Consider the following 54805-nt stretch of genomic DNA (forward strand, 5'->3'; position numbering starts at 1 on the left):
TCCTTGGAGCGATCTACTGGATCGCCTCCGTCATCTTGCTCAATTGATGACACGCCCTAGGTGTTCAGTCCCGGCATTAGATGGATCGGATCGATCCTTGAACCGCTCGGGCTCGGATGTCCACTGTTTTCAGATGAATTCGTATAGTGTCAGTCCCTCAAGGGCTTTGAGCCTGCGCGCGAAGTTGTAGGCGTCGATGAAGGTGTCCAGGTTTTCTCGCAGTTGCGCGTGATCGTCGTAGTGGAAGCGTTTGACCTTGGCTTCTTTGATGGTCCGATTCATCCGCTCGACCTGTCTGTTGATCCAGGGTCAAGGGGTATTCGATGCCATGCTGTTTGCAGACGCGACTGAAGATATGCGTGAAGGCATAGCGGTCGGAGTGGCGGTTGGTGAAGTGGATGCCGTTATCCGTCAGAACCGTATGCAGGGTGAAGGGCACAGCCTGGATGATATTGCGCAGGAACTGAGCTGCAGTCAGCTTGTCGGCCGAGAGATGGAGCTCGGTGAGTGTAAATTTGGACGTTCTGGCGATGGCGACGAACAGATGGAGCTTGCCCTCGACCGTCTGCACCTGGGCGATATCAATGTGGAAGTAGCCAATCGGATAGCTTTTGAACTTCTTCTTGGCGGGTTTGTCTGCCGTGCTGTCGGGCAGCCGCGAGATGCCATGCCGTTGCAGGCAACGGTGCAGTGATGAGCGCGTCAGATGCGGGATGCTCGGCTGCAATGCATAGAGACAGTCATCCAACGGCAGCAAGGTGTGCTGGCGAAAAAAGCAACGATCGCCGTCTCATCTGCAACGGGCAATACGGTGAAAAACGGCTGCGTCGGCCCTGTCGGCAAATCGGACACCGAGTCCGTTTCTTCCACTTCGCCACCGTCTTTTGATTGATGCCGTAGCGTTTGGAAAGCGCCCTCAAGCTCTCTTGACTATGTTGTATCGCTCGACGGATCGCCTCAGTCGTGGGGGTGCTCCCGTGTAGAACCTGGCCTATAGCGCGTCCTTCCATTAGAGGGAAAAGAGTGCACCATCAAAGCCTGGGATTAAACAAATAGATATGGCTGGTCTAAGTTTTTGGGAGGAGGTCAGGACATAATCGACCGAGATATCGATCCCCAATTTCAACGCGGAGCCTTGTTTTTTCGCAGGAATTGCCTTTATCGGAATTTTGCGTGTAGTCTGGCCCGCATAGCGCTACCAATACGAGTTCCCAAGTTACGACGAAGTCTTGGAGCGATGGTTGCAATGGATACGGAAGTTCAAAGTAGTGTTATCTGTGGGATGCGCGGGACAAATGCCAGCCTAGCTTCCATTGCATGGGAGTTGTTAGTTAAGAGCGCACGCTCGGCCACTGTGGCAACGGCACACTCCCGGCAAGCGTGGGTCATCGTAGCGTTGGCAACCCTTGCAATCGCGCTCAACGCGTCCATGTTTGCGCTCATGTATGGCCTACTGGTCAAGCAACTGCCCTTTCCGGTAGACGATCGTCTGGTGACGCTCCAATTGCGCTCAGACACCCTGGGGCTGGATTTGGGCTGGTCGGTTCCCTTCCTGGAAACTGCGGGCAGCCCGGGGCAGAGCCTTCAGCGCATGGCGGCCTTCAAAACCTCCGAACCCACCCTATACAGCGATGCCGCACGGATGATCGGCAGTGTCTCGGCGGTCACCGTCAGCCCCGACATATTTCCGTTGCTAGGCATCCATCCGGTCGCTGGTCGCCTGTTGAACGCCGACGACACGAGGATCGGTGCGCCCTGCCGCGCTGTGGTAAGCGCCGACTTCCATGCGCAAATATTCGGTCGTGCTTTTGCCGAAGGAGAGCTGCTGAACGTATCGGGCGCACCTTGCCTGATTGTTGGAGTGGTTCCCGAAGGCAGCGGCTTCCCGGACGCGAAGCGTCACCTGTGGCTGCCGATGAAGATCAGCGAGCAGGATCGCTCAGCCGAGGCGGCCGGATCGTTCGGCGACCTCAAAGCGATCGCCCGTCTCGCGCCTGGGCAAAGCAGCGACGACGCCACCCAGGAGATGCGCAGGAGGCTCGCGGCCGACCGGCGCTTGGACTGGATCGTCGAGCAGGTCGCAGCAACTCCATCGGCCCGTCCCTTGCGCTTTCTGTGGGTTGGCGACCGGGTCTTCACTCTGACGTTGATGTCGCTGGCCGCGCTGATGGTGTTCGCCGTGACCACGGCAAACTTGTGCAATCTTTTCGCACTCAGCGTGATCCGTCGTCAGCACACGTTCGCGCTGATGGAGGCGCTCGGCGCAAGGCGTGCGCGAAACTTGGCGCTGATTACTTGCGAGGCCTTGTCGCTGGCCATGCTGGGGGCATTGGGTGCGTTAGCGTTGCTAGCGCCGGGCATGCGCTTTCTGCAGCGAGCGGGAATGCTCCCGGCCAATGTGCCTCAGCATGTAGGCCTGGATTTGCCGACTGTTGCCGCGATGGCGGTCATGGTGGCAGTCATCGCCGCGGCCATGACCATCGCTGCGGCGGGATTGCTGCGGCAGAACTTGGCCCAGTCGCTACGTCAGGGCGGCAATGGGCAGACCGGCTCGGCCCGCGGGGCACGATTGCGTCGTCATCTGGTTGCCGCTCAGATCGCTTGCACTCTGGTGCTGGTGTTTGGCACCGGACTGCTGATCCGCAGCTCGGACAACCTCATCGCCGAAGACATCGGCTTCGCCCGCGGTCCGGTATCGGTCGGCCAGTTGGGTGCCGACCGACGCTCCATAGACGTAAATGTCCGACCGCTGCGTCAAGCGCTGGCCGCTTGGCTGGATGAAGTAGGAAATGCACCGGGCATCCGTGAGGTCGCCTTGGCAAGCACGGCTCCGTTCGGCGACAACGTGTCACTGGCGACAATGCATATCAAGGATGGCGACGGTGGTCCAAGGGAGATCAACGCCTACGAAGTGTTCGTCAGCCAAAACTATTTCCGGGCACTGGGTCTGCCGCTGCTGCAGGGACGCGGCTTCCGTGCTCATGAAACGCGGGGTGGCGCGCCAACGATCATCGTCGATGCCACGTTCGCAAGTCGCTATTTGGGAGACGGCGATCCGTTGGGTCGTCTGGTCAGTGTCAGTGGGCCATACGGCTTACGGGACCATCGGGTTGTCGGCGTGGTCGGCGTCGCGCGCCAGCGCTCCCTTCGTTCGCGTGACGAATATGCCACTGTCTATCGGCCCATGGAAACGCCCTGGCCGCTTCCAGACATGCCAGCCGACAGCGTTTCGGTGATCGTCAACACATCTCTGCCGTTGTCGGCAGTCCGACCGATGTTGGAGCATCCGCTGCGACGATCTGCCGCTGGCCTGCGCTTCCATGAGATCAGGACCATGCAGGCGATCGTGCAGGAGACATTGGGCGATGCGCTGCGCTTGAACATGATGCTCAAGCTGTTGGTGAGCGTGGCTATGGTTTTGTCCGCTGTGGGCCTATATGCCTTGCTTGCTTTCTCTGTGGCATCCCGTACACGCGAGTTCGGTGTGCGCCTGGCGTTGGGGGGGGATCGTCGCCATTTGCTGGCCCTGGTTGGCGCCGAGGGTGCTCGCCTGTACGCCACAGCCACACTGGTCGCGCTGCCTGCTGCGCTGCTGGTTGGTCGATCGCTCTCGGACAAGTTGTTCGGTATCGATCCTTTCGATCCGCTGTTGATGCTGATTGTCCTGATGTTGTTCGGCCTAGTCTGCGCGGTAGCCAATCTCGTACCGGCGTTACAAGCCTCACGAGTGTCGCCGATGGAGGCCCTGCGTGCTGAATGAGCCAAGACCTGATCAATTCCGTGCCACCACGGATGCCCGTTGCCGGCCAGGCAACATTCAAGAAGGAGCTGAGATGAGCATGTCCAATGATGAGAAGAAGATCGCTGTCGATCGTAAGGAAGCTGCACGCAAGCTTGCCATGCGCGTGTTGACGGAGTCGGAGGCGCGCGATATCGCCGCTGCCGGTGCATTCGTGAAGGTCGGCCCACCGACCCCGGTCAAGCCGAACATCGCTTGATGAACTGACCTGCATGCGGCGCCGGTAGGCGCCGCATGCGCAAGAAACATGGCGCAGCGGCCTGTCTCTCACACGAGTACCGGTCGGACAGCTGGAGTGGCCGCATGGAAGTGCTTTCGGAAAGCCCCCGTATTTCCTCGCTGGTGGTGAATCTGAAACTGTCGGAGAAATGCAATCTCAATTGCGATTACTGCTACTACTATGCCGACGCCTATTCCGATGTACATGAGCGACCGGCGCTGCTTCGCAGCGACGTCTCGAGACAAGCCATCGCGCGGCTGGTCGAGGCAACGGAGGACTATGACATCGGTGAGCTGGCAATTGCCTTCCATGGGGGCGAGCCTACCTTGATGAATCCTCGAGCGTTCCGCGCGTTGTGCGCGGATATCGTGGAAAAGCTGAGACCCCGGGTAGGCGTGCTGCATCTCATCACTCAGACCAATGGCGTGCACCTGTCAGATGACTGGCTGGAGGTCGCGCGCGAATTCGATGTGCACATAGGAGTCAGCCTCGATGGTCCTCGGGACTACAACGATATTCATCGCCTCGATCACAAAGGGCGCGGTTCTTACGACCGGATCGAGCGCACCCTGCAACGGCTGCAGCGCGCCGCACGGGAGGGACACATCCGGCCAATCAGCCTGATCGCGGTACTCAATCCCGATTTCGACTATGGGCGCGTCTACGATCATTTCGTGGATACGCTGGGCGTGGGGTTGCTGAACTTCCTGTTGCCGGACCATAGCTGGGATAGCCTCAGCGCAGACAGCGTGGAGATGGACAGATTCGGTGACGCGCTGTGCCTTATGTTCGAGCGTTGGTTGCTGACCGGTCAGGACAATGTCTACGTGAAGCAGTTCAGCGATGTTCTGCACCGGATTGCATTGCATCGCCGTGGGGTGGCATTGGATATGTCGGCGGTCAATCTGGTCATCCACAGTGACGGCGATATGGCATTGAACGACTCCTACATGGCGGCCTTGGCATGGTTTCGAACGCAGCAGCATTTCAACGTGCGAACCGCCAGCTTTCGCCAATGGATGAACCAGCCGATCATGAGGGAGATCGAACGCGCGTACCGAACCTTGCCTGATCAGTGCATGGGCTGCAGGCACAAAGCGATCTGCCGGGGCGGCGAGTTGGAACACCGCTTCAGCAGTGACGCCGGATTCAACAACCGCTCGGTGTACTGCAGTGTCTTGAAGCGCCTGTACGACACCATCCAGGCCGCGTTGGCGGAAGGTGATCGCCATGCCAATGCCGCCGTCGTGGAGGTGGCTCATGCCTGAGCAGCCGGATCGTTGCCTCAACGCGTGGGTGGCCGAGCAGCGTGCTGCGGGCATCAATCCAGAGGAATCCATGTCCACTTTGGTGGCCAGTGGCTTTCATCGCTTTTCTGCTCGCGATGCCGTGTTGCCGCTCTCTGGTTCCAGGGCACCTTTGGATGCCGGCGGCTCGCGGGGTAGCCTGGCGTCGTCTCGTGACCTCGGCGACCGTACCGTGCGCGTGATGCTTTCCTGTCGCCGGCCGGATCTCACCGTAGTCCGGGATTTCGTGAACGAGGCCGAGGCAGGATCACTTATCCACGCTTCCGTCGCTCGCCTGCTTCCGTCTCAGGTGGTCGATGTGGACGCCAAAGATGGTGCTGGTCACGTGTCGCGTGCGCGCACCAGCCACAGCATGTACTTCGCCCCCGGCGAGAACGCTGAGGTGCGTGCGCTTGAGGCGCGCGCAGCTCTTCTGGCAGGCCGCGATGCATGCTGCGCCGAGCCAGTGCAAGTGGTTCGGTACACGCCGGGCACTGGTGTTGAGAATCATCAGGACTACTTCGATGTACGCGATCCGTCATCGGCGGCGCATCTGGGGCGCCGTGGACAACGCGTAGCGACGGTGCTGGTCTATCTCAATACGCCGCAGGCAGGCGGGGAGACGGTGTTTGCCGATCCTCAGTTGGAAATTATCGCGAACCTCGGTACCGCAGTTCATTTCGCGTTCCCCACAGCCAGCGAGTTGGACCTGGCGCTGCATAGCGGCGCACCGGTAATTTTGGGCGAGAAGTGGATCGCCACGATCTGGTTCCGCGACCAACCCCAGAGCATGACCCCAATGGAGCCCATTGCATGAATGACCGGATCAGCGAGTTGAATCGTTCCGCTGGATCCTCCGTCGATGACGTCCATGTCCTGGGAGGTCGCGATCACTTGCTCGTTCCATGCGCGCTGCCCCCCGCGATGTGCCAGTTGTTCGAGCGATATGCCCTGCTGCATCTCAATAGCACGGACTACTTTACGCACGACGAGCCTACACAGTCGCTAGGGCGTTACGCCGACGCGCTGGGCGAGTCGATGCTCATTCAGTTGCAGCCGGAACTTGAGCGGCTGACCGGTCGACGTTTGCTGCCCACTTATTCGTTTCTGCGCTTCTACACAAGTGGTTCGTCGCTGACCCGGCACACCGATCGCGATGCTTGCGAGTTCAGCGCCACCCTCACGTTAGGCTACTCCGGTGCATCGATCTGGCCGGTCTGGGTGCATTCGCTAAGTGAGGACAAGCCAGTATTGCTGGATGTGGGAGACATGCTGCTCTATCGCGGCATTGACGTTCCGCATTGGCGTGAGCCGCTGGAGGGGGGCTACTGGCTACAGTTGTTTGTTCACTATGTCGATGCCAGTGGCCCGCACGCCAAGCGGGTGTTCGACGAACGCAATAGCATCGGGCCGAACAATACCTGGGCCGCCGTCGCTGCGGAGCAGGTCGCGAAGACGCCATGAACTCTCCATCGGTATGGCCCTCGCCGAGCGAAATGCCACAGTCGCAGGCACAGCCTGGGGATGGCTTGTGGCGCAGTCATGGCTCCATCGTGCTGGACGGCCGCCGTGTACGGCTGATAGCGAGGATGCGTGCGCCCAGGCTCATCCTGCTGGACGATGTGTTGGACCCTGACGAATGCGCTGCGTTGATCGAACTGGCGCGACCGCGCTTGGCCCGTTCGCAAATCATCAATACAGGCGACAGGGCCGCAAGCGCTATTGCCAGCTATACCCGCACCAGCCAGAGCACATTCATCACTCCGCGAGAGTCTGCCCTGGTGGCCGCCATCGAACGACGGATCGCGGCGCTGCTGGAATGGCCGGTGGATCATCTGGAGCATATTCAAGTGGTGCGCTACGGTGCCGGGGCTGACTTCGTGCCGCACCATGACTACTTCGACATAGGCCTGTCTGCTACCGAGGCACTGCTGCAGCGGGGTGGCAATCGCATCGGCAGCATGCTTCTCTACCTCAATGTCCCAGAGTCGGGTGGAACGACCGTGTTCTCCGATGTCGAGATCGATGTGGTTCCGCAGTGCGGCTCGGCGCTTTATTTCGGTTACCCTCATCCCGATCCATCTTCGTTGACGCTGCACGCGGGCGCCCCGGTGTTGGCGGGTGAGAAATGGTTGGCGACCTTCTTCGTTCGCGAGTCGCTGATGCACCGCCGTCCGCCGAGTGAAATGCTTAGTGCATGTGAGCAAGGGTCATCGCATGGATGAGTTGGGTCTGCTGGCAGAAGATTTTGCCTGTGCCACCCATTCAAGCGCCCCGGACATCATCGGTGTCCTTGCGGCCACCCGGTTGGCCGCTTCGCGGGTGCGCCTGTCAGCGCGCCTGCGCGGAGCAGGTCAGGAGAAGCTAGCCGAAGCCCTTGAGGCACTCGATCTGCCGGAGACTGCGACCTGGCGGCCTGAGATTGGACTTGTGGAGTCGGCTGGAGAGCAAGTGGTTGCGCTTTGCCAGGGCGCACTGCAGTGGGCCATTGCGACGTTCGCATGCGGGCAGCAGGGTCGGTTCAGCGCGCAACTGGCTGGCGCCGGGCGGGTATTCCTGGATGGCTACCTGATCGATGTGGAAGGCACTGTGTCCGTACAAGCCGACGGGCAAGTGCTGCTCGTGCAGGATGCACGCAGCAAACACGCATTCCAGGCACACGCAGGCAGGTGGATGCTCTGCAAAAATGACAGCATTCAGCGTGCGTGGCCAGTGGGGCATATCGGTCATGACCAAGGCTTCTACGTCGTTCGCACAGGGGTGAGCAATGCCTCGCATGGCTTTCCATGGCCTGACCAGCAGCGTGGGCCATTACCCCCGGTTGCGGATGAGGCGGCGATCGATGCCGCGGTTCGGCGCGTCGAGGCGGCACACGCGCTGCTCGCTAGCGCTGGCGGTGAACATCTCAGTTGGGTGCGGGGTGGGCTTGCCGGCTACCTGCTGCTTGCAGGGCCAGGGCTGAATGACGCGAGAGTCCACGGCAGCAGTGCCTTTCCCGGTCTGTTAGCACTCGACCCTCCGGACGATCCGGTGCATTGCGCTGAGCTGATCGTGCAGGAGACTTCCAGACAGTACGTGGCCGCGTTCCTCATGGTGGCCGCGTTGTTGCGCGAAGACCAGGAAGCCGCCTTTTATTCACCGCTCAAGCGAAGTTATGAAACCATGGGGCGGGTGATCATAGGTGCGCATGCGGTGGGAAATGTTCTACTCTTCCAACAGCATCTCGCACGTACAAACAGGCTAGACAAAGCAGCAATGGGGCGGCGCGACATGCAGCGTATCTGGTTTGAAAGCCACTACATGCGCGCGCTCGATGCGTGCACGAACCTCACTGAGGCCGGCAGGCGGCTGTGGGCCCAGCTCAGGGCATCGGTGATTGAAAGTGGCGTGTTGTCCCACCAAGGGTGACTACGAGGAGTCTATTGCGTATGCGTGATGTGGTGCTTTCTGTGTGTCTTACTTTGGCCCTGGGCGGATGCGCCAGCGTGGGGCCGGCCGAACCGCCACCCGTTGCGGCGCGCGGTGGTCAGGTCGGAATGAACGAGATCAGTGATGAACTGGTCGTCAGCCATCGCATGGTGTTGGCCGATAACGAGTCGTTCATTCCTCCTTTGGAGGATGAGGGCAATCAGCCCCCCGCATATCCTCCATCCCTGCTCGGACAGGCCCTGCCGCCGAGCACCGTCTGTTTGCAGGTGGTTGTTGGAGCCGACGGCCGGGTACCGGCGAGCACGCCTCTGGAGCAGCCGCCGCGCTGCCCTACGAGTGCTTCGCTTGATCCCCTCATGTTGCAGGCGGCCCGCTCGGCCGTTGCGATGTGGCGTTTCGAGCCAGGATTGCGCTGCTTGTTCCCGGACCTGGAAACCAAGCGCACGACATATGGCAGTTGCGGTGAGTCGCCTTCGCGAGCCGAGCCGGTAACGCTCACCTATCGCTTCATCTTCGAGCAGCGTGACGGCAAGGGCACGGTGCGCATGGGTGGGGGCGAATGATGCGGCATGACGGTACCGCAGATGGATGAGCAGCGTGTTGGGGGAGGCGCACGGCGCAGGCGTCAGCGCATCGTCGTGTTGTCCGTAATCGTCGCGGTGTTGTCGGCGATCACCGTAGTGGTGTTGGTCGCTGGCCGCAAAGACGCAGTGGTGCCGCGCTCGAACGTGCTGATCGGTATGGTGGAGCGGGGCCCGATGCTGCTCAGCGTCCGCGGAACGGGCAACCTCGTGCCACGTCATACTCGTTGGCTCACGGCCGAAACGGATGTGCGTGTGGAACGCATCGTGGTATTTCCCGGAACCCGGGTGAAAGCCGATACCGTGATCCTCGAACTGCACAATGGCCGTGTGCAAGATGATTACCTTGCTGCCGAGATGCAGTACCAAGCTGCGGTGCTGGACCATCGGGTCAAGCAAACCGAGTTGCGCGTGCAGTCGCTGCAGGCACGCGCCGAGTTGGGCAAGGTGGAAAGCGAACTGGCCGCTGCGCGGGCGCAGGAAAAGATCGAACGGATGGCGCTGGACAAAGACGTCATCCCCCGCATCCAGTATCAGAAGACTGAGATCGACTTGGCGCAGTTGATCAGCCGTCAACAGGTCGAGAAGGCACGCGTGGCCGAGATCGACGCAAACGCGCAGGCGAGCCTGCAGTCCGATACGTTGCGGGTGTCGCAGCTGAAAAACACAATGGATCTGCGCCGACGGGAGGTCGACGCCCTGCGAGTGCGGGCTGGCGTGGAAGGTGTGGTACAGCGCGTGCTGGTGGAGGAAGGGCAGCAGGTGCCCGAAGGAACCAAGGTGGCACTCGTCTCGCGCCCGCAAGAACTGGAGGCTGAACTGCGGATCCCCGAGACCGAGGCCCGCGACCTGCAGCCAGGCCAGGCCGCCTTGGTCGATACCCGCAACGGCAAGATGGCCGGCACCCTGTCGCGCATCGACCCGGAAGTGGTGGATGGAACCGTCAAGGTACGCATTGCGTTTAGCGACACGCTGGTGCCAGGCGCACGTCCCGACCTCTCCGTGGATGGCACGATCACGCTGGGGCGCTTGGCGGACGTGTTGTTCGTACGCACTCCCGTCAATGCGCAACGCGATAGCCAAGCCCAGCTGTTCAAGGTGCAAGGCGACATTGCACAGCGCGTGCCGGTGACGATCGGCCATGAATCCAGTCGTTTCGTGGAGATCAAGGGTGGATTGAAACAGGGCGATCGCGTCATCCTTTCCGATATGAGTGCCTACGATGACCAGTCCCGCCTGCGCCTGGACTGAGCAAGCCAACGGAGCGTCACCGGTCATCCGCCTGCGAGGGTTGCAGCGGACCTTCCAGACCGATGAGGCGCTCACCCATGCGTTGTGCGACGTCGCACTGGACATCGCCTCTGGCGAGTTCGTCTCGATCACGGGGCCATCCGGCTGCGGCAAGTCCACGCTGATGTCCATTCTCGGCATTCTGGATACGCCGACGGCGGGCAGCTACATGCTTCGCGGACAGGAAGTGGCGCACATGTTCGAGGCCGACCGCGCACGCACGCGCAACCGGCACATCGGGTACATCTTCCAGTCGTTCAATTTGATCGGCGACCTCAGTGTGCTGGACAACGTCACCCTGCCGCTGAAGCTTCGCGGAGGGGTACCAGGCAAGGAGCGGTGCGAACGCGGCATGGCGGCGCTGAAGCGGGTGGAGATGGCGCACCGCGCCAAGCACCTGCCGGCGCAGCTTTCTGGTGGGCAGCAGCAACGTGTGGCCATTGCCCGCGCCCTGGTGGGCGAGCCTTCGATCGTGTTGGCGGACGAGCCCACCGGCAACTTGGACTCGCGCAGTGGTGCGATGGTGATGGACATGCTCCAAGAACTACACGCTGCAGGCGTGACGCTATGCATGGTGACGCACGATGCACACTTCGCCGCCATGGCGCAGCGCTGCGTGCACATGAGCGATGGCCGCATCGTCGGCTGATGCGTTATTCCCTGATGGATGCAGAGTAAGGAGGGGCGATGGGAGTTTTCAGGGAAGAAGCCGTGGCCGCCCGAAGCGCGCGGCATGCCCTTGGCGCGGTTCGCATGGCTACGCCGCGGTCCTTGCGGCTGCTGGTGGCCGCAGGCATTGCGTCGACCATTCTACTGCTGAGCGTTGGCCTGTCACTGCCTTACGGGCGATCGCTGACGGCCGCTGGCGAGGTGCTGGCGCATAACGGGAGAGAGGGCACCGTGCAGGCATGGGTCAGCGAATCCGCCGTGCCCGATATCCTTCCGGGCATGGCCGCCCGTGTGCATTACCGAGCCCTACCCCGTGGCACGCAGCAATGGGACGGCGGCGTAGTCACGGATGTGTCAAGGGTGCCAAGAAATGGACCGCAGAGAGGGCTGTACAGAGTGGAGATACATGTGTCGCCGGCAGACCGCACGGATGGCCGATATCTCTCCGCGGGGATGATCGTTGATGTCCGTCTGCTGACGCAGCGGCGTCCCATGTACCGCTGGGTGTTTGGGGGGATGACACAATGAGCGCTGTGCTTGGCTTTGGTTGGCGCAGGCGCCTGCCGGTCATCCTGCAGACAGAGACCATCGAATGCGGTCTGGCCTGCATGGTCATGATCGCCTCATACCACGGGCGGCACAGTGATCTATCGGAACTGCGGCGTCGCTTCCCGCTGTCGCTCAACGGCACGACACTAAGCCATTTGATGGAAATCGGTGCCGCGCTTGGCATGCGTTCTCGGGCGCTTCGGCTTGAGCCTGAAGACCTGCAGGAACTGCGGATGCCATGCATCGTTCATTGGGACATGGAGCACTACGTCGTGCTTTGGGCCTGTCGGCGCAATGGCGTAGTCATCCATGACCCGGTACATGGCCGGCGCGAACTCTCGCACGCCGAATTTTCGCGGCATTTCACCGGTATCGCGCTGGAGTTGGAGCCGATTGCAGAGTTCAAGCCGCCGTTGCGTCCTGCACGCGTCGGGATCCTGCGGTTAACCGGCAACCTGGGCGGCATCAAGCGTTCTCTGGGCGTGCTGGCGTTATTGGCGCTTTGCCTGGAAACGATGGCACTGTTGGCGCCGTTGCTGGTGCAGGTGATCACCGACGTTGCGCTGCCCTTCCAAGACAGCGACCTGCTGAATTTGCTGGGCTTGGGCTTCCTCATCATGATGGTGTTGCACGCCAGCATCGGCGCGTTGCGGAGTTGGTGCGTCGCTCGGCTTGGAGTCAGCCTGAATTACGGGTGGAGTGTCAACGTGTTCACCCACTTGGTATCGTTGCCGCAGCGCTATTTCGAGCGCCGCCAACTTGGTGACCTGCAGAACCGCTTTAGCTCCATCGCCGACATCCAGAAGACGTTGACGAGCCGCTTCATCGAGGGCCTTCTTGATGGGGTGATGGCGCTGCTGACGCTGGCGCTCATGCTGCTGTATTCGCCGCTGTTGACCGTGATTACGGTGGTTTCTTTCTGCCTCTACACGTTGGCCAAGGTGGTGTCCTTCGGTTGGATGCGCGAGGCGCAGCACGGACACTTGATGTCGCAAGCGCTCCAGCAGTCACATTTCCTTGAGGTGATGCGCGGAATGCAGGCCGTCCGCCTACACAACCGTGGCGCGATCCACGCAGGCCTGTATGCCAACAAGGCAGTGGACACTCTGAACCGGGAGATCGAAGTACAACGGTTGGCCATCCTGCTGGACATGTTCAAGTTTGTGGCCTTCAACTTGCAGCGTGTCCTCATCCTGTGGATTGGTTCGTCCATGGTGCTTGAGGGGACACTGACCGCGGGCATGCTGATCGCGTTCTTCGTGTTCAGTTACCAGTTCACCACCCGTGCTGGAGCGCTGGCCGACTACCTAGCTGAGTTTCGCATGCTGGATCTGCACGCCGAGCGTTTGGCCGACATCGTGCTAGAGACGCCGGAAGAGGGGCTCCGTGCCCAAGATCCCGCACAGCCAAAGGATCACGGACTAGAGTTGCGAGATGTTTCATTCCGCTATGGTTCCGGTGAAGAATTGGTTTTGGACCACTGCAACCTGCAGGTGCGAGACGGAGAATCGGTGGCAATCACAGGCGCCTCGGGCTGTGGCAAGACGACGTTGATCAAGGTGGTTGTCGGGCTGCTGGATGCCGAGCAGGGTGCCGTGCTCGTCGGTGGGCGGACCCTGCAGCAAATCGGCAAGCACGCGTTGCGTGCGATGGTGGGCACAGTGATGCAGGACGATCAACTCTTCAATGGTTCCATCCTGGACAACATCCGCATGTTCGACAATGGGCCGGCGGATGGCAGTGCGGAGGAAGTCGCACGATTGGCAGGCGTGCATGAGGACATTGTGGCGATGCCGATGGGCTACTACACGCTGATCGGCGACATGGGTTCCTCGCTGTCCGGTGGCCAGAAGCAGCGGATCGTCTTGGCGCGGGCCCTCTACAAGAAGCCTCGCATTTTGCTGCTGGACGAGGCCACAAGTCATCTTGACGTGCATCGCGAGCAGCAAGTCAATGCTGCCTTGGCCCGGCTGACAATAACCCGCGTCATCATTGCCCATCGACCCGAGACCATTGCCTCGGCAGACCGGGTACTGGAGCTTCGTGCAGGCAGGTTGCACGAAGTAGACCGTAATGCCAGCTCAGGTTTGGAACGGAATGAGCACTCTGTATCGGCGCAATCGGACTAGATTGCTAGGTACACGTGCGGCAGGTTGCCGTGGATGCATACACACTTATATGGCCTGCTCGGCCACTACTTGCATGTGACGGCGTGTGCGGTGCCAAGGGAAGGTCTGAACAAAGCAGCCTGATCTGACACAATCGATCAATGGCCTGAGCGGACCACTTCGATGGAGTTGACGTTTAGCGATGCGGAGTACAGCGACAAGCGCAGCGTCCATGCAATTTGGGGGGCATTAATGGGGGCATTTTGTAGCTTTATTGATCTCAACTCCTTTTTAGATCATTGGCTTGTTTCAAAGGTTCGAATCCCTCCGGGTAATTGCACGGCAGTGCTGCGGCGTTGCGCGGGTGAGCAGCCGCTTCAGACCGGGCGGCGTGTCCGGTGGCGCCCGGTAATCCACTTGATCGCCGCGCTGAGCGCGACCACATGGGTGGTGGCCTCCAGCGCGCCATGCACACGGATAAAGCGCATCAGCACGGCGCAGACGGTGCTGACGAGATCCGCCAGGACGAGATGGGCGATCAGTTTGTCCATTAGGTGCCGGGATTGGGGAGTTGTCGTCAGGGATTCGGAGCGGCGGCGTTGCGGCGTCGTGGTGCGCACCCACACTGTAGGTGTGCCGCGCTTGAGATTGCGGAAACACCGGGACCGATCCTTCTTCCGTCGGGAGAAGGTGCCCGAAGGGCGGATGAGGGTACGGCCGTTCGACGTTGCGCCATCCGTCGCTTTGACCAAATGACGGCGTTACAGGACTCGTCGATCAACTCACCGGACGCCGCGACGCAAACACTGCAGCGGCGCGTCGTATCAGCGCGCTTCGATAACGCATCGCGCAGCGGAGCCAACCAACACTGCCCACCCCTAAAAACAGCCGGCATCACTGCCGGCCGTTCTACCCCTCTATGCGCCCGGAAAGTCAAAGAATCAGGGACCCATGCTCTTGCAATTCCCAATTCCCAATTCCCGATTCCTCACCCCAACTCGATGCAATCGAAGCTGACATCCGTCGCCACATCGGCGTCGTAATCCACATCGTCGCGCTCGAAGCCGAACAGCTTGAGGAACTCGTGCTTGTAGCCGGCGTAGTCGGTGAGCTGGAACAGGTTCTCGGTGGTGACCTGCGGCCACAGCGCCTTGCAGGCATCCTGCACGTCGTCGCGCAGTTCCCAGTCGTCCAGGCGCAGGCGGTTTTCGTCGTCCACCTCGGCCGGCTGGCCGTCTTCGCGGTACAGGCGCTCGCGGAACAGGCGGTCGAGCTGTTCGATGGTGCCTTCGTGCAGGCCCTTTTCCTTCATGATCTTGTAGACCATGGAGATGTACAGCGGCATCACCGGGATGGCCGCGCTGGCCTGGGTGACCACCGACTTGAGCACCGCCACGTTGGCGCCGCCACCACGCTGGGCCAGGCGCGCGTTCAAGCGCTGCGCGGTGTGGTCCAGATCCACCTTGGCCTTGCCGAGTGCGCCATGCCAGTAGATCGGCCAGGTGATCTCGGTGCCGATATAGCTGAAGGCCACGCTGCGTGCGCCGTCGGCGAGCACGCCGGCGCCGTCCAGCGCGTCGATCCACAGTTCCCAATCCTGCCCACCCATCACGGTGATGGTGTCTTCGATCTCCTGCGCGCTGGCCGGCTCGATCGAGGCCTGGATGATGCTGTCCTTGTTGGTGTCGATGGCGGTGGCGGTGTAGGTCTGGCCGATCGGCTTGAGCGCCGAGCGCTTGACTTCACCGCTGCCCGGCAGCTTGCGCACCGGCGAGGCCAGCGAATACACCACCAGATCGACCTGCCCGCCCATTTCGGTCTTGATCAGCTCGATCACCTGCGCGCGCGCCGCGTCCGAAAACGCATCGCCGTTGATCGACTTGCTATACAGTCCGGCGGCCTTGGCATGCTTGTCGAACGCGGCCGAGTTGTACCAGCCGGCGGTACCGGCCTTGGTGGCGGTGCCGGGCTTTTCGAAGAACACGCCCAGCGTGTCGGCACCGAAGCCGAACGCGGCGGTGATGCGCGAGGCCAGGCCGTAACCGCTGGACGCACCGATCACCAGCACCTTCTTGGGGCCGTCGTGATGCACGCCGCGCGCGCGCGTGGCGGCGATCTGCTCGAGCACATTGCGCTCGCAGCCAAGCGGATGCGTGGTGGTGCAGATGAAACCGCGCACTTTGGGATGGATGATCAACGTGGACTCCTGGTCAGCAAGATGCTGGCGGCATCTTAGTGCGTGTGGCGCGCGCGAAACAGCCTGATGCACAACACACGCTGCTGTATGGAGACGCACCTGGCGGCGATGCCAGCGGCTTCTGGCCACTTGCACCGACCGCGCTGCACCGGCGGCGCGCCGTGCACGCGCACAGTGCATAAAGCGCGACGTTGGGCAATTGCGACCGTCATGGCTGTGGTATTTTCGGCCCTGCCGTGCCGTGCCTGGCCGCGCCTGTTGGCGATCGTCAAGGCCCCTTCCAGTTGTGCGACCGGTGTCCGAGTGCATGTCCCTTCGTAGCGAGCGCGTCACGCAGCTGGGCTCCGTTCCGCGGTTCCGCCTGGGCCCGTTGCTGGTCGAACCCGAGCGCCTGGTGCTGATTGACGACGGCCGGACCATCACGCTGGAACCGCGCATGATGGAAGTGCTGATCGCGCTGGCCGAGCGCGCCGGCGAGGTGGTCAGTGCCGAGCAGTTGCTGATCGAGGTGTGGCACGGCAGCTTCTACGGCGACAACCCGGTGCACAAGACCATCGCCCAGCTGCGCCGCAAGCTGGGCGACGACAGCCGCCAGCCGCGTTTTATCGAAACCATCCGCAAACGCGGCTATCGCCTGCTGCCGACGGTGGTGTTTCCGCAGGATTATCGCGGCACAGTGCTGGGCAGCCAGCACTGGGCCCACGGCAGCCCGTACGTAGGGCTGCAGGCCTTCGACCCGGCACATGCGCAGGTGTTTTTCGGGCGTAGCCATGCCATTGCGCAGGTGGCGGCCGCAGTGCGCGCGCAATTGCACAGCCGGCGCGGGCTGGTGCTGGTGAGCGGCGCCAGCGGCTGCGGCAAGACCTCGTTGCTGCGGGCAGGCGTGGTGCCGTTGCTGTGCCAGCCCGGCGGGCTGGATGGGCTGGAAGCGGTGGCGGTGGCGTATTGCAACCTGGCGCAGTGCCGCGGCGGCGACGTGCTGGACACGCTCGCGCGCGCACTGGGCGAATGGGCGCCGGGCGACCGTGCGGTGTTCTCGCCGGCGCAGGCAGCAAACCTGCCCGGGTGGCTACACCAGCCCGCCCCGTTGCATGCGGCCATCGAGGAGGCCATGCGCCACTGCGCCCCAGCGCGCGACAGCCTGCCGAGCCAGCGGCATCTGCTGCTGGTGATCGACCACGCCGAAGCGATGGTGGCCACACCTGGCATCACCGACGCCGATCGCGCGGCGCTGGCCATGGCCTTGCAGGCACTGTGCGCCAGCGCGCACGTGGCCGTGCTGATGGGCACCCGCAGCGATTTCTATCCGCGCCTGATCGATGCATTGCCGGCCATCATCGAGCTCAAACGCGGCGACGGGCATGTGGATCTGTTGCCGCCGCGCGACGGCGAGATCGGCCAGATCATCCGCGTGCCGGCCGCGATGGCGGGGCTGCGGTTCGAGGAAGACCACGACAGTGCCAGCCACCTGGACGATGTGCTGCGCGACGCCACCGCGCGCCAGCCCGATGCCTTGCCACTGCTGCAACACCTGCTGCAGGCCTTGCACGCGCAACGCAGCGCCGATGGCCTGCTGACCTTTGCGGCGTACCGCGCCCTGGGCGGACTGGAAGGCGCGCTGGCGCATCATGCCGAACACACCTTCGGCGCACTGCCGGCCGATGCGCAGGCCGCGCTCGGCGAAGTGCTGACGTTGCTGAGCGTGATCCACCCCGACAGCGATGCGGTGACCGCGCGGCGTGCGCTGTGGGCCGCATTGCCTCACGGCAGCGGCGCACGCGTGTTGGTCGATGCGTTCGTGCATGCGCGGCTGTTCGTCAGCGAACTGGTGGCCGGCGAGCCGGGCTTTGCGGTGGCGCACGAAGCGGTGTTGCGGCAATGGCCGCGCGCGGCCGAGTGGACCCATGAAAACCGCCGCCTGCTGCAGGCACGCAAACACCTGCACCTGGCCGCGCAACGCTGGGCTGCCGAGGGCCGGCGCACCGATCACCTACTCAACAGCGGCCGCCCATTGAGCGAGGCGCGCGAAGCGGCGCGGCGCATGCCGCAGGACCTGGATGCGTCGGAGCTGGCGTTCCTGCGCGCCTGCGAACGCTCGCAACGCCAGCGCCGCGGCCTGTACGCCGCGGCCGCCGCATTGCTGGTGATGCTGGCCAGCGCCTCGCTGCTGCTCGGCTGGCAGGCACGCCAGGCCCAGCAGGTGGCCGAACAGCGCCGCGACCAGGCGCAGCAGCTGGTGGGCTACATGCTGGGCGACCTGGCCGAGCGGTTGCGCACCGTGGGCAACCTGACATTGCTCGATAGCGTGGGCAGCCGTTCGCTGCAGTATCTGGAAGATTTGCCTAGCGCGAGCATGCACACCGGCGACCTGATCAACCACGCCCGCGCCCTGCGCACCACCGGCGAGGTGTTGATGAATCAGGGCAAGCTGAAAGAGGCCCATGCCGCTTTCACGCGTGCCGCCGCCACCGCCGAACAGGCGCGTCTGCATGCGCCCGACGTGCTGGAGGCACGTGCCGAAATGGGGCAGGCGGCGTTTTGGCTGGGGAGCATGGCCTATCGCGGCAAGCAGTTTCCGTTGGCGAGGACGCATTGGTCGCACTACCTGGCCGCCAGTGAATGGCTGGTGCGCACCGTCCCGGACGACGCTCGCTGGCAGCTGGAGCTGTCGTACGCACTCAACAATCTCGGCATGCTGGCCATGGCACAGGGCGATGCCAGGACGGCAATCGGTTTTTTTGCGCGCGACATTGCGCTCAAGCGTGTGCTGATCGCACGGAGTCCGGACAACGCATCGCTGCGTTACGAGTTGATCGACAGCTTGTCGGGGCTGAGCCTGGCGCAGGAGAACCAAGGCTTGTTGGCGCCTGCCGAGCAGGGCTACCGCGACCAGATCGCGATGCTGCGCGTGCTGGTGGAGACAGATCCGGATGCACATGCCTGGCAACGGCGTCTGGCGGTGTCGCTGATCCGCGTCTCCAACCTGGCATTGGTACAAGGCCACCTACTACAGGCGCAGCGCGACGCACAGGACAGCGTGCGCATGCTGCAGCCGTTGGTCGTACTGCAGCCGGACAACCAGACCTGGCGCAGCGATCTGGGGCATGCCTACGCGCAGGCCGGCTGGATCGCGGCACTGGACGGGCATTCCGATCAAGCCAGGCAGCAACTTGGCCAGGCGCATGACACCATGACCCGCCTGCTGCAACAGTCGCAGCCGCTGCCCGACTGGCAATTGCTGGATGCCATCATCGAGATGCGCCTGCACCGCATTCACGCTGCCAACGCAGGCGATCTCGATCGAATCGTCGCGCGTGTGGATGCGTTGCATCACGCCAAGCCCGACGATCTGTCGGCCATCTCGACATTGGCGCTGGCACTGGTCTGGCAGGGCGAACATCGCGCGGCAACCGGCAATCACGAGAGCGCGCGTGCAGCGTGGCAGCACGTGGTGACGCTGCTCGGCAAGGATGGCGGCAACAGCCGCGACAAGAACCTGCTCGACCCCTGGATTCGCGCCCACGTGCATCTGGGCCAGCGCTCTGCCGTTACGCAACAGCTCGGATGGCTGTACCAGGCGGGCTACCGCCACCCGGGGTTTGTCTCCTTCTATGGCCCGCCTCTCAAGGAACAGGACAAGTCATGACGGATTTCAGCATCAAGCTCACGGTGGCGCGGGTGGGATTTGGAGGAAATACAGGCGCCGGCGAATATTTCTACAGCTTTGCTCCGGACCTGCTGATTGTCGACAAGGACGACGGTGTCTCGACGTTGACGTATCACTTCGAAGAAGACGTGGTCCCCAAGCATTTCATCATCAAGAGCCTGCTGACGACCGATGCATTCAAACAAATCGGTGACCCCGTCATTGCCCCTGACGGCCGCAGCGTCGAAGTCGTCAACGCCAACAGCGTCCCTACCCTGATTTTTCTGACCATCATCGTCGAAGACCCAACCCGCACGGACAAGAAGGGCAACAAAGTCTGGTTCAGTTGTGATCCCCAGGTGGGTAACGACCCGAAGATCAACCCGCAGGAAGTACCGCCAATCAACAAGAGCAGATAACAAAGCGACTGCGCTCATCGTCAGGCGGGCGCGGCCGGCGCTCGGCGCAGCATGCACCACGCGTCCATTGCGATGCCTGTGCGCCGGCCGCACCCACCTGACGACTGCTCACCAGGTTTTGGTCATCGCTCCAGATGTCCCCGGCAATGCTGGCACCGCTGCCGCCTGCGGATACGTGCTCGCCCGAGCGGGACGGTCACAGCCAGTCCGCAGGCGCATCGGGGCCGGGCGAGACGCATGGATGCCGATCGCATGTACGGGCAGCGGCGCGTTGCAGCTGCAGCGCGCCGGGACCGACAACCCTCCTCAGCATAGGGTCAACGGCCGACGGCTCGGCCAGCAACGCGGCCTGGACCCAGGGTGCAGGCAGTTCGGCCTGGGTGGGGCCCGCCCAGGCCCCCATGGCGAGCAGAACGGCGCGCAGGACAATGGGGTGGGGGTGGCGCATGAGGGGCTCCGCAGCAGACCGGAGCGCGGCGCGTTTCCGGACGGCTTTCGAGCCGCCGGGCGACCTTCGTGCACGGCGTCGCGGCTGACCTGACGGCAACCTTACGGTTGCTGGTCATGAATGACGGACGCGCGAAATCCTTTACAGAACAGTTGCATAGACTTGGTGCACCGGGCGAGCTTCGTTTGCTGGCTAAACCCCGAGTGGCTTCGCCCGTACCCTCACCCCAACCCCCGCTCCGCGCCCCGGCCCGCGCTAGCAGCGCGGGCGCTCCAAGGCACGCGCGCCAGTGGCGCGCAAGCGGTGCCTTCTCGCCCCGCCGGGAGAGGGGCTATCTGGCGCGCCCTGACCGATCCAGACGACCACAGCTGTTCCTTCTCCCTTCGGGACATTGTCCTCCTTCATGGGGGAGAAGGTGCCCCGCAGGGGCGGATGAGGGTACGGACGAAGCATTCGTGTCATCTGAGTCGACGTATGGCTTCGCCCCGTACCCTCGCCCCAACCCCTCTCCCGCAGGAGAGGGGCTTTGGCTCGTCTCGATTCCCGAATCCCGAATCCCGAATCCCGGCACTCAAATCACCCGCAACGTAATCGCCTTCAACACTGCGCGCGTGCGGTCGCGGGTGCCGAGCTTTTCCAGGATGGTGGAGACGTAGTTCTTCACCGTGCCTTCGGCCAGGAACAGGGTGCGGGCGATCTCCTTGTTGGAGTAGCCGCCGGCCAGCAGGCGCAGGATGGCCACCTCGCGTTCGCTGAAGGTCTCGCGCGGGGCCTGCTGGTCGCGGAACTGGTAGCGGGCGCGCACCGGGTCGGTGCTGACCGGCTGCAGCAGGGTGTCGCCGGCGGCCACTCGCTCGATCGCGTCGCGCAGGTCTTCCGGTGCGGCGTCCTTGAGCAGGAAACCTTGTGCGCCGGCTTCGCTGGCACGCAGCAGCAGGTCGCTGTCGTCGAAGGTGGTGAGCAGCAGCACGGGGGTGCGGTCGCCGCGGGCGCGCAGCTGCTCCAGTGCCTGGATGCCATCGATGCCGGGCATGCGGATGTCGCTGAGCACCACGTCCACCGTGTGGGTGGCCAGCGCATCCAGCAGGCCCTGCCCGTCGTCGGCCTCGCAGACCACGGCCACGCCCTGCTGTTGCAACAGCGCGCGCAGGCCGGCGCGGACCAAGATCTGGTCGTCGGCCAGGGCGATTCGAAGTGAACTCATTGCGGAAGTCTCGCAGTCAGGTGCATGCCGCCATTGGGGGTGCGGCCAAGGTCGAGGTGGCCGTGCAGGGCGGCCAGCCGCTCGCGCATGCCGGTGATGCCATTGCCTTCGCGGATGCGCTCGGCGCGGCGGCCGTCGTCGCAGATGTCCACGTGCAGCTGGGCATCCCGATAGTGCAGATGCACGGCCACCTCGTCGGCATCGGCATGCCGCACGGCATTGGTCAGCGCCTCCTGCACCAGCCGCAGCAGCAGCTCGGCCACGCGCGCGTCGGTGATGCGCACGTCGGCATCGATCTGCAGCCGCAGCGCCGGGCGCGGGAACGGGGCGGCCAGCGCGCGCAGCGCGGTCTGCAGGTCCAGGCCCTGGTCGTCGCGCATGGACTGCACGACGTTGCGGATGTCCGCCAGCAGTTCCGCCGAGAGCTGTTCCAGCACCCGGATGTCGTCGCGCTGCCGCAAGGCCGGGTCGGCACCGAGCAGGCGCAGGTTGATGCGCATGGCGGTGAGCTTGTGCCCGGCCACGTCGTGCAGCTCGCGCGCCAGGCGCAGGCGCTCGGCATCGCGGGCGCTGTCGGCCAGCAGTGCGCGGGTGGCCAGCAGGTCGGCATTGACGTAGGCCAGCGCGTCGCGTGCGCGCTCGGCACTGCGCGCATAGTGCGCAGTGAGCGCGGCAAAGGCCTGGAAGCCGGCGTAGATGCTGACGATCAACAACGCCCGCTCGAACCCGGCCTGCACCAACACTGCATACATGCCCGCGTTCAACACCAGTGCCAGCAGCAGCACGCGCAACGGCGGCCAGGTCATCCCTGCCTGCGCCACCAGCATCACCAGCAATACCGGCGCCGTGCCGGCACGCGGCTCCATCCAGACCAGCAACAATGCCAGGACCGCCTGCAACAGCGTTGCCACAGTCCGTAACGCAAGCGCCTGCGGCAGCACGGTATGCAATACAAACAACGCGGTGAAGCCGGCCAGCAGGCCCCAACGCCAGACGCCGTGGGGCGAGGCGTCGGGCATGAACGACAGCGCCACTGCGGCAATGGTGAACCCACCGGCCAGACGCAGGGGGTGCAATAGATGGGAGAAGGACGAATGCATGCGGCGATGCTGACCGCCCTGCGGCCGCTCGGCAATGCTGTGCCTGCAGAAAGTGACTTCCGGCAGGTGGGATCGATGACCTGCGGCCCCTGTGGTCGATGCGGCGCGTGCGCACACTGGCATCACCAACCACCCCATCGCCACGGAGTTACGCCATGTCTGCTTCCAGTCTGTTTCTCGTCCTCAACCTGGTCTGGGGTGGCTATGAGCTGCTGCTCAGCCGTCGCCGCCGCGCCAGCGATGGCGGCGCGCACGACCAAGGCACCTTGAAGCATCTATGGCGGGTGCTGTCTGCGGCGGTGGCGGTTGCAGTGGCGCTGGCCTACAGCGGCCTGGCGCATTGGCCGCAGGGCTGGGATGCCTCGCTGCAGTGGGCCGGCTGCGCCTTGATCGGCAGCGGGCTGGCGTTGCGCGTGTGGGCCATCCAGGTGCTGGCACGCTGGTTCACGGTGGATGTGACCATCCAGCCGGATCACCAGTTGGTGCGCCGCGGCCCGTATCGCTGGCTGCGGCATCCGTCCTATACCGGCGCACTGCTGGCCTTTTACGGGCTGGCCCTGGGCATGGGCAACGCGTTGTCGGTGGCGGCGATCGTGGTGCCGGTGACCCTGGTCTTCCTGCACCGCATCCGTGTCGAAGAAGCCGCGTTGCAGCGCGCGTTTCCGGTGGCCTACCCGGCGTATGCGGCGCAGAGCCGGCGATTGCTGCCGCTGGTGTGGTGAGCGGAACGCTGGCGTGCAGCGATCACATGCTGCTTGCCAGACGGCTCGCAACCCTCGTCCTTGCGCCGGCCACTCCTGCAGCCCCGTCCCTGCGCCGCACCGATCGCCTTACACTCCGGGGCTCCCCCGCCGCCGCTGTCCGTCTTCGATGATCATTTCCGCCGCTTCCGACTACCGTGCCGCCGCGCAGGCGCGCTTGCCGCCCTTCCTGTTCCATTACATCGATGGTGGGGCGTACGCCGAGCACACGCTGCGGCGCAATGTCTCCGACCTGGCCGATATCGCGCTGCGCCAGCGGGTGCTGCGCAATATGTCGGACCTGAGCCTGAGCACCGAGCTGTTCGGCGAAACCCTGGCCATGCCGGTGGCGCTGGCACCGGTGGGGCTGACCGGCATGTACGCGCGGCGCGGCGAAGTGCAGGCCGCACGCGCCGCGGCGGCGCGCGGGATTCCGTTCACCTTGTCCACGGTGTCGGTGTGCCCGATCGAAGAAGTGGCGCCGGCCATCAGCCGGCCGATGTGGTTCCAGCTGTACGTGCTCAAGGACCGCGGCTTCATGCGCAATGCGCTGGAGCGCGCCAAGGCCGCCGGGGTGACCACGCTGGTGTTCACCGTGGACATGCCCACGCCGGGCGCGCGCTACCGCGATGCGCACTCTGGCATGAGCGGGCCCAATGCGTCGCTGCGGCGCATGCTGCAGGCGGTGACGCACCCGCGCTGGGCGTGGGATGTGGGCCTGCTCGGCAAGCCGCATGATTTAGGCAATATTTCCGCCTACCGCGGCAGCCCGACCGGCCTGCAGGACTACATCGGCTGGCTGGCGGCCAATTTCGACCCCTCCATCTCGTGGAAGGACCTGGAATGGATCCGCGAGTTCTGGACCGGGCCGATGGTGATCAAGGGCATCCTGGACCCGGACGATGCGCGCGATGCGGTGCGCTTCGGCGCCGACGGCATCGTGGTCTCCAACCATGGCGGGCGCCAGCTGGACGGTGTGCTGTCCAGCGCGCGCGCGTTGCCGGCGATTGCCGATGCAGTGAAGGGGCAGCTCAAGATCCTGGCCGACTCGGGCATCCGCAGCGGGCTGGACGTGGTGCGCATGCTCGCACTCGGTGCCGATGCGGTGTTGCTGGGGCGCGCGTTCGTCTATGCGCTGGCGGCCGGTGGCCAGGCTGGCGTGGAAAACCTGCTGAGCTTGATCGAAAAGGAAATGCGCGTGGCGATGACCCTGACCGGCACCCATTCGATTGCCGAGATCAGCGGCGATGCGTTGAGCCGGGTGACGCGGGAGAATGTGGTCTCGCCTTGACGGGATTCGGGATTCGGGATTCGTTGGTAGCAGAGCGGACGATCTGCGGCTTTGCTGCAGGGCCCTCGCCCGCCTGGTGGCTGCGCAGTCGTCCCGTTGCCTGCTCTTAGTGGTTGTCGTCGCCGGTGGGCAAGTATTGCTGCAACGCCAGTACCGATTCCCAAGGGTCTGCGCGTTGACGCTTGGCGCGCTGCATGGCCTTGTCCATCGGGAAGGCATCCGGGCCGCTGATCTTGCCGAGTTCTTCCCAGCGCAGCGGTACGGCGACGGTGGCCTTTTCGCGCGCGCGCAGCGACCACGAACACACGCTGGTATTGCCGCGCCCGTTGCGCAACCAATCCACAAAGATCACGCCGTGGCGCTTGGCCTTGCTCATGGTGGCCACGTAGCGCTCCGGTGTCTGCGTGGCCAGGGCCTGCGCGAACGCCTCGCAGAAGTCGCGCGCCCGGTCCCAGCTCGCGTCGGGCACGATGGGCACCACCACATGCAGCCCCTTGCCGCCGGACAGGCGCACCGCGCTTTCCAGCCCGACCGCGCGCAGCTTGGCGCGGATCTCGCGAGCGGCGGCCACCACCTCCGGCCAGGCGACGGCATCGCCCGGATCCAGATCGAACACCAGGCGGTCCGGGTGCTCCGGGTCGTCGACCCGTGCGCCCCATGGGTGCAGCTCCAGGGTATTCATCTGCACCAGCTCGAGCAGCCCGGCGGCGTCTTCGATATACAGGTAGTCCTCGGTGCCGCTCTTCTGTTCGAGCGGGATCGCCTTGATGTGCGCGCCCAACTGGCGGCCCTGGTGCTTCTGGAAGAAGCAGTCGCCGCCCACGCCGTCCGGGCAGCGCAACAACGACAGCGGCCGACGCGCCACCTCCGGCACCACCAGCGACGCCACCGCACGGTAGTACGCCGCCATATCGCCCTTGCTGATGCCCGATGCGGGAAAGACCACGCGCTCGGGATGGGTGATGCTCACCGCGTCCACGGACAGGGTGGCCGATGCGGTGGACACCGCAGACGCAGCCACGGTTGAAGACTTCGCGCCAGCTGCCGCAGCGCGCTTGCCCGCGCGTTTTTGTGCGGTCCTGGTGGCCACCTTGCTCACCGTCTTTGCAACCGTCTTGGTCACGGTCTTGCGCGTGGCAGTGCGTGTTTTTGCCGGGATCGCGCGCTTGCCGGCCGCAGGCGTGCGGGGCGCTGCGCGGTCGCCGCCCAGATCGGTCATCGGTTTGTCCTCGCGTAGACGCTTGAAGGCAGCCTGCCGCAGCAAGCCCTGCTTGGCCCAGCCGCGGAATGCGATCTCGGCGATCAGCTGCGGGCGCACCCAATGCACATCGCGCGGTCGGCCGGGGATATGCGCAGGCAGCTCCAGCGTGGCCGTGTCGCTCTGCAAGGCCTGCAGCTGCGCGGCAATCTGCCCAAGCAGCGCGCCGTCGAAACCGGTGCCCACCCGGCCGACGTAGCGCAACGTGTCGCCGTCCGGCTGCGCCAGCAGCAAGGCACCAAAGCCGCTGCGTGCGCCCTTGGGGTCGGTGTACCCCACCACCACAAAGTCGTCGCTGTCTTCGTGCTTGGTCTTGACCCAGTCGGCACTGCGCCCGCCGCGGTACACAGCGTCGGGACGCTTGCTCACGATGCCCTCCCAGCCCTTGCCCGCGCTTGCCGCAAACACTTCGGGGCCGCGCCCGATGACATGCTCGCTGTAGGCCAGCGTGCCCGGCTTCTCACCGAGCAGCGCGCGCAGCAGCTGCTTGCGTTGCAGCAGTGGCGTGTCGCGCAGGTCCACCCCGGCCACGCCGAGCAGGTCGAACGCGAGATAGCGCAGCGGTTGGCGGGCACTGCCATCGATGGCCCGCTGCAGTGCAGAGAAATCGCTGCGCCCGTGCGCGTCCAGCACCACCAGCTCGCCATCCAGCCGCGCGTCGCGCACCGGCAGCGCCTGCAACGCGGTAACTACGTCGGGAAAGCGCTCTGTCCATGCCTGGTCGTTGCGCGAGCGCAGCTGCGCGCTGCCGTCGACCAGATCGGCAAGCAGTCGGTAGCCGTCCCATTTGATCTCGTGCAGCCAGGCCTCGCCATCCGGCGCCTGGTCGCGCAGCAAGGTCAGCTGCGCGACCAGGCCGGTGGGGCACGCGCCATCACGTGCGCCATCCAGCGCCAGCGCGCGGCGGCGCCATGCGGCATCGGCCGCCGCGCCAGCGCGCGGCGCGGGTGCCTGCTTGCGTGCGGGCCGGGGTGCTTGCTGTGCCACCGCCCTGTCCGGCTGCCGCTGTGCACGGCTGGGCCTGGCGCGCCTGCCAGGTACTGCGGCAGCACTGTCGCCAGTCCGTTCCACGATGGCATCGGCATCCAGGTCTGCCGCAAACGCATCGGTGCGCTTGAACAGCAGCCACTGCGGCTTGCCGCCGCGCATGCGGGTGCGCACCAGCGCAAACCCGCCCTGCAGGTGCTCGCCCTGCAAGGTGAATTCCAGCTTGCCTGCGTCCAATGCAGCAAGCACGTCGCCATCGCAGTGCCAGTGGCCGTGGTCGAAGATCTGCACATGCCCGCCGCCGTACTGCCCTTGCGGGATGTCGCCTTCGAAGCCGGCGTAGGACAACGGGTGATCTTCCACCTGCACGGCCAGGCGCTTTTCTCCGGCCCGCAGCGATGGCCCCTTGGGCACCGCCCAGCTCTTGAGCACGCCATCGGCTTCCAGACGGAAATCGTAGTGGCGCGCACTGGCATGGTGGAGCTGCACCACAAAGATCGGCTGGGCGCTGGCAGGCGCCGGCGCATCCGCTGCCGGCTCCGGGGTCTGGTCGAAGCGGCGCTTGGCCGTGTAATCGCGCAGGCCCATCGCTTAGCCGGCCTTGCGCCGCGGCGCAGCCTTGGCAGCGGTCTTCTTGGTGGCCTTTGTCGCGGTTTTCTTGGCGGCCTTCTTGGCCACCTTCTTGGTGGCGGCCTTCTTGGCCGGCGCCTGCTCCGCCGCTGCCGCGCCGGTCTTCTTTGCCGGCGTGCGCGTATTGGCCTGCAGGCTCTTCTGCAGCAAGGACATGAAATCCACCACGTTGGTGGTGGCGTCTTCGTGCTGGGTGGGCTCGATGTCCACCTGCGTGGTGCCGGCCTTTTCCTTGATGCGCTTGCGCAGGATCTGCTCGAGCTTGCCGCGGAACTCGTCGTGATAGTCCTCCGGCTGCCAGGTGCCGGACATCGACTCGATCAGCTGCCTGGCCATCTCCTGCTCCTTGGGCGTAATGCGGTACTCGCCCACCGCGCCGGCCGGCAGCTTGAAGTCCTGCGGGTCCACCACCTCCTGCTGGTAGCGCAGCAGCAACAGGATCAATGCATCGCCCTGCGGCATGACGGCGGCCAGATATTCGCGGGTGCGGATGACCACCTTGGCGATGCCGACCTTGCCGGTGTCGCGCAAGGTTTCCCGCAGCAGCACATAGCCCTTTTCAGCCTTCTTGCCCGGCACCAGGATGTAGGGCTTTTCGAAATACCGCGGGTCGATATCGGCCGCGTCGACGAAGGTTTCCACCTCAACGGTCTCGTGGCTTTCCGGCGCGGCCGAGCGGATGTCCTGCTCTTCGACAATGACGTAGCTGCCCTTGTCGTACTCGAATGCCTTGACGATCTCCTTCCACGGCACTTCATCGCCGGTGTCGGCATTGACACGCTCGAAGCGGATCGGCTTCTTGTCGCGCGAATCGAGCATGCGAAAGTGCAGGTCCACCTTGCGCTCGCCCGACATCAGCGACACCGGCACATTGAGCAGGCCAAACGATAATGTTCCGGTCCAGATCGGTCGAGCCATCAGTGCGCCACTCCATGGACGGCGGCATCGGGAATGTGGTCCAGCGCCAGCCACGCGTCTTCGACGATGGCGCGCACGTGCGGCCATTCCAGACGCGAGCCGCCGCGCATGCTGTCCCAGTGCGCAGCCAATGCCTGCTCGCACTGCGCATCGGCGCCACGCGGCCAGTCTGCGGCGTGGGTGACGCGCGCAAACGCGTAGGCCGGCGCGAGATCGCCCCAGGTCGGCCCGCCGCGTCGGCGGCGACGGTGATAATCGGCACGGCTGTAACACCGGAAGTCCTGCGCCACGCCATCGGCGTCCACCCCAGCCCGTGTGCGATGCGTTCGCTTGGGCAACGTGGGGTCGGCAGGCGCACTGAACAGGCGACGATCGGGACGACGGTCCAGGGGGCGCATGGTCTGCTCCACGGTGCGGCATTGGGGGGGTCACATCAGTAACGCCGCTGACGTGATCCATGCGTGAGAAATCCGCATGGTCTGCGATTTGCGTGACCTTCACTGCGCGCGCGGTGAACTGGCGCCCCTCATCGACACCAGGAGCCCTGCATGTCCCGTGACCCCTTGCGCGACCAACCCGCTCACCCGGGCGAACAGCACGGTAAGCGCGATGCCGAGCATCACGAAGACCGCGGCGCCGGCGACGCACCGGAGACGCTGATTCCCGCCGACGACACCACCCCGGCCAAGAAGCCCGGCACTGCGCCGTAACCGTTCGCCGTCATGGCCGGGTGTGTGCGCCCGGCATGCGCAGCACCGGCCGTGGCGCGGGGCATCGAGGCGCGGGGCGCGCGTGACATGGCGCAACCTGGCGCTGGCATCCCCGGAGTTGACGCGCCACCTGTCCGTGGCAGCGCAACGCGCCCAGTGCTGCCGGCTTTCTCTCATCTGCAGGTGCGGTAACAGGCGCTCGTCGAAACATCGGCGGCCATGACCGCCGGATCGTCACATCAAGACCGTGGTGACGATCCACACGCCCAACCTCACACGCGCCCGGCCGCCTGCAGCTGTGCCATCTCCTCATCGCTGAACAGACGCGACCGCACCAGGAAGCGCACTCCCTCGCCGTTCTCCAGCGAAAACATGCCGCCGCGCCCTGGCACCACATCGATGATCAGCTGGGTGTGCTTCCAGTAGGCGAATTGCGGCGCGCTGATATAGAACGGTGCGCCGGCAATTTCGCCCAGCAGGACATCGCGGTCGCCCACGATGAATTCGCCCACCGCAAAGCACATTGGCGAAGACCCATCGCAGCAGCCACCGGACTGATGGAACAGCACATCGCCGTGCCGCGCGCGCAGCGTGTCGATCAACTGCGACGCCGCCAGGGTGGCCATTACCTGTGGCGGCACCTCGACGCGCGGAGTGGTGTGGTGCATCGGCTGTCTCCTGCGGCCACCTCAGGCCGCCATGTCGAGCACGATACGCCCCTCGATCGTCCCGGCGTGCATGCGCGCGAAGACAGCGTTGATGTTCTCCAGCCGGTCGGTCGACACCGTGGCCGCCACCTTGCCGTGCGCCGCAAACTCCAGCGATTCCTGCAGGTCCAGGCGCGTGCCGACGATGGAGCCCCGCACGGTGATGCCATTGAGCACCATGCCGAAGATATCCAGCGGAAAGTCGCCCGGCGGCAAGCCATTGAGCGCGACCGTACCGCCGCGCCGCACCATGCCGATGGCCTGCTCGAACGCTTTGGGCGAGACCGCAGTGACCAGCGCGCCATGGGCGCCGCCGATGTGCTGTTTCACGAACGCCACCGGGTCGGTGGTGCGCGCATTGACCGTCACCGTCGCGCCAAGACGCCGTGCCAGCGCCAGCTTGGCATCGTCCACATCCACCGCGGCCACCTGCAGGCCCATTGCACAGGCGTACTGCACCGCCAGGTGGCCCAGCCCGCCAATGCCGGAAATCACCACCCACTGTCCCGGCTTGGTATCGGTCATCTTCAGTCCCTTGTACACGGTGACTCCCGCACACAGGATCGGCGCAACCTCGACAAAGCCCAGCTCGGCGGGCAGGTGCCCGACATACTCGGCATTGGCAAGGGCGTAGCCGGCAAAGCCGCCGTTGACCGAATAGCCGCTGTTCTGCTGCGCCTCGCACAGCGTCTCCCAGCCGCCCAGGCAATGCGTGCAATGCCCGCACGCCGAATACAGCCACGGAATGCCGACCCGGTCGCCCTCCTTGATGTGGCGCACGCCCGCGCCCACCGCAGCCACGTACCCCACCCCCTCGTGGCCGGGGATGAACGGCGGGTTCGGCTTCACCGGCCAGTCGCCCTGCGCGGCATGCAGATCGGTATGGCAGACCCCGCAGGCCTGGATCTTCACCAGCAGATCGCCGGCCTGCGGCCGCGGCACCGCCACCTCCTCGATCACCAACGGCGCCCCGAACTGCCGCACCACCGCCGCCTGCATTGTCATGTCCATCGCCACGCTCCGCACCGAGATTGCAGCCACCTTAGGCGCCTCGCCCAGGCGTGGCCTTGATCGAAGTCAAATGGCCCGACCCGCACGCCCTCCATCGAGGGCGCAAGTGCGCCCCACACAGGCAATGTGCACGGACCGCCGCTACCGCACCGGCGCTTGCCGGGTGACGCGGCGGGATGCGATCAGAAGAACCCCAGCGCCTTTGGCGAATAACTCACCAGCAGGTTCTTGGTCTGCTGGTAGTGGTCGAGCATCATCTTGTGATTCTCGCGCCCGATGCCCGACTGCTTGTAGCCGCCGAACGCAGCGTGCGCCGGATAGGCGTGATAGCAGTTGGTCCACACGCGGCCGGCCTGGATTGCGCGGCCCATGCGGTACAGCCGCGAGGCATCGCGGCTCCACACGCCGGCGCCCAGGCCGTACAGCGTGTCGTTGGCGATCGCCAGCGCCTCGGCTTCATCCTTGAAGGTGGTGACCGACACCACCGGCCCGAAGATTTCCTCCTGGAACACGCGCATCGCGTTGTGACCCTTGAACACGGTGGGCTTGACGTAGAAGCCCTCGGCCAACTCGCCATCTAGCGTGTTGCGCTCGCCACCGATCAACACGTCGGCGCCTTCCTGCTTGCCGATGTCGATGTAGGACAGGATCTTTTCCAGCTGCTCGCTGGACGCCTGCGCACCCACCATGGTGTTGGGGTCGAGCGGGTTGCCCTGCGTGATCGCGGCCACCCGCTTGAGCGCCTTGTCCATGAACTTGTCGTAGATGGATTCCTGGATCAGCGCGCGCGACGGGCAGGTGCACACTTCGCCCTGGTTGAAGGCGAACATGACAAAGCCTTCCACCGCCTTGTCGAGAAAATCGTCGTCTTCGGCCATGACATCCGCAAAAAAGATGTTGGGCGATTTGCCGCCCAGCTCCAGCGTCACCGGGATCAGGTTCTGGCTGGCGTATTGCATGATCAGCCGGCCGGTAGTGGTTTCGCCGGTGAAGGCAATCTTGGCGATGCGCGGGTTGCTGGCCAGCGGCTTGCCGGCTTCCAGACCAAAGCCGTTGACCACGTTGAGCACGCCGGGCGGCAGCAGGTCGCCGATGACTTCCATCAACACCAGGATCGAGGCCGGTGTCTGCTCGGCCGGTTTCATCACCACGCAGTTGCCGGCGGCCAGCGCCGGTGCGAGTTTCCAGCACGCCATCAACAGCGGGAAGTTCCACGGAATGATCTGCCCCACCACGCCCAGCGGCTCGTGGAAGTGATAGGCGATGGTGTCGCTGTCGATCTCGGAAATGCCGCCTTCCTGCGCGCGGATGGCGCCGGCAAAATAGCGGAAGTGGTCCACGCACAGCGGCACATCGGCATTGAGCGTTTCGCGCACCGGCTTGCCGTTGTCCCAGGTCTCGGCGTAGGCGAGCAGTTCCAGATTCTGCTCGATGCGGTCGGCAATCTTGAGCAATACGTTGGAACGCTCGGTAGTGGATGTCTTGCCCCACGCGTCCTTGGCCGCGTGCGCGGCGTCGAGTGCGGCTTCGATATCCGGCGCGGTGGAACGCGCAATGGAGGTAAACACCTTGCCATTGATCGGCGTGGTGTTGTCGAAGTACTGACCACCATTCGGCGCCACCCACTTGCCACCGATGAAGTTGTCGTAACGCGGCTTGAAGATCGATTGCGGGTCGGTGTTGAGCGGCTTGGTGGCGGGTTGCGCGTTCATCATGGTCTCCGGCAGGAAAGGCGAAGCCACGTGTATACCCAGCCAGGTGCCAGTGCAATCCCCGCGCGCGGGCTGTTGCGCTGCGTCACCACGCAGCCGGCGCAGGGCGGGGTGCGGTCACCCGAATGCGCTGCAGCGCGTCATCGCGCCGATACATGGGCAACGCGACGACGACGCAACGATACGATGGCTATGACGCGATCGATCCCAGCCCGTCACCGCCGGTACGCGGCGGTGACGGGCGCACGATCACGGTGCAGCGGCATGTGCCGTGGCCGGCGCTGCATCCGGCGATGCCTTGCAATCGGCCACGGTTTTTTGCTGATAGGAGCGCAACTGCCACGCAGCCGTGGCAGCGGTCTTTGCCCACACATAGACCCAGTGGTACTGCTGATCGCCATTGCAGGCGTCAATGGTGATCTCGTCGCGCGGCTGGCCGCGTGCCGGCAGCGGGGCCGCGTCACTCGCGGTGTCGGCGCGCGTGCTCAGCGGACGATTGAACAGGGCGGTGCTGATACGTACAGGCCCCAGCGCGGCGGCATCGGCCGGCGGCGGTGCCTGCCTGGGCTGCGTGCTCAGCCCGGATTGCTGCTGCAGCCAGGCGTGTATGTTTGCGATGGCGGGGGAGCCGGCTGGATAGTCGCGCACGATGCGCATATCCACGTGGTCTGCCCACGCTGCGCTGCAGAGCAGAAGGCCGGCCACCATTGCCGACACGTTCACCATTCGCTTCCAGGTCATCATCAGTGCACTCCATGCCGAGAATGAGTGGCAGAGGCTAGCACGCGCTCTGGCATCGCTGGACTCGCTGCGGATCGACTCGGACCGGAACAGGATGATCTCCAGCAGCGCGCAGAGCGATGCGCGCCCGGGGGCGCTCCTACAACAGCAGGGTGCGTGATGTCGTGCGGGGCGTCGGTTGTTTGCTCACCCACCAAAATCCCACTGCAGCCCCACCGTGTAGGTGCGGTCCGGACCTGGCTCGTAATAGCGCCCATTGCCGTCGTTGACGATCACCGAGCCGACGTACTGGCGGTCCAGCGCGTTGTCGATGCGCGCGAAGGTGCGCAGTGCGCCATACGTGGTAGTCCAGCGCCGCGAGGCTTCCAGATTGACCAGGGCATAGCCGGGTGCGCGTTCGGTGGCCAGGTCGTTGACCACGGTGGCGCCGGAGGCCACCGATTCGGCGGCGAACTGCCACTGCGCGGGCTGCCACTGCCAACGCGCAAACAGCTGCTGCCGCGGCACGCCCGGCAGGCGCGACCCGCTGGCCACCGGCGCGGTGGGCACCGCGCAGCCGCTGCTGGCACAGGTGAGGTAGCCATCGCGCACTGTGGCATCGACAAAGGTGTAGGCCAGCTGCAGCTGCTGGGTGGCGCCGATCGGCTGCAGCCAGCTGAGCTCTGCGCCCTGGCGCCGGGTCGCGCCGATATTGCGGTAGGTACTGCGCCCGTTGGTATTGCTGGCCACCGCCAGTTCGTCATCGGTGTCGGCACGGAACAGTGCCACCTGCAACGCCGCGCCGCTTTGCGCGCGCCACTTGCTGCCGATCTCATAATTGCGGCTGGTCGCCGCGCCCAGATCCAGCGCCAGGCCGGCGCCGCCGTCGTTGCGGTAGCCCAGCTCGTTGAAGGTGGGCGTTTCAAAGCCGCGCCCGGCCGAGGCGTAAACCCGTAGGTCCTCGGTGGCACGGAACACGATGCCGGCCACTGGCGTGGTGGCCGAGTAATCGCGTTGGCCGCTGTCGTCAGGATTGCGCCCGACGATGTAGTGGTCGTCCGAATCGAAGCGCACCTGGCTATGGCGCACGCCCAGCAGCGCGGACCAGCGCTCGCTCCACTGCCACCACGCCTGCGCGAACTGGTCGATGTTTTCCACCTGGTCACGCTGGTTGCGGCGCAACGCGCCCTTGACGCCCAGCGTGTCGCCGACGAAGTTTTCGTAACCGGTGCGGTGCTGCCACTGGCGATCGACATTGGCGCCGACAGTCAGCTGCAATGGCCGGCCGAGCGCTTCACCCTGCCAGGCCCAGCGCGCATCGGCGCCTTCGTAATTGCTGTCCAGATCGATCACGCCGCCCGAATGCAGCGGGTTGCGCTGCACCGCCACCGGGATCGCCAGGAACTGCTCCACGCTGCGCTGCCCGCCATAGGCCATCAAGCGCAGCGTCTGGTTATCGAATTGTTGGGTGAAGATCGCCCCGGCCTGCGACTGACTCACCGATTTGCGGGTGTTGAACTGGGTGGCCACCGACGTGGCCTGCGCGGGGTCGGCGTTGAACTGGGCGCGGGTCAGGCCGAGCGGGTCCTGCGCATCCGGTGCATCCAGATAATTGAGCACCAGGTCCAGCCGGCGGCCCTCGGCCAGATCGAACCCGAGCTTGGCATTGACCGACTCGCGCCTGGCGCGGCTATGGTCGCGGAAACCGTCGGTCTCGAAATGGTTGGCGGCCAGGTTGTAATGCACCGCGCCCTGCTGGCCGAGCAACTGCGCACCCACGTTGACGGTGGCATTGCTGCCGTAGGTGGCACGCAGCCGCCACGGGTCGTCCGACTTGCCGTCGGCGCTCCACAGCTGCAGCACGCCGCCGGAGGAATTGCCGTATAGCGCCGAAAACGGCCCGCGCAGCACTTCCACCCGCTCGGCGCCCAGCACGTTGAAGTGCGAGAGCTGGCCCTGGCCATCGGGCATGCTGGCCGGGATGCCGTCCACCAGCAGCCGCACGCCGCGCACGCCGAAGGTGGAGCGCGCGCCGAAGCCGCGGATCGACAGCTGGGTGTCCTGCGCGTAGTTCTGGCGGTCGCGCGCCACCAGCCCGGGGATGCCGTCCAGCAACTCGGAGACCTGAGCGCCGCGGCGGTTGTCGTCGTCGGCCGCCACCACGGTGAACGAGGCCGGCAGGTCGAAGTCGCCCACCCCGTGCACACGGGCGGCGTCCACCTGCACGGTGGGAAGGACCTGCAAAGGCGCCGGATCGGCGGCCAGGACGAGCGGCGCGGCGCTCGTGGCGAACAGGCCGCAGGCGGCGGCCAACAGGGTGAGTCTGGGCATAGGGATAGTGTCTCGTATCCGTACTGTGGCCGCATCGTTGCGTACGGAACGAAGCATGCTACGCCCGCCATGGGCTGCTACGATGAAGTGGTTTGGCCCAGCCGCGGCCGAGCACCCCGGAAGTACCCCACTCTTTCGTCCTTCAGCGAGTCATGCCGTGTCCTTCTTTGCAAACGTGGAACAGGTTCCAGGCGACCCCATCCTGGGCCTGACCGAGGCCTACAACGCCGACAGCCGCCCCACCAAGGTCAACCTGGGCGTGGGCATCTATTACGACGAAAACGGGCGCATCCCACTGTTGCGCGCCGTGCACAAGATCGAGCAGCAGCTTGCGCAGGAGGCCAAACCGCGTGGCTACCTGCCCATCGACGGCCTGGCCGCCTACGACAAGGCCACCCAGGAACTGCTGTTCGGCGCCGAGTCGGCGCTGGTGGCGTCCGGGCGCGTGGCGACCTCGCAGACCGTCGGCGGCAGCGGCGCATTGCGCGTTGGCGCAGATCTGCTCAAGAAGCTGCTGCCCACCGCTACCATCGCCATCAGCAACCCCAGCTGGGAAAACCACCGCGCGGTGTTCGGCGCGGCCGGCTTCGAGGTGGTGGACTACACCTATTTCGATGCCGCCAGCCATGGCCTGAACTTCGACGGCATGCTCGCCGACCTGGCCAAGCTGGAGCCGGGCACGGTGGTGCTGCTGCACGCGTGCTGCCACAACCCTACCGGTGCCGACCTGACCCGCGAGCAGTGGAAGCAGGTGGCCGGTCTGTTGAAGGAACGCAACCTGTTCCCGTTCGTCGACATTGCCTACCAGGGCTTCGACAGGGGCATCGAAGCCGATGCGTATGCGGTACGTCTGCTGGCCGCCGAAGGCATCGACAGCTACGTGGTCGCCAGCTCGTATTCCAAGTCGTTCTCGCTGTATGGCGAGCGCGTGGGCGCGCTGTCGGTGGTCTCGGCTACCGCCGCCGAAGCCAAGGCCGTGCAGTCGCAGGTCAAGCGCATCATCCGCACGATCTACTCCAGCCCGTCCACGCACGGCGCCGCACTCGTCGCCGGCGTGCTGACCAGCCCGGAGCTGCGCGATCTGTGGGAGCAGGAACTCACCGAAATGCGCGAGCGCATCCACGCCCTGCGCGCAGGGCTGGTAGACAAACTGGCCACGCTGGGCGCGCCGGAGTTCGACTTCATCCAGCGCCAGGCCGGCATGTTCTCGTACTCGGGACTGACCAAGACCCAGGTGGACCGCCTGCGCGACGAGTTTGCGATCTACGCCGTGGGCACTGGCCGCATCTGCGTGGCCGCCCTGAGCCAGCGCAACCTGGAATACGTGGCCCAGGCCGTGGCGACCGTCAGCCGGGTGTAAGCGGCCCCGCCGCGGCGCGCAGCCGCATCGACGTACTGCAGACCGGGAGCGCGCCAGCCTCCCGGTTTTCTTGTGCCCGCAGACGCCGCTCCCTTCCCCCGTCCGCGGGGGAAGGTGCCCGAAGGGCGGATGGGGGCAAGCATCGCCATCACCGGCGCCATTCGCACAAATTCGATCAGCCACGCTACAAACCGCGCAGCAAGTGATCGAAATCTAACGGCGCAATGGCGACAATGGCGGCCCACTTCCTACAACAGGCTGCCCGCTCCATGTCGCGTCCCTCGCTGACCCGCTTCCTGATCGAAGAACAACATGCCGGCCGTATCGATGCGGAACTGCGCCAGCTCATCACCATCGTCTCGCGCGCCTGCAAGCGCATCTCCATCGCCGTGAGCAAGGGCGCCCTGGGCGGCGTGCTCGGCGATGCCGGCACCGGCAACGTGCAGGGCGAGGCGCAGAAAAAGCTCGATGTGCTGAGCAACGACATCCTGCTCGAAGCCAATGCCTGGGGCGGCCATCTGGCCGCGTGCGCCTCCGAAGAAATGGACCACAGCCAGCCGGTGCCCGACCAGTACCCCAGCGGCGATTTCCTGCTGCTGTTCGACCCGCTGGATGGCAGCTCCAACATCGACGTCAACGTCTCGGTCGGCACCATCTTCTCGGTACTGCGTGCGCCCAAGGGCACCGAAAAGCCCGGCGACGAACACTTCCTGCAGCCCGGCACCCAACAGGTCGCCGCCGGCTACTGCATCTATGGCCCCAGCACCATGCTGGTGCTTACGCTCGGCCACGGTACCCACGCCTTCACCCTGGAGCGCGAGGAAGGCAGCTTCCTGCTGACCCAGGCCAACATGCGCGTGCCCGACGACACCGCCGAATACGCCATCAACATGTCCAACCAGCGCCACTGGGAACCGGCGATGCAGGCCTATGTGGGCGACCTGCTGGCCGGCAAGGACGGCGCGCGCGGCAAGGACTTCAACATGCGCTGGATCGCCAGCATGGTGGCCGACGTGCACCGCATCCTCACTCGCGGCGGCATCTTCATCTACCCGTGGGACAAGAAGGACGCGTCCAAGCCCGGCAAGCTGCGCCTGATGTACGAAGCCAACCCGATGAGCATGCTGGTGGAACAGGCCGGCGGTGCCGCAACCACCGGGCGCGAGCGCATCCTGGATATTCAACCCACGCAGCTGCATCAGCGCGTGCCGGTATTTTTGGGCTCGAAGAACGAGGTGAATGAGGCCACGCGATATCACCTGGAGGCGGATAAGGCGCAAGGCTGATTTTGGGCGCAAGCCACACGCAGCACTGATTCACCCAGGACACCCGCCCAGTGCGGGTGTCTTTATGTGTGGCAATCACCGACGGCGCAGCACACGATGACGTGGCGACCGGAGAGCATCGCGCCAACCGTCATTTCTTGCCCTCAATTGACTCCGCTCCGGGCAGAGATGTATACCGCGCTCAGGCCGGAGTGGGACGGTCTACGGGAAGTTGATCTACTCATAGTGGCTTGCAAACAGTCGCATGACTGCCCGCAGGGATCACTTATCGATCAGGGAGTTCACATGAAGACCGCATGCGTCGCACTGGTGGCTGCCGTCATGTTGCAAGCCACACCCGCCTTCTCCGCATCAACCGCGCCATCGCCACTGGTCGGAACCTGGCTGCTGGATACCACCAGCCTACCGATGCCGGCGGCGGTACGCCCCAAACGTGTCGTCCTGGAGTTCAAACAGATTCCGGGCAACAAGTGGGCAACCAGCGCCGAGATCACCGAACACGACAACAAGACGCTAGAGGCACACTCCACGCTGTTGCTGGACGGTACGCCGGGCAAGGCCTCGGGTACGTACCTGGTCGATCGTGCCGCCGTCAAAATGCCTGAGCCCGGCGTGCTGGTGATGCAGTTGATGTATCGAGGCGTCCCGGCATCCACACGCACCTATACGGTCAGCGCCGATGGCAAGGTCATGACCGAGATTGAAGCCTACTTCAAGGACGGCAACCCGATGATGCGCACGGCGTACTTCAAGCGCGCGCAAGGTCAAACCAAGTAAGCGACGTCGGGCCGACGCCGTATTACGGCGCGGCTCGACGTGCCTGTGAAGCAGCGGCGGCTTGAAGGCAAGGAGCCTGTACGCGACATCTTTTACTGATGATATTCAAGCCACATTACGGCGCAACAAGCCGGTCGAGCAGTTCCTCGGGAGACGTCCAGTCGTCCCGACGTACATTCGCCATATCGAGTTACGACCAGCAAACGATTCAATCGAGCTGTGGATTCATGACGTTGAGGACGTTGGCAGCGAAGGCTACTTCGATCTGTATGATTTCCCGCATTCGAACCGGATGAGCAGCATGCCCCTGCTGCCGTTGTTCCGGACGCAGCCGCCGCCGTCGCGTATGCCCGTACACACCTGGCGGCGTATCCCGATCGCTGGACCAACGTCGGAATTGCCGAGTCCGACTACCTTGACTACATTCAGGCAGGCAGGCCTTCCTGTTGGCCCGTTGTCAGCTGATGCTCAATCTCGATGCCGGCCGGGCAAGCGTTCGGTTCAACAGCACGGATCAGCCTGAGCTTGCTGTGTCGTAGCGTCAATCGCCCGGATACGTAGTTGAGCAGACCAGAGTACCCATGACCGACATCAAATTCACCGAAGGCGAGCGGGCGGCAATCACCCGCAAGATCCAGCTGTATTTCACCGAAGAACTCAGGCAGGAGATCGGGCGGTTCGATGCCGAGTTCCTGCTCGATTTCTTCGCCGGGGAAGTCGGCGCGTATTTCTACAACCGCGGTGTCTATGATGCGCAAGCCATCATTGCCGGCAAGCTGGAAGACCTGGGTGAGGCGGTCTATCAGCTGGAGCGTCCCACCGATTTCAAGAAGTGATGGGGTGAGCTGAGTCGCCGCGCTACCGCGCCGAGCACGCAGGAGAATGTGCTCGGCGCAGAAGGAGCGCGATTGATCAGTAGTCGGATGCCTGACTTGCGATCTGCATCATTGGCACGCGGCTGTGCGTGCGCCGCTGGATACCGGCTGCCACACATAGCCTTCCACTGTTTTCCCTTCACTGATCTGGCGGCGTGGTTGGCGCTGCAGGCAGGGGCCAAAGGCATTGGAAGGCGGCGCGATCAGTTGGGTGCCGTCGATAACGACCTGGCGGAAGCGGGTGACTTCGGCATCGCCCAGTTCGCGGCGCAGCAGCGCTTCGATATCGCTGCGTTCGAACGCTTTGCCGGCGTGCCGTGCGACGTAGAGCGGTCGCAGTGCGTCCAGCAAGCCGCGTTTTCCGGCCGAGCGTGCACGCAAGGCGGCATCGACGCTGGCGAAGTACAACATGCCGCGCGCATACGGGATACGGCGGATGGATTCCTGCGCAAAGCCGGCTGCATCGATACGTTGCAGCGACCAGTGCCGCGCCGGGCTGGCGTAGTACTGCTGCGCCCATGTGTTGATGGTGTTGGCGCAGGCCGCGTGCGGAAGCAGGCCGGCCGCGCACGGCAAGGTCGCCTGCACGAACACGTTGACCCCTTCCGCATACCAGGGCTCGACCGCATTGGTGAGCTGGCCCACCCACTGGTGCCCCATCTCGTGAAAGATGGTGCTCTGCACGCTGTGCAGATCCTGGCCTGGCGAAAACACGTTGCCCACCGTGATCAGGCTGCTGCCGCCTGCCAGGCGTGCGGTGCCGGTTTCGTACGATGCCATCGGCAACGCGCGGATCAACAGGTCGTAGCGCGGCGGCGCGTCGATGTAGCCAAAGCCGGTTGCCAGCACGTCGTACGCGCGCCGTGCCCACGCCATGGTGGCTGCGGCATCGAAGGGCGGTTGGCCGATCGTGTAGGCGTTGAACACGGCATCGTCCTGCGCCTGGGCCACCACGGCCGGCCCGGCCAGCAGCCACAGATCGCCCATGACCGTTGCCGGGCCCGGCACCCGCACCGTGCCGACGCCGCCGCTGGCGACACCGATGGAGCCAGGCGCCAGTTCCGATAGATCCCACATCAGCGTGCTGGCGTCGCTGTCCAGCTGTTCGGGCAGCAGCACGAAACTCTTGGAGCTGCCTGCCACGCCCAGCCCGGCCGCCTTCATGCCAAAGGGTGGGCCACCGCTCCTTACCGGCACCAAGGCGGCGCGGTAGCGCACCGTCACCTGCGGACCGACCGGCCGCTCGGTACTCCATCGGCGCATGTCGAAGCCATCCACCGCTGCGCCTTCGGCGATCGACAGCGCGACCTCGCCACCGGCGTCGCTGACATGCAGCTCGCTGATGCCGTCTGCGTTATGCGGCACGGCTGGCAAGGCCGAGGGCAGTACCAAGCTCAGCGGCCTGCGCGCATCTGCACGCGTGATCTGCTCGGTGACCGTCAGCCCGGTGACGGTCCCGTCCTGCGCGGTCAACGGCTTGATGGTCACGCTGAAACTGTCGCGCTCGGTAGCGGAGACGGCCTGCACATGCGCCAGCGCCCCGACCAGTAGCGACAGCGCAAGCACGCGCACGGCAACGGCCTTGCGCAGCGCACCGGCAGGCTCGGTTACAGCGGATGTCACTACCGTGGTGCGTGTCAGCGGGGACATTGCCGACGACGTGTCTGCGGTGTGTCTGGCATGCATCGGGAACCTCATGAAAACAACTGCGATGCGTAGGCCAGCGTCGCCCACAGGCCTAGGTGATGGGCGAGTGTGCGCAAACCGGGAATGCCGAAAAGATAGCAAACCGCATGCACGATGCGCGCACCCAAAAACACCAACGATGCGATGACGGTGATGGTTCCGGACACCTGCAACAGCATGGCAGCGAGCGCGACTGCGGCGAACGGCAGGAAGTTTTCCAGCAGATTGCGATGCGCACGCAGCGCACGCCCCGCGGCCCCGTCCGGGTCGGCAATGCCCTCGCGATTGCCGATCAACGCCTTGGCACCGACCTGGCGCGCATACAGTGCGGAAAATACCAACGGAAGGCATAGGCACAGCACTGCCAGGGTGGCCACCACACTCAATTCGATCTGCGGGTTCATTGCGCCACCTGTTCGATCGCCGCCACCAGCGCCGTCGGTGCCGTGAGAAAGGGCGAGTGCCCGGTGTCCAGATCGATGGTCATCCGCATCGGTGCGGCGGCAATCATCTGCGACTGAAAACCAGGACTGAGCGCCTTGTCCTGCAGGGTGCGGATATACACCCGATCCACGCTGCCGGAGCGCGCCGAGGTCAGCTGCACCGGCGTCATCATCGGCTGCACGGGCTCGTCCACCAGCATGGCCGGCACCTCGGCGCGTTGCGCGGCCGTGGCGTCGTTGGCGAACACCTCCGCGCGTGCCGACGTTGCCACCGACATGACGCCCCTGCTCTTGTCCAACGCGAGATGCGGCGGCAACTGGCTGCCGGTGTCGGCCTGTGCAAGCGCCAGCAGCGTGCGGCCGTCCTGCGGCACGAACGCGGCCAGGTACACCAGCGTCTTGATCCTAGCCGGCACGGCTTCGGCCACGTTAGTCACGGTCACGCCGCCAAAGCTGTGCCCGACCAGCACCACTGGTGCCGTCTCGTCCTTGATCGCGGCCAGTACCGTATCGCGATATGCCGCCAGGCTGATCGCTTCCGGTGCCTGCGAGCCGCCAGGGCGGCCGGGCAGATTCACCGCGATGACGCGGTAGCCGTGCGCACGCAGCTGGCCGGCGACCGGGCGCCAGATCGCAGCGGTTTCCCAGGCGCCGTGCACCAGCACGATGGTGGGGCGCGGCGCCGGCAGCGCCTGCACGGTGGTGGAGCACAGCGCGCATAACAGCAACGCGGCGATGGGAATGCAGGTGGTACGTTTCATGGGGCACCTCGGCTCTGTCGGAATGAACTAAGGTTCCGCTTGCGCACCGCGCGACACCATGACCCGGACACCGCCTTCCATGACCGATCCTCCAGCGCCGCAGGCGGCAGGCGATGCCCAGCCCGCGCGCGCCGACATCCTGTCGCAACTGCTCACCTTGATCCGCCTGCAGGGTGATGGCGTGTATAGCGCCGAGCTGGCGGCGGGCATGCACGCACGGGTGCCGGCCGGGCCATCGCATTTGCATTTTGTCGAGGCGGGCTCGCTATGGATCACTGCAAATGACGGTGCACCACTGCAGCTGCAGACCGGCGATCTGGTCGTGCTGCCACATGGCTGTGGCCACACGCTGTCGCAAGCGCAGCGCCCGGCACGCAGTGCCGAGGATTTTTTTGCAGCCGACCGGTTCGACCCGGCGCGCCTGAAGATCCGTCACGGCGAGGGCGCTGCGATGGCCAGCGTCATCGGCGGCATCTTTCGCTACGAGCGCCTTCCATTGCCGCCGATCATGCGGGCACTACCGACGCTGATCCATATCCCGGGCGATGCCGGACGCGTGCCCGAATGGTTGCGCCTGCTCTCGCATTTCTTGATGGCCGAAGCGCACGAGGTGCGGCCCGGGGCGCAGCTGATGGTCTCGCGCATCATCGATCTGCTGGTGATCCGCGCACTGCGCAGCTGGGCCGACTTGCATCCACAGCAATCGCGCTGGCTCACCAGCGCGGCCGGCGAGCGCGTCGGTCTTGCCTTGCACGCCATCCATGCCGATCCGTATCGCCCCTGGAGCGTGGAGCAGCTCGCCCGGCATGCCGGCCTGTCGCGTTCGCTACTGGCGCAACAGTTCGTGCAGGTCACCGGCGAGCCGCCGATGCGCTACATCGCACTGTGGCGGTTGAGCGTGGCCGACGATCTGATCCGCTCCGGCAATGTCGGCGTGGGCGATGCCGCGCGCCGGGTGGGCTATCAGTCCGAAGCTGGTTTCAGCCGCGCGTTCAAGGCGTATTTCGGGCATGCACCCAAGCAGGTAAAGCCCTAGCACCGCCGCCCGGACCCTGCCTGCCAGGCAGACAGGGCCCGGGCTGGCCCGCAGTCTCGCGATGGTGTACCGGATCTTGCGGAATGTTCGCCGACATGGGTACCAAGGCACATCGGGTGCCACCGGGCACCATGATCTGCCACCACACCACCGGCGCTGTGCAAGGTGCATCGACGATGCTGACGCAGGCAAGCCATCGACTCGTCGCAGTCCGTTCTATGCTTCGCACTCACCGGTCACGCCGCGCGTCGCGCATCGTTCCTCCGTTCCGTCGACGCGCCGGAAGACCGAATCGTCGCTGCGAAATCGCCTGCGCCATCGCTAGAGCGATTCGAAGGCTCCCAGGTCCGGCGCACGCCCGTTGAATGCCGCACCGCTGTCGGCACCGGCATCGATCAACGCACTGCCGGGCGCAAGCGTGGCGAAGGTGATCATCGGAAGATCGCCGTTGGCCTGGCGCGGACGGGTGAGTTGGCGCTCATCCAGGCTGACGAAGTCACGTGCAATCGCAACCAGCGGAATGCTGAAGGAATTGCGCCCGATCTCGTTGGCCGTGGCGGCGCCCAGGTTGGCGATCTCGGTGCGCGTGCCGTAGCCCAGGTTGTTGGCCAGGGTGTGATCGTAGCCAGCCACGTCGGTGCGATTGTCCGCCAGGGTCGACAGCATGTCGAAGTTGGCGCGCCCATTGCCGATGGCGGTGTTGCTGATCCAGTCCTGCCCACCGATCTGGTGATTGGCATAAAAGCCATTGGTGCGGTTGCCGACCGCCAGGTTGAAGGCAATGCGATGGCGCGGCACCGGTTGCGGGTACACGCTACCGTTGCGTCCAAAACCGCCGGCCTTGAAGCCGTTGCCGTCGCCCAGCGGCGTACCATCGGTATCCAGGCCGTTGCGGAACGCCCAGTTGTGCTCCAGCGTGACCGCTTCCCAGGCGTTGATCAGATCGAACCCGTCGTCGCTATTGTTCCAGGCACGGCTGCCCTCGATGCGGTTGCCGGCGCTGCCGGCGGCGCCGGCGGCGCCGGCGGCGCCGGGATGCACGCCGAAGCCATCGATGTTGCCGTAGGAGAACGTGTTCAGCCCCTTGTTGTTGTACGCATCGACGTTGCGCACCTGGTTGTTGCTGCCCGCCACCAGATACCAGCCGATCGCCTGCCCATCGTGGATGACCAGCCGCTCGAAGCGATTGCCGTTGCCGCCCTGCACACGAAAGGCTTCGGACTGGGTTAGGCGGTCGGCGATGGTGATGCGCACGCCGATCACCTCGAAGCCGCGAAATACGCAGTTACTGGCGCGGACGCGGAACGCCGCCACCCGGCGATCTGCCGGCGTCACTGCAGAAAAGTCAAACACCGGGCGCTCGTTGGCGGCATTGACGTAGCGGATGCCATCCTTGGTGATGTCGTTGACGATGGCGTAGGTGCGCTCGCTCACGCTGACATTCGCGTTGGTGGGGCGATAGGTGCCGCCGCGCAGGTACACGGTGTCGCCGCTGGCCGCGGCGGCCTGCGCCGCCATCACGCTGGCAAGGGCGCAGCCCGCGTGCCGGCATTGCTGTCCAAGCCGTTAGGCGAGACATACCAATCGGCCGCGAACGCCAGCGAGGTGGGCATGCACACTGCAAGTGCCATCGCCACGACGGCAAGGCGGGAGGTGGTGATCATCGGATGGTCCCTGGAACTGAGTGAGAAGGTGGCGGCGGCGCGGTGGGTCGCCGCGGCGAGGCCGCATCGACGTATCGATTGCAGCCGCGCAGACTAGCGACGCCGCGCTGTTGCCACCAGCACTCGGGTTCGGTTTTGGCGACGGGTATTCTGCCGCAGGCGCGCACGCGACACGAAACGTGCGGTAGTCGGCACTTGACCAATCCGGCGTGCGCGGTAAGTCTCGGGCAGTGGCGTGTGGAATTTCCCCCACAGGCATCGATCGGAGAGACCACCCGTGGACCGTCGTACCTTCCTCACCCTGTCCGGCATCGGTGCTGCCGGGCTGCTGCTGCCGCATACGCGCCTGATCGCTGCCGAGCAGCTGCTGGCGCCGAACGATGCGGCCCGCAACCGGCGCTTGTCCGACACCGCGCTCACCACCGCCAAGGCCGCCGGTGCCAGCTACTGCGATGTGCGCGTGGGGCGCTATCTGCGCCAGTTCGTGATCACTCGCGAGGCGCAGGTGGAGAACGTGGTCAACGCCGAATCCAGTGGCGTGGGGGTGCGCGTGCTGGCCGATGGCGCCTGGGGCTTTGCGGCCACCAACACGTTGACCAGCGATGGCGTGGCCACGGCCACGCGGCAGGCGGTGGCCATCGCCAAGGCGAATGCGCGCTTGGGCGGCACGCCGGTGCAACTGGCGCCGGTGACCCCGGCCGGGCAGGTCAGCTGGAAGACGCCGATCCGGAAGAACGCCATGGAAGTGCCGCTGCAGGACAAGGTGGCGCTGTTGATGGACGTCAATGCCGCGGCGCTCAACGCTGGTGCCACCTTCGTGGCTTCGCGCATGTTTGCGATTAACGAGCAAAAATATTTTGCCAGCAGCGATGGCTCCTACATCGACCAGGACGTGCATCGTTTGTGGCTCCCTTTCACTGTTACCGCAGTGGACAAGGCCAGCGGCACCTTCCGCACCCGCGACGGGCTGTCTTCGCCGATGGGCATGGGCTACGAATACCTTGATGGCGATGCCAGCCAGAAGCATCAACTGCCAGGCGGGCTGATCGGCTACGGCCACAGCTACGACGCGCGCGAAGATGCGATTGCCGCGGCCAGGCAGGCGCGCGCCAAACTCACCGCGCCGTCGGTGAAGGCCGGTAAGTACGATCTGGTGATCGACCCGAGCAATCTGTTCCTCACCATCCACGAATCGGTTGGCCACCCACTGGAGCTCGACCGCGTGCTGGGTTACGAGGCCAATTACGCCGGCACCAGCTTCGCTACGCTGGACAAGCGCGATGCCAAGTTTCGTTGGGGCAGTGACGCGGTGACCTTCGTCGCCGACCGCACCCAGCCGGGTAGCCTGGGCGCGGTGGGGTACGACGATGAAGGCGTCAAGACCAAACAGTGGGATCTGGTGCGCGACGGTATCCTGGTCGACTACCAATGCACGCGCGATCAGGCGCACCTGCTCGGCAAGACGGCCTCCGATGGCTGCAGTTACGCCGACTCGTGGTCCAACGTGCAATTCCAGCGCATGCCCAATGTCTCGCTGGCGGCAGGCAAGCAACCGCTTGGTGTTGCCGAGATGATCAAGAACGTCGAGCGCGGCTTGTACATTCACGGGCGCGGTTCGTACTCGATCGATCAGCAGCGCTACAACGCGCAGTTCGGCGGGCAACTGTTCTACGAAATTGAAAATGGCCAGGTCACGCGGCTGGTGGAAGACGGTGCCTACCAGATTCGCACGCCGGAGTTCTGGAATGCCTGCAGCGCGGTGTGCGACCAACGCGATTTCCGCCTGGGCGGCTCGTTCTTCGATGGCAAGGGCCAACCGAGCCAGGTCTCGGCAGTCTCGCATGGGTCATCCACCGCACGCTTCGATGGCATCAATGTGATCAATACCGCGCGTTCGTTGGGGTGAGGGCTGCGAGCAAACGGGTGGCAGTGTCTTTGCTAAGGCAGTCTTACGTGGAAGTAGGTGGGGCGCTACTATCAACGAGTGTCGGCTGGTGGTTTTGTTGAAAAAAATGTCGCGTCGACAGCTTGCAGACTGCTTGTTGAAACCTGCGCGCACCGACCATCTCCACTGGCCCTTGCCCGCCCACCGTCGCGGGACCCTTGGCGGCATGGATGCCGCCACGGAGCTTACATGGACGTACTTGCAGCGTGTCCCGCGATGGTGGGCGGGCAAGGGCCCTGCAGGAATGGCGCAGACCGTACGCTCTGCGCCTGACCTGTCCGTAGCGAGCAATCAGATAGCAACGCCTGCATGGTGCTTATCGCGAGCGCTTGGTGATCTTCAAGCTTCAAGCCTGATCGAGGGCGCGGTGCCCTCACCGCTCGCGGGACACGCCGCAAGTACGTCCCTGTAGGCTCGGTGGCGGCATCCATGCCGCCACACGGTCCCGCAATCGGCGAGGACACCACGCCAGACAGTTGGTTGGTGGTTTTTTCGAAAAGCAAAGGTCACCACGCAGCCAGCTTGCGAGTCGCTGTTGAGATCCATGCGGACCGACCATCTCGACTGGTCCTTGCCCGCCCACCGTCGCGGGACCCTTGGCGGCATGGATGCCGCCACGGAGCTACATGGATGTACTTGCAGCGTGTCCTGCGATGGTGGGCGGGCAAGGGCCCTGCAGCAAAGGCGCAGATAATCCGCTTTGCGCCTGATTTACCTGGATCGAGCAATCAGGTAGCGACGACTGCATCGTGCGTGCGTATCGCGATCAATTTGTTCTATTGAAGTCTTGTCGAGGCGAGGACACCACGCCAGACAGTTGGCCGGTGGTGTGTTGAATAACGAAAATGCCATGTTGCTGGTTTCTTTTTGACGCTCTGCGCACCGACCATCGTGGACGGTCCTTGCAGCAACGTGGCAGGTTGATCCGGCCTGCGACGAATCGACTGACCTGCGTGGCAAAACGATCGCGCGGTCTACGTTCCTCCAGCGGCGCTCGCCACGTTCGCAGGCGGCCAAGCCGCACCACGCGATGCATGCCGGTATTCCACCTGATCACGGACCCCTGCCGAAAGTCATTTGACGCAGCAATCATCGCCCGGCAAGAATCGGCGATGCCGCGTGGAGCGCTCCACGCATCACCACACCACCTGCGCGCCGCGCGGGACTATTGGGGAGTTGCCCGTGCAGCGACGTGATTTCCTGGCCCTCACCGGGCTGACCATGGGCGGGCTGATCGTGCCGGCCTATTTCGGCAAGGCGATCGCCGCCGAGCAGTTGTTGACACCCTTCGATGTGGGCCGCAAGAAGCGCTTGGCCGACGCCGGCTTGAACGCTGCGCGTCAGGCAGGGGCGAGCTATTGCGACGTGCGCATTGGCCGCTATCTGCGCCAGTTCGTGATTACCCGCGAAGACAAGGTGCAGAACGTGGTCAACACCGAATCCATCGGGGCCGGCGTCCGCGTGATCGTGGGCGGTGCATGGGGCTTTGCCGCCACCAACGAGCTCACCGAACAAGGCGTGGCCAAGGCCGCCGCGCAGGCAGCGGCGATTGCCAAGGCCAATGCCAAGGTGCAGGGCACGCCGGTGCAGCTGGCACCAACGCCGGGCGTTGGCGAAGTCAGCTGGAAGACGCCGATCAAGAAGAACGCGATGGAAGTGCCGATCAAGGACAAGGTGGACCTGCTGCTCGGCGTCAACGCCGCCGCTACCGCGGCCGGCGCCAACTTCGTCAACTCGATGCTGTTCGTGGTTAACGAGCAGAAATATTTCGCCAGCACAGACGGCTCCTACATCGACCAGGACGTGCACCGCATCTGGGCCCCGATGAGCGTGACCGCCATCGACAAGGTCAGCGGCAAGTTCCGCACGCGCGATGGTCTATCCGCGCCCATGGGCATGGGTTACGAATATCTGGATGGCGCCGCATCCGGCAAGTTCGTCTCGCCCAACGGTGTGGTGAATTACGGCCTGTCCTACGACATGAAGGAAGACGCCATCGCCGCGGCCAAGCAGGCGCAGGAAAAGCTCAAGGCGCCATCGGTGAAGCCGGGCAAGTACGACCTGGTGCTGGACCCCTCGCATACCTGGCTGACCATCCACGAGTCGGTGGGCCACCCCCTGGAGCTGGACCGCGTGCTCGGCTACGAGGCCAACTACGCCGGCACCAGTTTCGCCACGCTGGACAAGCTCAAGGCCAACTTCCAGTACGGCAGCGACAAGGTGCACATCCTGGCCGACAAAACCCAGCCCGGCAGCCTGGGCGCGGTGGGCTACGACGATGAAGGCGTCAAGACCAAGCAGTGGGACCTGATCCGCGACGGCAAGCTGGTGGACTACCAGGCCATCCGCGACCAGGCGCATATCCTGGGCAAGACCGCGTCCGATGGCTGCTGCTATGCCGACTCGTGGTCGAGCGTGCAGTTCCAGCGCATGGCCAACGTGTCGCTGGCGGCCGGCAAGACGCCGCTGAGCGTGAGCGAGTTGATCAAGGACGTGGAAAACGGCATCTACATCATCGGTGACGGCTCGTTCTCCATCGACCAGCAGCGCTATAACGCGCAGTTCGGTGGGCAGCTGTTCTACGAAATCAAGAATGGTGCGATCACCCGCATGCTCGAAGACGTGGCCTACCAGATCCGCACGCCGGAATTCTGGAATGCCTGCAGCGCCGTGGCCGATCAGCGCGACTACCGCCTGGGCGGTTCGTTCTTCGACGGCAAGGGCCAGCCGAGTCAGGTCTCGGCGGTCTCGCATGGGTCGTCCACCGCCCGTTTCGACGGCATCAACGTCATCAACACCGCCCGCTCGCTCGGCTGACAGGAGAAACCCACATGAGCATCCTTACCGAAGCGCAGGCCAAGGCCATTCTGGACAAGGTCATCAAGCTGTCCAAGGCCGACGAGTGCACCGCCACGCTCACCGGCTCGATCGACGGCAACATCCGGTTTGCGCTCAACAACGTGTCCACCAGCGGCATCGTCGACAACACCGACCTGCAGGTGCAGGTGGCGTTCGGCAAGCGCGTGGGCGTTGCCACCATCAACGAGTTCGATGACGCCTCGCTGGAACGGGTGGTGCGTCGCGCCGAAGACCTGGCGCGGCTGGCCCCGGAAAACCCCGAGTTCATGCCGGCGGTCGACAAGCAGACCTACAAACCCAGCCCCACCTTCAGCGAGTCCACGGCAGCGGTGGACCCGACGTTCCGTGCGCAGGTCGCGGCCGATTCGATCGCACCGTGCAAGGGCAAGGGCCTGATCGCCGCCGGCTTTCTGGAAGACGGCCAGAGCTTTACCGCGTTCGCCAACAGCAAGGGCAACTTCGGCTACCAGCGCGGTGCGCGCTTCGACTACACCTGCACCGTGCGCACCGAAGATGGCCGAGGTTCGGGCTGGGTGGGCCGCAATCTGAAGGATGCCGCCGACTTCAAGGCCGAGCAGGACATCCGCATCGCGATGCGCAAGGCCAGCGACTCGTCCGAGGCCAAGGCACTGGAACCGGGCAAGTACACGGTGATCCTGGAGCCGGCCGCGGCGGCCGGGCTGATCTCCTTCATGATGAATTTCTTCGACGCACGCCGCGCCGACGAAGGCCGCAGCTTCCTGTCCAAGAAGGGCGGCGGCAACAAGCTCGGCGAGCAGGTCTACGACTCGCGCGTGAACATCACCGCCGACCCGTGGGATGCGCGCGCGGCGGTGCTGCCGTGGGACGAGGAAGGCCTGCCGCGCGAGAAGATGGCCATCGTGGAAAACGGCAAGATCGCCAACCTGCAGTATTCGCGTTTCTGGGCGCAGAAGAACGGCAAGCGTGCGGTCGGCGAGCCGGGCAACCTGCTGATGGCCGGCGGCGACAAGAACATCGCCGAGCTGGTGCGCGGTACCGAGAAAGGCATCCTGGTCACGCGCACCTGGTACATCCGCATGGTCGACCCGCAGACCGTGCTGCTCACCGGGCTCACCCGCGATGGCACGTTCTACATCGAGAACGGACAGATCAAGTATCCGGTGAAGAATTTCCGCTTCAACGAATCGCCGGTGATCATGCTCAATAACATCGACGAACTCGGCAAGCCGGTGCGCGTGGCTGGCGATGAATCCAGCTTCGTGATGATGATTCCGCCGATGCGGCTGCGTGATTTTACGTTTACCTCATTGTCGGATGCGGTGTGAGTGAGGGGCAGGGATTCGGGAATGGGGATTCGGGATTCGAAGAGCGCACGCAGCTCTCCTGCGCCCGTCATCTTGCCGGCACGTGTTGTTCCAGCGCTCCGATCCCCGGTGCCGCGCTTGGCTGATCGCCGCCACTTTCTCGGTCTGCTGCTCGGTAGCGTCGCTGCGTTGGCGCTACCGCGGCAGGCACGGGCGGCGGGTAATTACGATTTCTGGTTTACCCGGCTGCGGTATGACTCGGGCGATTGGGATGTGGATGCGCGCATGCCGTCCAACCTGATCACCTCGTTGATCGATTACACCCAGTTGCGCGTGGACCCGGAGGAGCATGTGCTGGATCTGGCCGACCCGCGCATGCTGCAGGCGCCGTTCTGCTATCTGTCCGGGCACAAGCTGGTGGAGTTCAATCCGGCCGAGCGGCGCAATTTCGAACACTACGTACGCAATGGCGGCTTCGTGTTCGTGGACGACTGCAACCACGACATCGATGGCCTGTTCGCCACCTCGTTCGAAGCGCAGATGGCCTCCATCTTCGGCAAGACCGCACTGCAGAAGTTGCCCAAGTCGCATCGCCTCTACAGCGCGTTCTTCAAGTTTCCCGATGGCCCGCCGGCCACCAGCTTCGAGCTCAATGGCTGGGGCGATGACCTGGTGCACGATTACCTCAAGGGCATCAGCATCGACGGCCGGCTGGGAGTGCTGTACAGCAACAAGGATTACGGCTGCGAATGGGATTACGACTGGCGCAACAAGCGCTTCCTGGCCGAAGACAACACCCGCTTCGGCGTCAACATCGTGATGTATGCGTTGACCAACTGACATCGATCCGTAGGAGCGCGCTGGCGCGCGATGCCGTATCGATAACGCCACATCGCGCGCCAGCGCGCTCCTGCACCAGCAGCCACATAACGAGACGTTTTCCATGACCTCCCCCAACGAAGACACCCTCAGCGCCCAGCTTTCGCAACTTGGCGCACTGCGCGCCGCGCTGGCCCATGCCGTGGTCGGGCAGGACGCGGTGGTGGAACAACTGTTGATCGGCCTGCTGGCCGGCGGCCATTGCCTGCTGGAAGGTGCGCCCGGCCTGGGCAAGACGCTGCTGGTGCGCTCGCTGGGCCAGGCATTGGAACTGCAGTTCCGCCGCGTGCAATTCACCCCCGACCTGATGCCCAGCGACATCCTGGGCACCGAGTTGCTGGAAGAAGACCATGGCACCGGGCATCGGCATTTCCGTTTCCAGCAGGGGCCGATCTTCACCAACCTGCTGCTGGCCGACGAGCTCAATCGCACCCCGCCCAAGACCCAGGCGGCGCTGCTGGAGGCGATGAGCGAGCGCACCGTCAGTTATGCCGGCACCACCTATGCGTTGCCGTCGCCGTTCTTCGTGCTGGCCACGCAGAACCCGATCGAACAGGCTGGCACCTACCCGTTGCCGGAAGCGCAGCTGGATCGGTTTTTGCTGCATGTGCGGGTGGATTACCCCAGCGAGCAGGAAGAGCGCGACATCCTCAGCCAGACCACCGGCAGCGCCGGCGCGCAGGTGCCCAAGGTGATGGACGCGGCCAGTGTGCAGGCGCTGCAGCGACAGGTGCGCGATGTGCATGTGGGCGCGGAGCTGCTGACCTGGATCAACCGCCTGGTGCGGGCCAGCCGGCCCGGCCCGCAGGCCGGCGACGCGGTGCGGCAGTGGGTCAAGTGGGGCGCCGGCCCGCGCGCCGGGCAATCGCTGGTGCTGGCATCCAAGGCCCGTGCCCTGCTGCACGGGCGCCTGGCTGCCACCCGCGAGGATGTGCTGGCGCTGGCAGCACCGGTGATGCGCCATCGCCTGCTGCTGTCGTTTGCCGCCGAGGCCGAACAGCGCAGCGCCGACGATGTGGTCGCTGCGCTGCTGCATGCCGTGCCGTACCCGGGCTGAGCGCAACGACATGCACGCCCCGTTGCCGGCGCTGATTCCAGCCGATGTGCGCAGCCGCCTGCGCGGCCTGCAGCTGCGGGCGCGTCAGGCCCAGGGCGGCCACGGCATCGGCCAGCACGCCAGCCGCAGCCGCGGCGCCGGTCTGGAATTCGCCCAATACCGCGCTTACGAACCGGGCGATGCGCTGCGCCAGATCGACTGGAAGCTGTACGCACGCTCTGACCGCTTTTTCGTGCGCGAAGCCGAGCGCGAAAGCCCGCTCACCGTGTGGCTGCTGCTCGATGCCACCGCATCGGCCGGGCAGGCCGACAGCGCGCGCCCGGACCACACCCGCCTGCACACGATGGCCACGCTGGCCGCCTGTGCGGCAGAGGTGGCGCTGCAGCAGGGCGATCGCGTCGGGCTGTATGCCTTGCATGGCGGCGGCCTGGTGGCGGTGCCGGCCGGTGTCGGCAGCCGCCAGCGCGACCGGCTGTGGCTGGCCTTGCACGGCCTGCGCGCCGGTGGCCGCTGGCCGGGGCTGGATGCGGTGCGTCCGTTATGGGAACGCATCGCCGCACACGACCTGCTGCTGTCCATCGGCGACGGCTTCGATGAAGAACTGGCCAGCGCACTGGAAAAATTCGCCGCCGCCCGCCGCGACGTGGTGCAGCTGCAGGTGCTGACCTGCGATGAGCGCGATTTCCCGTTCGATGGCGGCCACCGCTTCCGCGACCCGGAAACCGGCGAAGAACTGCTCGGCGATGGCGCGGCGATGCGCGCGGACTACCTGCAGCGCTTTGCCGCCGCCCAGCGCGCGCGTCAGGCACGCTGGCAGGCCGCCGGCATCGCGCACGCCGTGCACTATCTGGATGCACCGCCCGACGCCACCCTGCGCCAGGTGTTTGCCCGGGGCATGACGCGATGAGCGTGCGGGTGCAGTGCGCCGTGC

General features: G+C 64.7%; 43 protein-coding genes, 1 other RNA gene and 1 pseudogene. 28 read left to right on the forward strand and 17 right to left on the reverse strand.

All coding sequences use genetic code 11. From position 1 onward, the window contains the following. Window positions 1-56: 56 nt before the first annotated feature. Window positions 57-995: pseudogene (locus tag OZ10_RS20450) on the reverse strand (IS481 family transposase). A gap of 287 nt (window positions 996-1282) precedes the next feature. Between OZ10_RS20450 and OZ10_RS00645 the strand changes: the two are divergent. The 11 genes from OZ10_RS00645 to OZ10_RS00695 all read left to right on the forward strand — a co-directional run bounded on the left by OZ10_RS00645 (window position 1283) and on the right by OZ10_RS00695 (window position 13952). After that, window positions 1283-3760 carry an ABC transporter permease gene (locus tag OZ10_RS00645; RefSeq protein WP_267483799.1) on the forward strand — a complete coding sequence of 826 codons (2478 nt, stop codon included), beginning with the start codon at window positions 1283-1285 and terminating at the stop codon, window positions 3758-3760. A gap of 73 nt (window positions 3761-3833) precedes the next feature. Continuing rightward, window positions 3834-3998, forward strand: coding sequence for a hypothetical protein (locus OZ10_RS22470; RefSeq protein ID WP_158002154.1), 165 nt, complete (start codon window positions 3834-3836; stop codon window positions 3996-3998). Between the two features lie 104 nt (window positions 3999-4102). After that, window positions 4103-5287 (forward strand): radical SAM protein, encoded by a 1185-nt coding sequence (locus OZ10_RS00650; RefSeq protein WP_158002155.1) that lies wholly within the window; start codon window positions 4103-4105, stop codon window positions 5285-5287. Next, complete coding sequence (locus OZ10_RS00655) at window positions 5280-6122, forward strand: 2OG-Fe(II) oxygenase (protein ID WP_052209926.1); 843 nt, start codon at window positions 5280-5282, stop codon at window positions 6120-6122. The genes OZ10_RS00650 and OZ10_RS00655 overlap by 8 nt, the downstream gene beginning before the upstream one ends. Then, window positions 6119-6769 carry a hypothetical protein gene (locus OZ10_RS20330; RefSeq protein ID WP_139051249.1) on the forward strand — a complete coding sequence of 217 codons (651 nt, stop codon included), beginning with the start codon at window positions 6119-6121 and terminating at the stop codon, window positions 6767-6769. Before OZ10_RS00655 ends, OZ10_RS20330 begins: the two co-directional genes overlap by 4 nt. Next, complete coding sequence (locus OZ10_RS00665; protein ID WP_081419199.1) at window positions 6766-7530, forward strand: prolyl hydroxylase family protein; 765 nt, start codon at window positions 6766-6768, stop codon at window positions 7528-7530. The genes OZ10_RS20330 and OZ10_RS00665 overlap by 4 nt, the downstream gene beginning before the upstream one ends. Beyond that, on the forward strand, window positions 7523-8713 hold the full coding sequence (locus OZ10_RS00670) for an aKG-HExxH-type peptide beta-hydroxylase (RefSeq protein WP_039563660.1): 1191 nt from the start codon (window positions 7523-7525) through the stop codon (window positions 8711-8713). The genes OZ10_RS00665 and OZ10_RS00670 overlap by 8 nt, the downstream gene beginning before the upstream one ends. 128 nt (window positions 8714-8841) lie before the next feature. Further along, window positions 8842-9297: an energy transducer TonB gene (locus OZ10_RS00675; RefSeq protein WP_052209929.1), complete on the forward strand. Its 456-nt coding sequence runs from the start codon at window positions 8842-8844 to the stop codon at window positions 9295-9297. A gap of 6 nt (window positions 9298-9303) precedes the next feature. Further along, the gene (locus OZ10_RS00680; RefSeq protein WP_052209930.1) at window positions 9304-10566 is read left to right on the forward strand and encodes an efflux RND transporter periplasmic adaptor subunit; all 1263 of its coding nucleotides are present in this window, start codon (window positions 9304-9306) and stop codon (window positions 10564-10566) included. Continuing rightward, complete coding sequence (locus OZ10_RS00685) at window positions 10538-11254, forward strand: ABC transporter ATP-binding protein (RefSeq protein WP_052209931.1); 717 nt, start codon at window positions 10538-10540, stop codon at window positions 11252-11254. The genes OZ10_RS00680 and OZ10_RS00685 overlap by 29 nt, the downstream gene beginning before the upstream one ends. Before the next feature lie 544 nt (window positions 11255-11798). Beyond that, a complete protein-coding gene (locus OZ10_RS00695; RefSeq protein WP_052209932.1) occupies window positions 11799-13952 on the forward strand; it encodes a peptidase domain-containing ABC transporter in 2154 nt (717 codons plus the stop codon). A gap of 356 nt (window positions 13953-14308) precedes the next feature. On the opposite strand, the gene OZ10_RS22640 is transcribed toward OZ10_RS00695, so the two are convergent. Together OZ10_RS22640 and fabV are read right to left on the reverse strand one after the other, a co-directional pair. Continuing rightward, window positions 14309-14482: a hypothetical protein gene (locus OZ10_RS22640; protein ID WP_202902969.1), complete on the reverse strand. Its 174-nt coding sequence runs from the start codon at window positions 14480-14482 to the stop codon at window positions 14309-14311. 437 nt (window positions 14483-14919) lie between these two features. Next, a complete protein-coding gene (gene fabV, locus OZ10_RS00700; protein WP_039563661.1) occupies window positions 14920-16128 on the reverse strand; it encodes an enoyl-ACP reductase FabV in 1209 nt (402 codons plus the stop codon). 307 nt (window positions 16129-16435) lie between these two features. Here fabV and OZ10_RS00705 point away from each other — a divergent pair, with 307 nt between their 5' ends. The 3 genes from OZ10_RS00705 to OZ10_RS20460 all read left to right on the forward strand — a co-directional run bounded on the left by OZ10_RS00705 (window position 16436) and on the right by OZ10_RS20460 (window position 20321). Then, entirely contained in the window at window positions 16436-19774 is a 3339-nt protein-coding gene (locus OZ10_RS00705) for an nSTAND1 domain-containing NTPase (protein WP_039563663.1), read from the forward strand. Continuing rightward, the gene (locus OZ10_RS00710; protein ID WP_039406945.1) at window positions 19771-20193 is read left to right on the forward strand and encodes a hypothetical protein; all 423 of its coding nucleotides are present in this window, start codon (window positions 19771-19773) and stop codon (window positions 20191-20193) included. Before OZ10_RS00705 ends, OZ10_RS00710 begins: the two co-directional genes overlap by 4 nt. Before the next feature lie 51 nt (window positions 20194-20244). Continuing rightward, a non-coding RNA gene (locus OZ10_RS20460) (sX9 sRNA) lies at window positions 20245-20321 on the forward strand. A gap of 891 nt (window positions 20322-21212) precedes the next feature. Here OZ10_RS20460 and OZ10_RS00720 read toward each other — a convergent pair. Both OZ10_RS00720 and OZ10_RS00725 read right to left on the reverse strand, forming a co-directional pair. After that, window positions 21213-21845: a response regulator transcription factor gene (locus OZ10_RS00720; protein ID WP_039406942.1), complete on the reverse strand. Its 633-nt coding sequence runs from the start codon at window positions 21843-21845 to the stop codon at window positions 21213-21215. After that, entirely contained in the window at window positions 21842-23068 is a 1227-nt protein-coding gene (locus tag OZ10_RS00725) for a sensor histidine kinase (RefSeq protein WP_039407109.1), read from the reverse strand. The genes OZ10_RS00720 and OZ10_RS00725 overlap by 4 nt, the downstream gene beginning before the upstream one ends. 32 nt (window positions 23069-23100) lie before the next feature. Here OZ10_RS00725 and OZ10_RS00730 point away from each other — a divergent pair, with 32 nt between their 5' ends. Both OZ10_RS00730 and lldD read left to right on the forward strand, forming a co-directional pair. Beyond that, window positions 23101-23667 carry a methyltransferase family protein gene (locus tag OZ10_RS00730; protein WP_039563664.1) on the forward strand — a complete coding sequence of 189 codons (567 nt, stop codon included), beginning with the start codon at window positions 23101-23103 and terminating at the stop codon, window positions 23665-23667. Between the two features lie 148 nt (window positions 23668-23815). Then, a complete protein-coding gene (gene lldD / locus OZ10_RS00735; protein ID WP_039563665.1) occupies window positions 23816-24976 on the forward strand; it encodes an FMN-dependent L-lactate dehydrogenase LldD in 1161 nt (386 codons plus the stop codon). Between the two features lie 106 nt (window positions 24977-25082). Here the strand turns inward: lldD and ligD are convergent, their stop codons facing one another. Genes ligD through OZ10_RS00750 form a run of 3 tightly spaced genes read right to left on the reverse strand, consistent with a single transcriptional unit; the run spans window position 25083 to window position 29167 of the window. Then, window positions 25083-27809, reverse strand: a complete 2727-nt coding sequence (gene ligD / locus OZ10_RS00740; RefSeq protein ID WP_039563667.1) for a DNA ligase D — start codon at window positions 27807-27809, stop codon at window positions 25083-25085. 3 nt (window positions 27810-27812) lie between these two features. Continuing rightward, window positions 27813-28769 carry a non-homologous end joining protein Ku gene (ku, locus tag OZ10_RS00745; RefSeq protein WP_039406931.1) on the reverse strand — a complete coding sequence of 319 codons (957 nt, stop codon included), beginning with the start codon at window positions 28767-28769 and terminating at the stop codon, window positions 27813-27815. Further along, window positions 28769-29167, reverse strand: coding sequence for a hypothetical protein (locus tag OZ10_RS00750; protein ID WP_039406927.1), 399 nt, complete (start codon window positions 29165-29167; stop codon window positions 28769-28771). Before OZ10_RS00750 ends, ku begins: the two co-directional genes overlap by 1 nt. Window positions 29168-29317: 150 nt before the next feature. Here OZ10_RS00750 and OZ10_RS22645 point away from each other — a divergent pair, with 150 nt between their 5' ends. Continuing rightward, window positions 29318-29479, forward strand: a complete 162-nt coding sequence (locus tag OZ10_RS22645; RefSeq protein WP_068835635.1) for a hypothetical protein — start codon at window positions 29318-29320, stop codon at window positions 29477-29479. Between the two features lie 272 nt (window positions 29480-29751). Here the strand turns inward: OZ10_RS22645 and OZ10_RS00755 are convergent, their stop codons facing one another. From OZ10_RS00755 to OZ10_RS00775, 5 genes are all read right to left on the reverse strand, one after another. Continuing rightward, on the reverse strand, window positions 29752-30147 hold the full coding sequence (locus OZ10_RS00755; RefSeq protein ID WP_039406926.1) for a DUF779 domain-containing protein: 396 nt from the start codon (window positions 30145-30147) through the stop codon (window positions 29752-29754). Between the two features lie 21 nt (window positions 30148-30168). Then, window positions 30169-31197: an alcohol dehydrogenase AdhP gene (adhP, locus tag OZ10_RS00760; RefSeq protein ID WP_039406924.1), complete on the reverse strand. Its 1029-nt coding sequence runs from the start codon at window positions 31195-31197 to the stop codon at window positions 30169-30171. 182 nt (window positions 31198-31379) lie between these two features. Further along, window positions 31380-32909, reverse strand: coding sequence for an aldehyde dehydrogenase (gene adh / locus OZ10_RS00765; protein WP_039407108.1), 1530 nt, complete (start codon window positions 32907-32909; stop codon window positions 31380-31382). Between the two features lie 249 nt (window positions 32910-33158). After that, the gene (locus OZ10_RS00770; protein WP_158002156.1) at window positions 33159-33650 is read right to left on the reverse strand and encodes a hypothetical protein; all 492 of its coding nucleotides are present in this window, start codon (window positions 33648-33650) and stop codon (window positions 33159-33161) included. A gap of 186 nt (window positions 33651-33836) precedes the next feature. Then, window positions 33837-35960 carry a TonB-dependent receptor family protein gene (locus tag OZ10_RS00775; protein WP_039563669.1) on the reverse strand — a complete coding sequence of 708 codons (2124 nt, stop codon included), beginning with the start codon at window positions 35958-35960 and terminating at the stop codon, window positions 33837-33839. A gap of 157 nt (window positions 35961-36117) precedes the next feature. Between OZ10_RS00775 and OZ10_RS00780 the strand changes: the two genes are divergently transcribed. The 4 genes from OZ10_RS00780 (at window position 36118) to OZ10_RS00795 (ending at window position 40219) form a co-directional block, all read left to right on the forward strand. Further along, a complete protein-coding gene (locus OZ10_RS00780; RefSeq protein WP_039563670.1) occupies window positions 36118-37320 on the forward strand; it encodes an amino acid aminotransferase in 1203 nt (400 codons plus the stop codon). Window positions 37321-37589: 269 nt separating this feature from the next. Further along, window positions 37590-38606, forward strand: a complete 1017-nt coding sequence (locus OZ10_RS00785; protein ID WP_039563671.1) for a class 1 fructose-bisphosphatase — start codon at window positions 37590-37592, stop codon at window positions 38604-38606. A gap of 309 nt (window positions 38607-38915) precedes the next feature. Next, the gene (locus OZ10_RS00790) at window positions 38916-39383 is read left to right on the forward strand and encodes a hypothetical protein (RefSeq protein ID WP_052209937.1); all 468 of its coding nucleotides are present in this window, start codon (window positions 38916-38918) and stop codon (window positions 39381-39383) included. 581 nt (window positions 39384-39964) lie between these two features. Then, window positions 39965-40219 carry a DUF2164 domain-containing protein gene (locus tag OZ10_RS00795; RefSeq protein WP_039406911.1) on the forward strand — a complete coding sequence of 85 codons (255 nt, stop codon included), beginning with the start codon at window positions 39965-39967 and terminating at the stop codon, window positions 40217-40219. A 108-nt stretch (window positions 40220-40327) separates the two neighbouring features. Here OZ10_RS00795 and OZ10_RS22765 read toward each other — a convergent pair whose 3' ends face one another. From OZ10_RS22765 to OZ10_RS20470, 3 genes are read right to left on the reverse strand one after another with little or no spacing between them, the layout of a single operon-like run. Continuing rightward, entirely contained in the window at window positions 40328-41908 is a 1581-nt protein-coding gene (locus OZ10_RS22765) for a M61 metallopeptidase family protein (protein WP_236726931.1), read from the reverse strand. A 44-nt stretch (window positions 41909-41952) separates the two neighbouring features. Further along, window positions 41953-42348 (reverse strand): MAPEG family protein, encoded by a 396-nt coding sequence (locus tag OZ10_RS00810; RefSeq protein ID WP_052209936.1) that lies wholly within the window; start codon window positions 42346-42348, stop codon window positions 41953-41955. Continuing rightward, entirely contained in the window at window positions 42345-43148 is an 804-nt protein-coding gene (locus tag OZ10_RS20470; protein ID WP_081419202.1) for an alpha/beta fold hydrolase, read from the reverse strand. Before OZ10_RS20470 ends, OZ10_RS00810 begins: the two co-directional genes overlap by 4 nt. Before the next feature lie 79 nt (window positions 43149-43227). Here OZ10_RS20470 and OZ10_RS00820 point away from each other — a divergent pair, with 79 nt between their 5' ends. Continuing rightward, window positions 43228-44184 carry an AraC family transcriptional regulator gene (locus OZ10_RS00820; protein ID WP_039563672.1) on the forward strand — a complete coding sequence of 319 codons (957 nt, stop codon included), beginning with the start codon at window positions 43228-43230 and terminating at the stop codon, window positions 44182-44184. A 321-nt stretch (window positions 44185-44505) separates the two neighbouring features. Here the strand turns inward: OZ10_RS00820 and OZ10_RS00825 are convergent, their stop codons facing one another. Beyond that, window positions 44506-45702 (reverse strand): right-handed parallel beta-helix repeat-containing protein, encoded by a 1197-nt coding sequence (locus tag OZ10_RS00825; RefSeq protein WP_236726932.1) that lies wholly within the window; start codon window positions 45700-45702, stop codon window positions 44506-44508. Window positions 45703-46125: 423 nt separating this feature from the next. Between OZ10_RS00825 and OZ10_RS00830 the strand changes: the two genes are divergently transcribed. The 6 genes from OZ10_RS00830 to OZ10_RS00855 all read left to right on the forward strand — a co-directional run bounded on the left by OZ10_RS00830 (window position 46126) and on the right by OZ10_RS00855 (window position 54781). Next, window positions 46126-47754 carry a TldD/PmbA family protein gene (locus OZ10_RS00830; protein WP_039563673.1) on the forward strand — a complete coding sequence of 543 codons (1629 nt, stop codon included), beginning with the start codon at window positions 46126-46128 and terminating at the stop codon, window positions 47752-47754. 1221 nt (window positions 47755-48975) lie between these two features. Further along, entirely contained in the window at window positions 48976-50610 is a 1635-nt protein-coding gene (locus OZ10_RS00835) for a TldD/PmbA family protein (RefSeq protein ID WP_039406515.1), read from the forward strand. A 14-nt stretch (window positions 50611-50624) separates the two neighbouring features. Beyond that, complete coding sequence (locus OZ10_RS00840; protein WP_039563674.1) at window positions 50625-51959, forward strand: TldD/PmbA family protein; 1335 nt, start codon at window positions 50625-50627, stop codon at window positions 51957-51959. A 21-nt stretch (window positions 51960-51980) separates the two neighbouring features. Further along, window positions 51981-52778 (forward strand): DUF4159 domain-containing protein, encoded by a 798-nt coding sequence (locus tag OZ10_RS00845; RefSeq protein ID WP_081419204.1) that lies wholly within the window; start codon window positions 51981-51983, stop codon window positions 52776-52778. Window positions 52779-52881: 103 nt separating this feature from the next. Next, window positions 52882-53874: an AAA family ATPase gene (locus tag OZ10_RS00850; RefSeq protein ID WP_039563676.1), complete on the forward strand. Its 993-nt coding sequence runs from the start codon at window positions 52882-52884 to the stop codon at window positions 53872-53874. Window positions 53875-53884: 10 nt separating this feature from the next. Continuing rightward, on the forward strand, window positions 53885-54781 hold the full coding sequence (locus OZ10_RS00855; RefSeq protein ID WP_039563677.1) for a DUF58 domain-containing protein: 897 nt from the start codon (window positions 53885-53887) through the stop codon (window positions 54779-54781). Window positions 54782-54805 lie beyond the last annotated feature (24 nt).

The organism is Xanthomonas cannabis pv. cannabis, assembly GCF_000802365.1.
Taxonomy (GTDB): Bacteria; Pseudomonadota; Gammaproteobacteria; order Xanthomonadales; family Xanthomonadaceae; genus Xanthomonas; species Xanthomonas cannabis.

What these genes read in the sequence shown, in the direction of transcription:
- OZ10_RS00645 (WP_267483799.1), top strand. Translation starts at nt 1,283, where the DNA reads ATGCGCGGGACAAATGCCAGCCTAGCTTCCATTGCATGGGAGTTGTTA.
- OZ10_RS22470 (WP_158002154.1), top strand. Translation starts at nt 3,834, where the DNA reads ATGAGCATGTCCAATGATGAGAAGAAGATCGCTGTCGATCGTAAGGAA.
- OZ10_RS00650 (WP_158002155.1), top strand. Translation starts at nt 4,103, where the DNA reads ATGGAAGTGCTTTCGGAAAGCCCCCGTATTTCCTCGCTGGTGGTGAAT.
- OZ10_RS00655 (WP_052209926.1), top strand. Translation starts at nt 5,280, where the DNA reads ATGCCTGAGCAGCCGGATCGTTGCCTCAACGCGTGGGTGGCCGAGCAG.
- OZ10_RS20330 (WP_139051249.1), top strand. Translation starts at nt 6,119, where the DNA reads ATGAATGACCGGATCAGCGAGTTGAATCGTTCCGCTGGATCCTCCGTC.
- OZ10_RS00665 (WP_081419199.1), top strand. Translation starts at nt 6,766, where the DNA reads ATGAACTCTCCATCGGTATGGCCCTCGCCGAGCGAAATGCCACAGTCG.
- OZ10_RS00670 (WP_039563660.1), top strand. Translation starts at nt 7,523, where the DNA reads ATGGATGAGTTGGGTCTGCTGGCAGAAGATTTTGCCTGTGCCACCCAT.
- OZ10_RS00675 (WP_052209929.1), top strand. Translation starts at nt 8,842, where the DNA reads ATGAACGAGATCAGTGATGAACTGGTCGTCAGCCATCGCATGGTGTTG.
- OZ10_RS00680 (WP_052209930.1), top strand. Translation starts at nt 9,304, where the DNA reads ATGACGGTACCGCAGATGGATGAGCAGCGTGTTGGGGGAGGCGCACGG.
- OZ10_RS00685 (WP_052209931.1), top strand. Translation starts at nt 10,538, where the DNA reads ATGACCAGTCCCGCCTGCGCCTGGACTGAGCAAGCCAACGGAGCGTCA.
- OZ10_RS00695 (WP_052209932.1), top strand. Translation starts at nt 11,799, where the DNA reads ATGAGCGCTGTGCTTGGCTTTGGTTGGCGCAGGCGCCTGCCGGTCATC.
- OZ10_RS22640 (WP_202902969.1), bottom strand. Translation starts at nt 14,482, where the DNA reads ATGGACAAACTGATCGCCCATCTCGTCCTGGCGGATCTCGTCAGCACC.
- OZ10_RS00705 (WP_039563663.1), top strand. Translation starts at nt 16,436, where the DNA reads ATGTCCCTTCGTAGCGAGCGCGTCACGCAGCTGGGCTCCGTTCCGCGG.
- OZ10_RS00710 (WP_039406945.1), top strand. Translation starts at nt 19,771, where the DNA reads ATGACGGATTTCAGCATCAAGCTCACGGTGGCGCGGGTGGGATTTGGA.
- OZ10_RS00720 (WP_039406942.1), bottom strand. Translation starts at nt 21,845, where the DNA reads ATGAGTTCACTTCGAATCGCCCTGGCCGACGACCAGATCTTGGTCCGC.
- OZ10_RS00725 (WP_039407109.1), bottom strand. Translation starts at nt 23,068, where the DNA reads ATGCCAGTGTGCGCACGCGCCGCATCGACCACAGGGGCCGCAGGTCAT.
- OZ10_RS00730 (WP_039563664.1), top strand. Translation starts at nt 23,101, where the DNA reads ATGTCTGCTTCCAGTCTGTTTCTCGTCCTCAACCTGGTCTGGGGTGGC.
- lldD (WP_039563665.1), top strand. Translation starts at nt 23,816, where the DNA reads ATGATCATTTCCGCCGCTTCCGACTACCGTGCCGCCGCGCAGGCGCGC.
- ligD (WP_039563667.1), bottom strand. Translation starts at nt 27,809, where the DNA reads ATGGGCCTGCGCGATTACACGGCCAAGCGCCGCTTCGACCAGACCCCG.
- ku (WP_039406931.1), bottom strand. Translation starts at nt 28,769, where the DNA reads ATGGCTCGACCGATCTGGACCGGAACATTATCGTTTGGCCTGCTCAAT.
- OZ10_RS00750 (WP_039406927.1), bottom strand. Translation starts at nt 29,167, where the DNA reads ATGCGCCCCCTGGACCGTCGTCCCGATCGTCGCCTGTTCAGTGCGCCT.
- OZ10_RS22645 (WP_068835635.1), top strand. Translation starts at nt 29,318, where the DNA reads ATGTCCCGTGACCCCTTGCGCGACCAACCCGCTCACCCGGGCGAACAG.
- OZ10_RS00755 (WP_039406926.1), bottom strand. Translation starts at nt 30,147, where the DNA reads ATGCACCACACCACTCCGCGCGTCGAGGTGCCGCCACAGGTAATGGCC.
- adhP (WP_039406924.1), bottom strand. Translation starts at nt 31,197, where the DNA reads ATGGACATGACAATGCAGGCGGCGGTGGTGCGGCAGTTCGGGGCGCCG.
- adh (WP_039407108.1), bottom strand. Translation starts at nt 32,909, where the DNA reads ATGAACGCGCAACCCGCCACCAAGCCGCTCAACACCGACCCGCAATCG.
- OZ10_RS00770 (WP_158002156.1), bottom strand. Translation starts at nt 33,650, where the DNA reads ATGACCTGGAAGCGAATGGTGAACGTGTCGGCAATGGTGGCCGGCCTT.
- OZ10_RS00775 (WP_039563669.1), bottom strand. Translation starts at nt 35,960, where the DNA reads ATGCCCAGACTCACCCTGTTGGCCGCCGCCTGCGGCCTGTTCGCCACG.
- OZ10_RS00785 (WP_039563671.1), top strand. Translation starts at nt 37,590, where the DNA reads ATGTCGCGTCCCTCGCTGACCCGCTTCCTGATCGAAGAACAACATGCC.
- OZ10_RS00795 (WP_039406911.1), top strand. Translation starts at nt 39,965, where the DNA reads ATGACCGACATCAAATTCACCGAAGGCGAGCGGGCGGCAATCACCCGC.
- OZ10_RS22765 (WP_236726931.1), bottom strand. Translation starts at nt 41,908, where the DNA reads ATGTCCCCGCTGACACGCACCACGGTAGTGACATCCGCTGTAACCGAG.
- OZ10_RS00810 (WP_052209936.1), bottom strand. Translation starts at nt 42,348, where the DNA reads ATGAACCCGCAGATCGAATTGAGTGTGGTGGCCACCCTGGCAGTGCTG.
- OZ10_RS20470 (WP_081419202.1), bottom strand. Translation starts at nt 43,148, where the DNA reads ATGAAACGTACCACCTGCATTCCCATCGCCGCGTTGCTGTTATGCGCG.
- OZ10_RS00820 (WP_039563672.1), top strand. Translation starts at nt 43,228, where the DNA reads ATGACCGATCCTCCAGCGCCGCAGGCGGCAGGCGATGCCCAGCCCGCG.
- OZ10_RS00825 (WP_236726932.1), bottom strand. Translation starts at nt 45,702, where the DNA reads ATGGCGGCGCAGGCCGCCGCGGCCAGCGGCGACACCGTGTACCTGCGC.
- OZ10_RS00840 (WP_039563674.1), top strand. Translation starts at nt 50,625, where the DNA reads ATGAGCATCCTTACCGAAGCGCAGGCCAAGGCCATTCTGGACAAGGTC.
- OZ10_RS00845 (WP_081419204.1), top strand. Translation starts at nt 51,981, where the DNA reads ATGGGGATTCGGGATTCGAAGAGCGCACGCAGCTCTCCTGCGCCCGTC.
- OZ10_RS00850 (WP_039563676.1), top strand. Translation starts at nt 52,882, where the DNA reads ATGACCTCCCCCAACGAAGACACCCTCAGCGCCCAGCTTTCGCAACTT.
- OZ10_RS00855 (WP_039563677.1), top strand. Translation starts at nt 53,885, where the DNA reads ATGCACGCCCCGTTGCCGGCGCTGATTCCAGCCGATGTGCGCAGCCGC.